Annotated in this window: 44 protein-coding genes and 1 tRNA gene (1 of these 45 cut by a window edge); 24 read left to right on the top strand and 21 right to left on the bottom strand. The window is 65.4% G+C overall.

Going from position 1 to position 48,218, the window contains the following annotated elements; translation table 11 throughout:
• Positions 1-347 (top strand): hypothetical protein (locus QMZ16_RS11465; RefSeq protein ID WP_282603361.1); only part of this gene is annotated, 347 nt, incomplete at its 5' end.
• A gap of 559 nt (positions 348-906) precedes the next feature.
• Here QMZ16_RS11465 and QMZ16_RS11460 read toward each other — a convergent pair.
• From QMZ16_RS11460 to QMZ16_RS11435, 6 genes are all read right to left on the bottom strand, one after another.
• The gene (locus QMZ16_RS11460) at positions 907-3,210 is read right to left on the bottom strand and encodes a hypothetical protein (RefSeq protein WP_282603360.1); all 2,304 of its coding nucleotides are present in this window, start codon (positions 3,208-3,210) and stop codon (positions 907-909) included.
• A 405-nt stretch (positions 3,211-3,615) separates the two neighbouring features.
• On the bottom strand, positions 3,616-5,442 hold the full coding sequence (locus tag QMZ16_RS11455; protein WP_282603359.1) for a TniQ family protein: 1,827 nt from the start codon (positions 5,440-5,442) through the stop codon (positions 3,616-3,618).
• Positions 5,439-6,395, bottom strand: coding sequence for an ATP-binding protein (locus tag QMZ16_RS11450; RefSeq protein WP_282603358.1), 957 nt, complete (start codon positions 6,393-6,395; stop codon positions 5,439-5,441). The genes QMZ16_RS11455 and QMZ16_RS11450 overlap by 4 nt, the downstream gene beginning before the upstream one ends.
• Complete coding sequence (locus QMZ16_RS11445; RefSeq protein ID WP_282603357.1) at positions 6,388-8,544, bottom strand: Mu transposase C-terminal domain-containing protein; 2,157 nt, start codon at positions 8,542-8,544, stop codon at positions 6,388-6,390. The genes QMZ16_RS11450 and QMZ16_RS11445 overlap by 8 nt, the downstream gene beginning before the upstream one ends.
• The gene (locus QMZ16_RS11440; RefSeq protein WP_282603356.1) at positions 8,541-9,233 is read right to left on the bottom strand and encodes a TnsA endonuclease N-terminal domain-containing protein; all 693 of its coding nucleotides are present in this window, start codon (positions 9,231-9,233) and stop codon (positions 8,541-8,543) included. Before QMZ16_RS11440 ends, QMZ16_RS11445 begins: the two co-directional genes overlap by 4 nt.
• 211 nt (positions 9,234-9,444) lie before the next feature.
• On the bottom strand, positions 9,445-9,666 hold the full coding sequence (locus QMZ16_RS11435; RefSeq protein WP_282603355.1) for a helix-turn-helix domain-containing protein: 222 nt from the start codon (positions 9,664-9,666) through the stop codon (positions 9,445-9,447).
• Between the two features lie 77 nt (positions 9,667-9,743).
• Here QMZ16_RS11435 and QMZ16_RS11430 point away from each other — a divergent pair, with 77 nt between their 5' ends.
• Positions 9,744-10,313, top strand: a complete 570-nt coding sequence (locus QMZ16_RS11430; protein ID WP_282603354.1) for a helix-turn-helix transcriptional regulator — start codon at positions 9,744-9,746, stop codon at positions 10,311-10,313.
• Positions 10,314-10,751: 438 nt separating this feature from the next.
• The gene (locus tag QMZ16_RS11425) at positions 10,752-10,946 is read left to right on the top strand and encodes a hypothetical protein (RefSeq protein WP_282603353.1); all 195 of its coding nucleotides are present in this window, start codon (positions 10,752-10,754) and stop codon (positions 10,944-10,946) included.
• A gap of 768 nt (positions 10,947-11,714) precedes the next feature.
• On the opposite strand, the gene QMZ16_RS11420 is transcribed toward QMZ16_RS11425, so the two are convergent.
• From QMZ16_RS11420 to leuB, 5 genes are all read right to left on the bottom strand, one after another.
• A complete protein-coding gene (locus tag QMZ16_RS11420) occupies positions 11,715-15,062 on the bottom strand; it encodes a DEAD/DEAH box helicase (RefSeq protein ID WP_282603352.1) in 3,348 nt (1,115 codons plus the stop codon).
• Positions 15,055-15,843 (bottom strand): hypothetical protein, encoded by a 789-nt coding sequence (locus QMZ16_RS11415; RefSeq protein ID WP_282603351.1) that lies wholly within the window; start codon positions 15,841-15,843, stop codon positions 15,055-15,057. Before QMZ16_RS11415 ends, QMZ16_RS11420 begins: the two co-directional genes overlap by 8 nt.
• Positions 15,844-16,464: 621 nt before the next feature.
• Positions 16,465-16,541 (bottom strand) — tRNA-Pro (locus QMZ16_RS11410).
• 48 nt (positions 16,542-16,589) lie between these two features.
• Positions 16,590-17,543, bottom strand: coding sequence for a DMT family transporter (locus tag QMZ16_RS11405; protein WP_282603350.1), 954 nt, complete (start codon positions 17,541-17,543; stop codon positions 16,590-16,592).
• A gap of 6 nt (positions 17,544-17,549) precedes the next feature.
• Complete coding sequence (leuB, locus tag QMZ16_RS11400) at positions 17,550-18,674, bottom strand: 3-isopropylmalate dehydrogenase (protein WP_282603349.1); 1,125 nt, start codon at positions 18,672-18,674, stop codon at positions 17,550-17,552.
• Positions 18,675-18,814: 140 nt separating this feature from the next.
• Here leuB and QMZ16_RS11395 point away from each other — a divergent pair, with 140 nt between their 5' ends.
• From QMZ16_RS11395 to QMZ16_RS11380, 4 genes are all read left to right on the top strand, one after another.
• Positions 18,815-19,300, top strand: coding sequence for a hypothetical protein (locus QMZ16_RS11395; protein WP_282603348.1), 486 nt, complete (start codon positions 18,815-18,817; stop codon positions 19,298-19,300).
• Between the two features lie 70 nt (positions 19,301-19,370).
• Positions 19,371-20,402, top strand: coding sequence for a glycosyltransferase family 4 protein (locus QMZ16_RS11390; RefSeq protein WP_282603347.1), 1,032 nt, complete (start codon positions 19,371-19,373; stop codon positions 20,400-20,402).
• On the top strand, positions 20,399-21,013 hold the full coding sequence (locus QMZ16_RS11385) for a glycosyltransferase family 29 protein (protein ID WP_282603345.1): 615 nt from the start codon (positions 20,399-20,401) through the stop codon (positions 21,011-21,013). The genes QMZ16_RS11390 and QMZ16_RS11385 overlap by 4 nt, the downstream gene beginning before the upstream one ends.
• A gap of 111 nt (positions 21,014-21,124) precedes the next feature.
• Positions 21,125-22,147, top strand: a complete 1,023-nt coding sequence (locus QMZ16_RS11380; RefSeq protein ID WP_282603344.1) for an aspartate-semialdehyde dehydrogenase — start codon at positions 21,125-21,127, stop codon at positions 22,145-22,147.
• Positions 22,148-22,228: 81 nt separating this feature from the next.
• Here the strand turns inward: QMZ16_RS11380 and QMZ16_RS11375 are convergent, their stop codons facing one another.
• Positions 22,229-22,876: a carbonic anhydrase gene (locus QMZ16_RS11375; protein ID WP_022708116.1), complete on the bottom strand. Its 648-nt coding sequence runs from the start codon at positions 22,874-22,876 to the stop codon at positions 22,229-22,231.
• A gap of 138 nt (positions 22,877-23,014) precedes the next feature.
• Here QMZ16_RS11375 and QMZ16_RS11370 point away from each other — a divergent pair, with 138 nt between their 5' ends.
• The 3 genes from QMZ16_RS11370 to QMZ16_RS11360 are packed head-to-tail and all read left to right on the top strand — an operon-like array spanning position 23,015 to position 25,646.
• A complete protein-coding gene (locus QMZ16_RS11370) occupies positions 23,015-23,392 on the top strand; it encodes a hypothetical protein (protein ID WP_282603343.1) in 378 nt (125 codons plus the stop codon).
• A gap of 57 nt (positions 23,393-23,449) precedes the next feature.
• Positions 23,450-24,817, top strand: a complete 1,368-nt coding sequence (locus QMZ16_RS11365; protein WP_282603342.1) for a leucyl aminopeptidase family protein — start codon at positions 23,450-23,452, stop codon at positions 24,815-24,817.
• Positions 24,818-24,821: 4 nt separating this feature from the next.
• Positions 24,822-25,646, top strand: coding sequence for an NlpC/P60 family protein (locus QMZ16_RS11360; RefSeq protein WP_282603341.1), 825 nt, complete (start codon positions 24,822-24,824; stop codon positions 25,644-25,646).
• Here QMZ16_RS11360 and truB read toward each other — a convergent pair.
• The 3 genes from truB to rbfA all read right to left on the bottom strand — a co-directional run bounded on the left by truB (position 25,636) and on the right by rbfA (position 27,762).
• Positions 25,636-26,529, bottom strand: coding sequence for a tRNA pseudouridine(55) synthase TruB (truB, locus tag QMZ16_RS11355; protein ID WP_282603340.1), 894 nt, complete (start codon positions 26,527-26,529; stop codon positions 25,636-25,638). The two genes, QMZ16_RS11360 and truB, sit on opposite strands and share 11 nt — an antisense overlap.
• 68 nt (positions 26,530-26,597) lie before the next feature.
• Entirely contained in the window at positions 26,598-27,356 is a 759-nt protein-coding gene (locus QMZ16_RS11350; protein WP_282603339.1) for a phosphodiester glycosidase family protein, read from the bottom strand.
• Positions 27,346-27,762 carry a 30S ribosome-binding factor RbfA gene (rbfA, locus tag QMZ16_RS11345; protein WP_022708110.1) on the bottom strand — a complete coding sequence of 139 codons (417 nt, stop codon included), beginning with the start codon at positions 27,760-27,762 and terminating at the stop codon, positions 27,346-27,348. The genes QMZ16_RS11350 and rbfA overlap by 11 nt, the downstream gene beginning before the upstream one ends.
• A gap of 96 nt (positions 27,763-27,858) precedes the next feature.
• Between rbfA and dapB the strand changes: the two genes are divergently transcribed.
• From dapB to trxA, 6 genes are all read left to right on the top strand, one after another.
• Complete coding sequence (dapB, locus tag QMZ16_RS11340) at positions 27,859-28,683, top strand: 4-hydroxy-tetrahydrodipicolinate reductase (RefSeq protein WP_282603362.1); 825 nt, start codon at positions 27,859-27,861, stop codon at positions 28,681-28,683.
• 4 nt (positions 28,684-28,687) lie between these two features.
• Positions 28,688-30,076 carry a tRNA (adenosine(37)-N6)-threonylcarbamoyltransferase complex ATPase subunit type 1 TsaE gene (gene tsaE, locus QMZ16_RS11335; protein ID WP_282603338.1) on the top strand — a complete coding sequence of 463 codons (1,389 nt, stop codon included), beginning with the start codon at positions 28,688-28,690 and terminating at the stop codon, positions 30,074-30,076.
• Positions 30,064-30,735: a nucleotidyltransferase family protein gene (locus QMZ16_RS11330; protein WP_282603337.1), complete on the top strand. Its 672-nt coding sequence runs from the start codon at positions 30,064-30,066 to the stop codon at positions 30,733-30,735. Before tsaE ends, QMZ16_RS11330 begins: the two co-directional genes overlap by 13 nt.
• Entirely contained in the window at positions 30,728-33,676 is a 2,949-nt protein-coding gene (gene addB, locus QMZ16_RS11325) for a double-strand break repair protein AddB (protein ID WP_282603336.1), read from the top strand. Before QMZ16_RS11330 ends, addB begins: the two co-directional genes overlap by 8 nt.
• Positions 33,669-37,028 (top strand): double-strand break repair helicase AddA, encoded by a 3,360-nt coding sequence (gene addA / locus QMZ16_RS11320; RefSeq protein WP_282603335.1) that lies wholly within the window; start codon positions 33,669-33,671, stop codon positions 37,026-37,028. Before addB ends, addA begins: the two co-directional genes overlap by 8 nt.
• Positions 37,029-37,108: 80 nt before the next feature.
• Positions 37,109-37,429: a thioredoxin gene (trxA, locus tag QMZ16_RS11315; RefSeq protein WP_282603334.1), complete on the top strand. Its 321-nt coding sequence runs from the start codon at positions 37,109-37,111 to the stop codon at positions 37,427-37,429.
• A gap of 33 nt (positions 37,430-37,462) precedes the next feature.
• On the opposite strand, the gene QMZ16_RS11310 is transcribed toward trxA, so the two are convergent.
• Positions 37,463-38,365, bottom strand: a complete 903-nt coding sequence (locus tag QMZ16_RS11310) for a hypothetical protein (RefSeq protein ID WP_282603333.1) — start codon at positions 38,363-38,365, stop codon at positions 37,463-37,465.
• A 96-nt stretch (positions 38,366-38,461) separates the two neighbouring features.
• Here QMZ16_RS11310 and hslV point away from each other — a divergent pair, with 96 nt between their 5' ends.
• The 3 genes from hslV to QMZ16_RS11295 all read left to right on the top strand — a co-directional run bounded on the left by hslV (position 38,462) and on the right by QMZ16_RS11295 (position 40,593).
• Positions 38,462-39,016 carry an ATP-dependent protease subunit HslV gene (hslV, locus tag QMZ16_RS11305; protein WP_282603332.1) on the top strand — a complete coding sequence of 185 codons (555 nt, stop codon included), beginning with the start codon at positions 38,462-38,464 and terminating at the stop codon, positions 39,014-39,016.
• A 20-nt stretch (positions 39,017-39,036) separates the two neighbouring features.
• Positions 39,037-40,344, top strand: a complete 1,308-nt coding sequence (gene hslU / locus QMZ16_RS11300; protein ID WP_282603331.1) for an ATP-dependent protease ATPase subunit HslU — start codon at positions 39,037-39,039, stop codon at positions 40,342-40,344.
• A gap of 72 nt (positions 40,345-40,416) precedes the next feature.
• Positions 40,417-40,593, top strand: a complete 177-nt coding sequence (locus QMZ16_RS11295; protein WP_022708100.1) for a PLDc N-terminal domain-containing protein — start codon at positions 40,417-40,419, stop codon at positions 40,591-40,593.
• 11 nt (positions 40,594-40,604) lie between these two features.
• Here QMZ16_RS11295 and QMZ16_RS11290 read toward each other — a convergent pair whose 3' ends face one another.
• On the bottom strand, positions 40,605-41,192 hold the full coding sequence (locus tag QMZ16_RS11290) for a Smr/MutS family protein (protein ID WP_282603330.1): 588 nt from the start codon (positions 41,190-41,192) through the stop codon (positions 40,605-40,607).
• Entirely contained in the window at positions 41,192-41,854 is a 663-nt protein-coding gene (locus tag QMZ16_RS11285; protein WP_282603329.1) for a Tim44/TimA family putative adaptor protein, read from the bottom strand. Before QMZ16_RS11285 ends, QMZ16_RS11290 begins: the two co-directional genes overlap by 1 nt.
• A 105-nt stretch (positions 41,855-41,959) precedes the next feature.
• Here QMZ16_RS11285 and QMZ16_RS11280 point away from each other — a divergent pair, with 105 nt between their 5' ends.
• Genes QMZ16_RS11280 through QMZ16_RS11270 form a run of 3 tightly spaced genes read left to right on the top strand, consistent with a single transcriptional unit; the run spans position 41,960 to position 43,698 of the window.
• The gene (locus QMZ16_RS11280; RefSeq protein ID WP_282603328.1) at positions 41,960-42,505 is read left to right on the top strand and encodes an FxsA family protein; all 546 of its coding nucleotides are present in this window, start codon (positions 41,960-41,962) and stop codon (positions 42,503-42,505) included.
• Between the two features lie 59 nt (positions 42,506-42,564).
• Positions 42,565-43,083 carry a protein-export chaperone SecB gene (secB, locus tag QMZ16_RS11275; RefSeq protein ID WP_282603327.1) on the top strand — a complete coding sequence of 173 codons (519 nt, stop codon included), beginning with the start codon at positions 42,565-42,567 and terminating at the stop codon, positions 43,081-43,083.
• A 3-nt stretch (positions 43,084-43,086) separates the two neighbouring features.
• Positions 43,087-43,698, top strand: coding sequence for an HD family hydrolase (locus QMZ16_RS11270; RefSeq protein WP_282603326.1), 612 nt, complete (start codon positions 43,087-43,089; stop codon positions 43,696-43,698).
• A gap of 30 nt (positions 43,699-43,728) precedes the next feature.
• On the opposite strand, the gene QMZ16_RS11265 is transcribed toward QMZ16_RS11270, so the two are convergent.
• From QMZ16_RS11265 to QMZ16_RS11255, 3 genes are all read right to left on the bottom strand, one after another.
• Complete coding sequence (locus QMZ16_RS11265) at positions 43,729-44,043, bottom strand: H-NS histone family protein (protein ID WP_022708094.1); 315 nt, start codon at positions 44,041-44,043, stop codon at positions 43,729-43,731.
• 95 nt (positions 44,044-44,138) lie between these two features.
• Positions 44,139-44,690: an ActR/PrrA/RegA family redox response regulator transcription factor gene (locus QMZ16_RS11260; protein WP_022708093.1), complete on the bottom strand. Its 552-nt coding sequence runs from the start codon at positions 44,688-44,690 to the stop codon at positions 44,139-44,141.
• 76 nt (positions 44,691-44,766) lie between these two features.
• Positions 44,767-45,393 (bottom strand): SCO family protein, encoded by a 627-nt coding sequence (locus QMZ16_RS11255; protein ID WP_282603325.1) that lies wholly within the window; start codon positions 45,391-45,393, stop codon positions 44,767-44,769.
• Positions 45,394-45,486: 93 nt separating this feature from the next.
• On the opposite strand from QMZ16_RS11255, the gene QMZ16_RS11250 reads away from it, so the two are divergent.
• On the top strand, positions 45,487-46,806 hold the full coding sequence (locus QMZ16_RS11250; RefSeq protein ID WP_282603324.1) for an ActS/PrrB/RegB family redox-sensitive histidine kinase: 1,320 nt from the start codon (positions 45,487-45,489) through the stop codon (positions 46,804-46,806).
• A 65-nt stretch (positions 46,807-46,871) separates the two neighbouring features.
• Positions 46,872-48,218, top strand: partial view of a PAS domain-containing protein gene (locus QMZ16_RS11245; protein WP_282603323.1) — the 5' portion only. 231 nt of this gene lie beyond the right edge of the window; the window shows 1,347 of its 1,578 coding nt (coding positions 1-1,347); the start codon lies at positions 46,872-46,874; the stop codon falls past the right edge of the window.

The raw sequence follows: 48,218 nt of genomic DNA, 5'->3' as shown, positions 1-48,218 counted from the left end.
GAACGGCCGCAACCGCGCCATCTGCTCATCGCTCAGCCAGAAAAGATTGCTCATCATGCCCCCATCAGTTCGGGAGCGTGAATCACGCCGGCAAGGTGGTCGCAACCCGATTAATGGGTCCTGACCCTAGGGACAGACTGCTTCCCGCTCGAGATCTCGTCGCGAATCAAGGCGCCACCGGATTCCGGGCATCTATGAAAGCAGCGAGGATCATGCTCGGTGATGAGGCTGGTCGTGCCTACACCAGCTGCCCACAGCGGCGCGTCATGATCGCGCTTAGGGAGAACGGCGTTCGTTTGCGCGCCAAAGGCAAGCTCTTTGACGAGAAAGGAAAAACTATCTGCTGATAAACAACGTGTGAATTGCCATTGAAAGCTTCCTTTCTACTGACAGTAAAGCAAGTGCTTAGCACTGCCGGAAAGCATCCCATCTTCCATTCTTGCCAATGAAAGCTTCCTTCCTTGACCCTGTACGTGCCAATCACTCAGCGGACAAAAACCTCCGCCAGTAGGCTGGGTGGTGCTCGCTATGAGGCTGTCCCTGAAACCCGGAAATCCCGCTAAGATTGTCGGCAAGAGGAAGAGGAAGAACAGCGCGGCCTGCAGACGAAGGAATTACGGCGCCGAGTTCAAGACCTAAGTGGTGCTCAAGGCCATTCGCAGCGAACTGACCGTCACCGAGTTGGTGGCGGAGCAACGCGCGATGACCGGTGTTCAAAGGTCGTCCTCTCCGCTATCGCCCTCGCCGTGACCGTCATACTACGGCTAGGTGTCCTGACCCAATGTTCGCTTTTCGGACCTTCATCCCCTAGAGATGCCGCGCGATGGACGAACGGTCGGTGTGGTGGAGTTGCGCTGCGCCGATCAAGCAAGGACTGAACGGCGGGCTTAGCCTGTGATGAGGTGTTCAGAGATCGCCGTGAACCAGGTTCTGGCAGACGCTGAGCGGAATTGGTGCAGCTAGTCGCGGCGCTTCGACAGATAACGACACCTCAACAGGTGCTGATGGGCCATCGGAAGCTTGGGTCGATGCGAGATTGTCCGCAGTTTCGTCTCGACGCACCTGCACCGGCACAACCAACTTTCCGAGAAGGCCACCCGTCGCGATCAGATGTGAATCAATGTCCATTCGCCCTGTCCCACCAAAGAAGCGGTCTGAGCGGACCCTGAGATGCTGCTGCAATGCCACGTCGATTTCGGGACTATCGCCAAGGTCGATATCTTGGTTCGGTGCAGTAAAAAGGGTAAAGCCTCGCTCCTTGGTCGCGCGTTGCCGCTCTAGATCAAAGACTTGTCCTCCGATCCTGGCCGAGGCCGAGACGGCGCGATCCGCGCGATCGTCTGCGCGGAAATTTCCTTGCATCATCACGCTAGATAACCTGAACGAATGGGCCTTCGCATCAAGCTCCTTGAGCATTGCATCCGCCATGGGCTTGAGAACCGGATCTTCGGATGCCTTGCCCAGATCACTCCGAAAGGCGGCCAAGGTGGGAGTTGTCCTTGCTTCGATGCGATCCTGTATGATCGCGTAGTTGCCGATCAACTGCCTTGCGGCGTCACATGTCTCGATCTGACGATCCTCGGATAGCGCTGCGAGGGTGACATCTCTTGCTTGTTGTGGAGCAATCCTGTGTAGTTCGGCAGCCCTCTGCCCAAGGTTTTCTCGCAGTATCAGAGCGACGCCAGCCTTCTGTTCGTCAATCGCCTCGTGCAATTGGGCAACGAATTCATCTCGATTCATGGCTTCGTCCAATCGGATCATCACCATGTCAGCGGCAATCCAAGTTGCGGCCGCGCCGATCAGGCTGCAGGCAAGCGCCGCAGGGCCTGCGGGTGCGCAAATTGCCGTGCCAGTGCCCGCCCCCGCTAGCATCGACCCGCTTTTGATTGCCCCTTTTGCTGCTACTTTGGCCGAAATTTTTGCTCCGATATTTTTGGCGAGAGCCTTGCCCAGCAGCTTGGCCCCTGCAAATCCGGCTACTCCAGATCCAATCGCAACAGGCTTCGTAAATGCCGCTCGCTGAATTGCGTCGGTCAACACAACGCCACGTGCATGCCCGAGATCGAGTGAATCCCCCGCCACCTCGACTCGTTCCTGAAGGGAACGCCGATACTCGTCCAAGAATATTTCGTCGACCTTCTTGGCAACATTCTCGATCCGTTCTGACAACCCGGCAGCCAGCCTGGTCTCGACATCAACATCGAATTGGCCGGCCGCCGCGATTGCAAGCTCAGTATATTCGCCCACGAGGCTGTAATGTCGGTCAGTGAAGGCAGGGACAGCTTGATAGACAGGCTCAAACGCCGCATTGATCAACTCGTCGATCGGCGCCTCCGCTGCCCTTGCAGCCTCTCCAGCGGCCGTGCCGAGGATATCCTCCCATATAGCTGTCGCGTTCTGGATCAAGGCGTTTTCATTTGACAGTACGTCATGCGCGCGGCGGGCAGCGACGACCTGCAATGACACCGTAATTGCCATGAGAGTCGCGATTGTTCCCCAGAACACACGCGAATGCAGCCGACCAAAATCGACCTGCACAGCGGCACTGTTCGCCGAGTTCGGCATGGTCCGGTCAGCCAGCAATGCCGCCGAACGTGAAACTACGATCCCGAAAAGTGCCGCGTCCAGACTGACGAAGACCGCGAGCCAGCGTTTCTCTGGATACTGAGTTGCCAGCCACAGCTTCAGAGTATCCAGAAAGTGCAAGGGAAGCAGAAGCATCCGCAGCTGACCGCTGCCATCGGGCATCGTTTCCCATGAGATCCGCGGCAGATCCTTTATAGTCGCGTCCGACAGATTCGAGGGAAGGACGTCGAAATTGTAGATATACCAGGCCTGTACAACGATGACAGGAACTGCTCCTAGACAGGTTGCCAATGCGATGGCCCCACGGCGATCGAAAGGGTCGCGAAGCTCTCTCCCAAGCCGCCTTCTTGTCAGTAAGTAAATTGCCGAGGCCAGGACCGCCCCGGCCGGGAATACCCACAACTCGTCCCTAGTCGCGGTTGCCGCCTCCCGCGCAAGAAGGATGATCGCCGCGACTGTGAATACCGTTGCGCCGAAAATCGCACCAAGCCGACCTGTCAGTATCTTTGGGCCCCATGACCTGTCCTGCCAAATGGCTTGCTGTTCGGCACGATGACTTTGCCGTGCAATCCGCGCATGCCCCGTAAACAGCAACCAAGCCAACGGCAGTAGCAGAATCAGCATCGACGCACCCATCGGAGCTGCGATTCGCCATATCAGCAAAGAGAAGCAGATGATGCAGGTAGGAATGAAAGCGCGGACTGTGGGGCGGAACATCAAATCACCAGTGGTCAATGGTTAACTAGTAGCCGGGGTGATCGAACTTGTCTTGGATAATGAGCTTACTCGGGTCAGGGCCCATCGATTTCAGCGAAAAGGCGTGATTCATCGCGCGAAAACAGAGCAGCGATAAATCTGATCTTTTCTGGATGAGCACTGCGTAGATGGCGTTTCCTGAGCCTACTTCCCGAAGTTAACCGCCCGGATCCTAGGGGGACGCGGAAGCGGAATTCGCTCGGCAGGATGAACGAGGAGTTTCCGATGAAGAAGACCTCCGCACAAGAACGGTTATGCTGATCAAGTCGTCTATCAATTGGCTTCGGCCAGAGGCACCTCCTCGCCGCGCCCATCGATCGTCAATCCGGCCAAGGCCGTCCGTTGATAGACTCGGCTGACATTCGGTACGGAATAGATTGGCCTGATCCCAAGCGCTTCCAACCGCTTCGCCAGAGGTCCGGGCCGTTCGCCCAGCTCTATTGCCAGCACACCGACCGTGACGAACCGTTTCTCGAACTGCTCAAGGCTGCAACGCTCGACATACCACCTGATGCTGCGCGTGACCGGGTGCCGCCGCCGGTTCAGCGATAGCAGACCCTGGCTTGCCAAATAGTGCAGGGTTTGCTGATTGGTTTTCAGCCTTCTGGCGGTGTCCTTGGCGGAAGGATCGTCGGGTGCCTCCATGATGAGATGCCGTCGCACCTCTTCCGGATCCATGAGCACCGCGGACAGGCTCGGAGGTCCCGGCAGCCGACACGCGCTCTTGAGCTGCCCGTCCAGAAGCAGACGGCAGATGTCCGCAATCGAGCACTTCACGTAGTTGTAGGTTTTCCAAGGGGTTCTAAGCGCACCGGCGTTCGCTACTTCTGGAAGATCAGCAATCGGTCGTACGAACGCATCAAGGTCATCGCGATGCAGGCGATGGACGCCTTCTTCCATTTCTCGCGGCACAAGCAGCCCGGCATTCTGAAGCTGTGCAAGCTGACCTGGATGACATCCGATGATGGATGCGGCTGCCGTCGTGGTGACGAACTGCTGGATATAGGCCTCGAGCCGCGAAACCTTTGCCACGCTGATCCCGCGCGACAGATTGCCATCGTGAAGCCCGGCCTGCCGGAGCAACCGCACGACCCGTTCCGGGCGCATTTCGAGCCGCTGCCGAACATGTTCGAGGCTAAGCAGTTGCGGCTCTTGGATTGCCTGTCCCAGTATCACGCGACCGGGATCGAGGGGATAGTTTTCAACGATGAAGCTGCGGACGAGCTGCTGGACCGGTCGCAACTCTCTCGAAGCTCGGCTGGCTGACAGCCAGTGGTAGAGGACGCCCAGGTCGGCTGCATGCTGGAAACCGCCCTTGCGAACCTCCGCGCTTCTCAAACCTTCAAGGCTGCGTCGCAGCGCCTGCGGGCCATCCTTGATCGCTGCGAAGCCAATTCCCCCGGCCCGATGCAGCATGTCCTCGGTCAGACCCAAGGCACGGATCGAAGAGCCATACTCCATGCGAGCGCCCAGCATTTCGCAGAGACGAGAAACGACATGCATTGGCAAGGTGTCCAGCCACGAAGCAGATCTGCCGCCATCAAGTCGCGTCCTCAGATAGGCCTCCAGCGGAGATGGAACGGCATTGGTCGCGGTTTCATCAAGCAGGGTCATGTGCCGCTCGATGCAGCGGGCCACATCATAGTTGTCGATGGTGAATTTCTCGTGTGGCAACGAGGTCAGCCAGATGCCGTGCCGCTCGCAGGTCCTGATCGAAACCAGCTGCCAGTCGGCAGAGCGAAACGCCCCGGAAAGACCATGCCGACCCATGCTTTCCACAACGCACTCGATGCAGATCTTCGTGCGCGACCTGTGAATGGTCGCGATCGTTCCTGTTTCCCGGCCGATCCGAAAGCGCGATGGGCCGACTGTCCGCAGGGCGTAGCGCTGAAGCGCGCTACGATCTGCTCCAGCCAAGGCCGCAAGCCGGTCGATTTCACCAGCGGCACCCTTGATGACGGCCCTCCAATCGAGGCCGACATCGAGGCAGAAGTCACTGGCTGTCGGGCACAGATTGCGCACGGCCAGACGCGACACGAGCGAGGTCGGTGTCTCCCGAGGCATGGGAACATGCCTCAGGGCCAGTTTTCCGACGCTCATGCATCATCCCCGTGATCCAGCAGGCGTCGAACGTCGATCCGTTCGAAATCGTCGGCGACGAAGACGTTCAACCCGTCCACGCAGCCCGCTCGCTTGCGGAACATAGACGTGAAGTGCTGCCGTCGGACCTCCTCGTCGCCCGTTATCATGGCTTCTTCCAGGGATTGGATGATCATCTCGTTCATCAGGCCGAACTCGCGATCGGCCGCATGGGCCATCCGTGCAGCAAGGTCGCGATTCAGGGTATCGGCAGAAACAGCGATCCCGGCGGCCTTGGAATAGTGAGCGATGGCCTTGAGGATGCGGTCGCTGTCTACAAGGATGTTTAGCCGAGCGCACTCGATCGGAAAAACCCGCCGTGCCAGCTGCGGATCGTGGTTGATCAGGGTTTTCAGTTCGGCGGTGCCGGTTAGGATCAGCCCCACCGGCCAGGATTTGTGCTGCAGAAGGGATTTCAGCGTGCTGACGACAGCGTTGAGCTCTCTGGGCGTCTGGTGACGCATGAGGTCCTGCGCCTCATCAATATGCAGGAACAGGGTTCTGCGCGCTTCCAGATGCCCCTTGGCCATGCTCCAGATGATCTGAGCTGATTTGTCCCGTTTAAGGTCGAAGCCAAGCGTTTCCAAGACAGTCTGACCGACGAATTTCAAGGTTGCGGGCGATGGCACCTGGAAACTAGCGACGTCCAGCCTTGGGCCGTGAGGATCATGGAGCACGAGATCCGGTTGTGATGCGAAAAGGTGCTCGGCCGCGGTGGTCTTGCCGCTGCCTGACGCACCGATCAGGGCGATGCATCGGGCTTCGGCGATCACGCCAGCTTCCAGTTCCGTACGGCGTCGGTCCAGAAGGTAACGGAAGCGTTCGTCGAGTTCGCGATGGGTGCGGTTCTTCGAGAACATGCTCCGCAGCGCGAGGACGCGCTGCGGAATGCCATTCTGGGTGCCATCAGCCATGGAAGCTCCAGTCATCATCATCGCTGGACTTAGACGGATCGACTGGACCTGCCTGTTCGCCATCGCTTGGCGGTTTCGGCGCGTTGGGCGGCTCGATGACCTCACTCAGCAGATCATCGGGGTTCGGGCGCTTCCGCCCTGTCGGCTTCTCCAGGTCGCCGGAAGCCGCGGACGCTTTGGGCCCGACACGAAGGCCCAGGAAAAGCCTGCTCTCCAGACGGTTCAGTGCCTCGGCGGTCAGGTGTTGCGGCTGGATGCGCCGCAATTCCCGCGCCCGGGCATCGATAGCCCGAATCTTCCTGCGCGCTTCACGGATGATGTCCTCGGACAAGGACGCCTGCTCTTTGAAGCGCGTGCGAAGATCGCGCACGATGGTCTGCCATTCATCAAGCGAAAGCCCGTGAACAGCCTCAGAGACTGCCAGAGCAGAATGCCATTCGTGGCCCAGGCAGACCGATATATGGGTCAGATCCTCCGGATCGACCCGGACCGGGATTTCGGTGTCTGCACCGCGCATCAGTGCTTCCTGAAGCATCGGGCAGGTGTAGTTGACGCCGAACACCCTTACACCATGCCGATCCAGCTTCCGGCTGAGCGGGATGCCGAAGACCGCGCGGCGCTGATTGGCATCGGGTGGCGGCGTGACGCCTTGCTCGGTGGACAGGCGCTTCCAGGCATTGGCCGGGGTCTCTCCCTTCAGGCCGGAATGCGGCGTATTATGGTAGATGTCGACGACGAACAGCGTGAAAACTTCTGCGAGCTCGTCATCGGTCAACGCGGCCCATTGCTCGGATGGGTAATCGCCGCGCTCGGTCGGGTTGGAAAAGGTCCGCCCGATCAGCATCGGTGCAAGCTGCTGACCGAAGGTTCGGAAGATGCGCTCGATCCGGGCTCGCAGCTTCGGCACGCCTGCCGGTGGCGCCTCATAGGTGGCGCCCAGGTCGGCCACAGCCATGCGGAAGTTCTCGGCGGCAAAAGCGGAACCCTGATCGGTCACCAGGACGCCGATGCCGCCTGAGTGATCCCATCGGCTGACGCAGCCAGCAGCCAGTGCGATCGATGTCTTGTCCTGTATGATCAGGTTAAGCGTGCGGATCGCATCCTGGGCATTCGGCGTTGCAACGATCCGGAAACCCAGGACGCAACGGGTGGCACAGTCGATGGCGACATAGATCCATCGTCGTCCAACCGCGAACTTCGCTCGATCCCCTGCCGCCAGCCCATCCAGGGCGCCGCTGTCGCCGAGTAACGTGGCAAGATCGATCTGCCATTCATCCATTTCAACGCGCTGCAACGGATAATCCGCCATGAGACCCTCCTCGTAAAATCCGAACCTCCTGCGGGCCGCCTCGATGCCTTTGCGTTGGGCGACGACCTCGAATGGATCCAGCGCCTTGATCCGGCGCCGGACGGTGCGAGCGGAAGGAACTGGGAGACACGGCCTTCCGGCTTCGGCACGCCCGTTGTTCTCGATTTTGAACCGTTCCAGGACCTTATTCACGATGTCCTGCTGGGAGGGCTCGTTTCGGTCGAGGTAGCCGAAAACGCATTCTGCCAGCAGAGTTTCGGCTTCGGCCACCAGCTTGCGTGACGCTGGCCCAAGGCGACGCTTGCGCAAGAAGACGAGAGGGCTTCGCCCAGCCCTTTCATAAAGGCGCGCCCATTCCAGCAGCGTACGTGCACAAGGGAACTTGCGCGTGATGTAACCCTGACCGGCCCGAGGCGTACGCCCCACATCCTGTCCACTATGCTCCACAGCGTTCACACACTGTTCGAGCTCTGCCAGGATCTCTTCGACGCTGGCTTCCGAGCGCGTGGTGTCGCCCCTCGCCTCCGCCTCCAGGAAGAACTTGGCGCATGTCATCTGCCAGAGAATGCGGCTCCGTTCTTCCGCGGGCAGAGTCGCTATGTACCTGAAGTCGCAACGCAGCCTTAGAAACGCGGATTGATCAGAGAATTGACCGCGTTTCAGGCGTGTGTCGGGCGCCGCGAGCAGTCTGAGCAACTCCTCACCCGAAAACGACAGACGGACATTATCGTCATCAAGTCTCGCCCAGATCGTTCCGGTCTTGTCTGATCGGATGAGCCGATGCGCAGTGCCAGCGATTTCAAGGCAGTCCGCCTCAGAGACACGGAAATGACGGGTCATTGCGGGGCCTCCGGAATGATGCGGGTTGTGGGAAGAATGTCGCCGGGCTCCAGGGCGCGCAGGATACCGGCATAGATGGCCCTGAAGGCTGCGCGGAACGCCCGACCGCCGAGTCCCGATGCTTCCACCAACTCGGCAATAGTCGTCGGCCCGCCGAGGCCCCGCACCAGGGTTCCGATAGAGCCGTCAGCCTCGGGGTCCGGAGTTCGCCGAAAATCGTGCAGCTTCTGCGCATTTCGGGCAGCCGATGGGCAGTAGGACCTCTCAGTGATCAGTACGATCTCATCGGCGAAACTGAGCGGAGTTGCCGCTCGGATGCGCTGCAGGGTTTCGCGGAAACCTTGGCGCTCGGCGATCGCATCGGGCTTCACCGCGATGGCAATGCGCTTTCCACCGGTCAGGGTGATCAGGAAGTCGAAGGTGTGGCTGCGCTTTCGGCCGTTGGCATCGTGATAGAACACGGGTGGCGGCTGGTCCCAGAGATCAACAACATCCGGGCGCGCTAGAAGCAGGTAGAGTACATCCTGTTCTCGCTTGCTTTCGTAATACCGCAGGCGCGGTGGAGCTCCGGACGGTGATCCACCACCAGTAACATGTCCGCGGCTGCTGGACTTGGATCGGGCGGGTGGTTTGCGTGTCGCCTTGCTTGGTAAGGGGCGTGTGAACGACGGCTCAAGCGGATAGCTCATGGCTAGTTGGCCCGGCGAATGGTCAGGCGTGACCATTCGCCCAAGGGCGCTCCTCCTGTATCAGGGCAAAAAGGGTTGCGGCGCTGCCGGTGGCAGCGCTCGTGCTTGACTTTTCGAAGCTGGCGCGGGAGGATTACCTATCGAGGACCAATCGATCGGCGATCTCGGAAGCGACAGCTTTCGAGGTCGCTTTTTCTATCCAGTGTTCACGTCAGCGCTCCTTTCCTGTATTGTACCGGTCAGGCCAGAGCGTCTCCGGTGTCTTGCCAAGCTTCTCGGCGATCAGACCTTCGACGACCTTGCTGGATCTGTATCCCTGCGACACCATCGAGGCCATGCTGAGGCTACAGCCCGCTTCTTCGGCAATGCTGCGCAGCGTGACCTTCTGTGCCCTGAGCGCACGCTTGATTTCGTCGTGCAGTTCTAGGTTCACCTCTGGCGTCAATCGCAACATGTTGGCACGAGCCCGACGAGTTGAGTGGATAGTTCACAAGAAAGCTAGCACTAGGATTGCGTCTTTATCAACGCAATTATCTTGTATGCGGTCTTGATACGTCCGAAAGTGCGTCTGAGCCGAGGTTTTTCATTCTTGCCTCGTGGCAGCGGTTGCTCGTCGTTTTGTATGCCTTGGAGACAGTTGTGCCCGAACAGCCCTCTTCTGTATTGCCTGACTCCGATAGCGATGCGGCTATCGGCAGACGTCTGGCCCTGATCCGTGTGGGCCTTGGGATGACACAGACAGGCTTCGCCGCCAGCCTCAACGTGTCGCCGCGCTCGTACCAGCATTATGAAAAAGGAACGCGGAGCATCTCTGCGGAGCTCTTGCGCCAGCTCCGCGCATGCCATGGACTTGCTCCGAACTGGGTCCTGCTGGGCCAAGGCCTGCCCCGCGAAGGTGAAGATGCTGAAGCCTTGGCCGCCTTTGTCGAGGAGCTTGGCGCCCATCTCGTCGCGACACAGGTGTCACTGCCGCCGAAGAACCAGGGCAAGATTATATCCGGGTGGTGGAAGGCCCTGCGGGATGGAACCCGTGTAGGGATGCCGGATGTCAGGCATTGGGTCGATCTGCTGAAAGAGTGAGGTGATGCATGCCGCCATATTCGGTTGACCGGGGACTGGCGCAGATTGACCTTGAGCGGGCTTGGGCGCGGGCCATGGCGCACAGCAGGCGTGCGGGATCCGTCTATACGACCAGCGCTATCGTGTTCGTTCTTGGCCAGATCAAGTTTTCCACACTGGTCCCTGTCGCGGAGGCTTCCCTTTGGGAAGTAGTCCTATGGCTGTTATCCGCTGCGCTTCTTGTGCCGGCGTTCCTTTGGCTTGGACATGCCGTTTGGAGGGAGTGGCAGGCCTACAGGCGATTGGCGGCGCTGATCGGCCATCCAGGGGCAGCTGTCAGCGGCACAACCCAAGCGCGCCTGAATCTATTCAAGGAATTCTGTCGGGCGGGGCGCGGCTGACGCCGGATGAGCACAGGCTCCCTAGATAGGATGACATCACGGAGCAAAGAGGGACACGATGACACCTCGCCACCATCCCGACCGTCACGACCTGGATGACTGGGCCCTGTATGGACCCAAGAATCCCGAGATCAGCCAGCTTGTAGATCGATTAGCCTTCGATCATGGACTGCGGGTGAAGGAGATTGAGGATTTCATTCTGCAGGCACTGAAGAACCGCGTTGCTGAAGAGGAGGCGCGCCAGAGGCCATGATACTCACTCTTTACAGAATACGCTTTTCGTAAAGAGTTGGCGCAGACGGAGTGTACCAGAACGCATGCTTTCTTGACCTAAGCGGATCCGCCAAACCTATGTCCACACGGCGAAATGTCAAAAGTGATGCAGATGTGGCCGCCGATGCCCATGAGCGCGGTCGGGACTATCTAGGCCTTGCTCAGATCGATAAGCACCTCGCGTGCGCGAAGGCTGGCCGGCACGGTGCCCGGGATCACCTGCTAGTCCTGATGATGTTCCGGCATGGGCTGCGGGTTTCCGAAGCAATTGCCCTACGCCGGGATCATGTCGATTTGGAGCAGTCCCGCCCGTGGGTGCCGCGGCTAAAACGCGGGCTGAGCGTCGAGCACCCCGTCGAGGGAGACGAACTACGGGCGATCCGACGCTGCCTCGGCCAACGTGACGACTTTCTGCCTTGGCTGTTCGTCTCGGAACGGCAACAGCCGCTTACCCGGCAGGCCGTCAACTATGTTCTCGCGGCGGCTGGAGAACGGGCCGGTCTCGGTCATATCCATCCCCACATGTTGCGCCATTCCTGCGGTTTCGCGCTCGCCAATCGCGGATACGACCTACGACTGATCCAAGACTATCTTGGCCACCGTGATCCAAGGCACACAGCGCGGTATACGCGAACAGCTGCCAGCCGATTCGAGGGACTATGGTGGGGACCGAGCGACAGGGCCAAAGGGAGAATGGGCCAAGAACCGACCTTCGCTGTACCTTCTCGCCGCTCTCTTAGCACCGTTATCACAAATGAGGATTGTCGAATGGACCCAAGTCAATATTTGAGAACGCCTCGACAGCTTCTTTGAGGTTCTTACCCGCGCGAACCCTTTCCTTGAGACTTTCGAGTGTCTCGCCGCTTGTTGATGCAGCCACATGCGGGCGCACCTCCTCGAACGCGCGATGGGTCGCTCTTCGAGGTAAACCGCCAGCCAACATAGAAAATGCTGCCATCTCTGCATCTCGAAGCCCTCTTCGAACGCAGACATGAGCGAGGAGGAGGGGGCCAGCACCTTCCACAGTATTCGGCTCAGATCCTCCTAACGTGAATATTTGCATCATACGAGAAGGCAAACCCATCACGTGCGCCAGGTCGGGGATTATGCGAATGACAAACTTGCGTGCGTCAGGCGAGAACTGCGCCGAAGCCTCATTCGTCGATATCGTCTGCTGGATTTCTTTCAGGGGCGCGCCGTCCATCCATTGTCGCAGAGCCGCCTCAAGCTTGGGGACCGCATACCTCGCTTTCTCTTCATCCGATGCCAGGTCTCTATAGGTTTTTCCAAAGAGATCTTCGAAGGTCGAGGGCTTAATCATTCGGAAGAGGTGACCCGGATTGGCCTCCATCCATGAGAACATCCACTCGCAGATCCCGGCAACCGTGCTTGCCATGTCATCTTGGGCGTCGGCTAGCGCGTCAGACAAAGCTTTGAGCACGTCCTCTGGGAGGCCGACCATGGAGGCGAGGTCTCGGTATCTCTGATCCAGCACAACAGCATCTTTATCGGTGCCGGACATGACAGACAGGGCGGCCTCCGTGCGACTCGCGACCCACTGTTCGTCACCCGCCTTGCGCTTTAGGAACGCCGTGAGGCTCCGGGACAGATCGACCCGAGGCGAGCCTCCGTCTTCGCCTCCTGAGGGCGTTTCCATTAGACGGCTGACGACATACCGTTCCAGATCTCCGGCGTCCTCCGCCTTTTGATGGACACGGTCCATGACGGCTTCGAATGGGTCTTCGAGCACCAAGCACTGATCGGACTGGCTGAAAACCTCCCGGAGCTGCGTCCATTGCTCACCAATCGTTCCGTCTTCATCTGATAGGGGAACAACCTTTCCAGGAACAATCAGCACGATACCTGACGCGCTTTGACCCGCGCGTCCTGCCCGTCCGGCAGCATTCAGCAACGCAGCAGCATCGAGAAGATCTCGACGGTTCGTTTCACGATCGAAGCGGCTGTCTTCAGCGATGATCACCAAATCGGCAGGAAGATTCATCCCCTGCGCCAAAGTCGGGGTCGCCGCGAGTACCCGCAGGCCGTCATTCCTACCGTAAAGCCTCTCCGCCAAATCTCTTTCGTAGGGAAGCAAAAGGCCGTGATGCGCCGTGGCGGCGCTTTGCAGAAGACCGTTCTCGACGGCGAGATATACATCTCCCGCGTCGCCCATTTCATCGACTGCCGTCTCGTATAGGTCCTTTTCGCCTGTAGTGAGTTCGGTCGGTGTAGCGTCGATGAGCGTCGATGCCTTTTTGGCTATCGACCATGCGTTCGGGATTGACTGGGAGAAGACGAGGGTCCGAAGTCCAGCCCTTGATGCCGATGCCGCGATGTGCGACGCAAGCTCGCCCGAGTTTGGGGTAAGGCTCCAGTAGTTGTTCGCCGTCAGCAGAACCTGATGATCCAAGAGCGAGAGCAGGGCGTAATCGTCGCGTTTCATCGAGGCCCATGTTTGTTTCAGACTGAACAGTCCCAAAGGAGACGCATGGAGATCCCTCTTGAGCCCTACAGGCGGTAATTTTGTCGTCTTATTCCTCCACGCCTCCCCAATTTTCTGGTTCAGATGTTTGATTTCGCTTGCCTGATAGACGACGCAGCCCCGCAACTGCCGGGTTGGTTTCCAAACGTCGTCAAGGGGGATTGATCGACGCCCTTTCAGTTCTCCCCCAGTCAGCTCCCCAAGCCATTCAGCGATTTCTGCCGTGTTTTTCATCATCGCCGATAGAAGGACGAGGTCAGCCTCCGGGGCGACTCGCGTGAAGCGAATTAAGCAGAGCATCGCGTCGATGGCTCGCCGATCCCCGTCAGTCTTCGGGTGAATCAAATGGCATTCGTCGAAGATCAGCAATCCGACATCCGCGAAGCTATCAGGCTCAATGTGACTCGCGTAAAGGCATGCCTCTGGGGTCATGACGAGTATGTCAGGCAGCTCTTCGAGCAGCGTGCCTTCTTCAAACTCCTCTGCTCGCTGTCCCTTAACGTCGGTATTCGGGAAGGCAGCCCGCAGATCCCGGGCCGTCTGATCGACCAGCGCATGGGTCGGCGCGAGGAAAACCACCTTCAGGTTTCGCAGAAGAGCTGCGTGGATCTTCAGTTGAGCGGTAGTCGATTTCCCTGCGCCTGTCGGAAAGCCAACAGCGCAGGATGTACCCGGTTCGAGATAACCTGCACTGATCGCGGCAAGGTGGTTAGTCCAAAGATATGGCCTCTTCTTCGCGATTCTTGCCATCGAATTATGCCAACGATCCGCAGGTACACCGTCCGGCGGGTTGATATTGATGACTGCCGCCTCGAGAAGTGACGAAGTCGCCGTTTCGAGAAGCCGCGCCAAGTGGAACGGGCCTGGAAACGAAGCGATCGGTATCGGCGGAAAGCCTTCGATTGAGATGGCATCGTCTGGTTTCGCTGCTCTTGCGACGGCACGAAAGATCGCGGTAGGTCGGTCCCGATCCGCTTCCGGGATGCCTCCCAAAACAGCCGCGAGGGCACGGACGCCGTCGAGAATTCGGTGGTACAAAGCGTTCGCGGCTCGCGTGCCATCAACACCTTCGCCTGCGACCAGCTCGGTGACCGGACGTCGCTCCTGATTGAGGATTGTCCCAATCATTCCACGCGCTAACCAGCCGAGGTTCAGTACGAGTTCGTGTTGAAGCCGATCTTCTTCTGGTGACCGAAGCGCCCGCGCGGCCTCGGTGGCGTCAGCAGACGAGCCTGCGATCAAAAAAAGCAGCATTGCTGAGACGTCGGAACTGATCGCGTCCTCTGTGAATGAGGTAGTCCTTGAAGCCAAGCCGAGAAGAGCTTCGGCCTGATGGACAAGTTGATGCGCGGACGCTGCTACGAAGCTTGCAGCGCGACGGTTCTCGCGCTCAGGACTTGTCGTAACCAATACCTCATTGGTCGCGGCAAGCTTACGCGCGAACGCGATGGTCTCGCTGATGTCGCCCGCAGGAGTCTCCGTATCGCGCAATGCGATGCGGGCCGACACGATCTCAGAAAACGCTTGCGACAGTTGTTCCGGCAACCGATCTCGATCGAGGCCGGGAAGGTCTGGGGCGGATCGGATTAGATCGGCCGTCCTCTCGTCATACATTTATGGCGACCTCCTCGGCATTGATGATTGCGGTTGCCATGACGGCGATATTTTCGAACCAGGGCCGGAGATTCTGAACTTGGAAGGCCTCCGCCCGGCGACGGTCGATCGCGCCGGAGACGGCCGCCTCGTAGCCCTTGTAGAGAGCCTTAAGGCCTTTCGCCGAAGCGTGCGTGTCGTCGATCGTTACCGCAACCCGGTAGGCCCGCCTCTCCGTCCACAAGATGGCGGCCACCACGGCGTCGGGATTAGGATGCCCAGCACCCGCAAGCAATGTTGAGACACCATCGACGAGTTCAGCATCCCGTCTTCCCGTCTCAAAGTCCCGAAACTCGGGCCAAACCCGATCCCGGACCATAGATCGAGCATTTCCTGTCGCCTTCTCCTCAGAGATCACTACGCGCGCGATTTCCGCGTCGTCAAACTCAATCAAGAGCCCATCGAGACCCTTGTCCGCATGTCGCATATGTGGCAACCGGATCATGCCAGGCCTGCCTGCGCGGTGCGCGGCAATCCACGAGATCACTTGGAAAATCCATCCATCACGATGGGCCGGATCACCACTAGGGCCAAGTTTGAGTAGGTTCCGCGCACTCTCATAGCCGCCCATTGGGTAGTTGATGTCGACTAAACCGTCCTCGCGCAGAATGCGCTCAGCAACTCGGGCTTGCCCAATAGCCACGCGAGCAAGCAGCACTGCCAACTCATTTTCGTCCTCGATCCTCCAAGTAGCACCAGACCATATCTCACGCTCTAAGATAGGTGTCAGCGCAATTACCATGGTAGTCGGTCATCCTGTTTGGAGGCGAGTATTGCCCAAGGAGTATTGGTCCGGCAAAAGCTACGGAGTGCTCCCAGCCCATTGTGATGCTGCGGAGAGTAGTCCTCACCCAATCAATGTGTAACAATCGGAGCGTGTCTCAACACGTCCCTAATTAGAAGGCGAAAAGCAGGTAATCAATGTTGATGCGTCGCGGCATCTACTCCTCGCTGAATGACAGCTTTGGACTGAAATTATAAGCGGGTCACCTGATAGGCGATCTGGCTTAGCGATCCGCGTCCTTACCTTCGCCCCATTGATCATCCATGAATGCCTTCAGCTCGGCCGATGTGAGCGTTTGCTCGCTGCTTCGCGGCCTGGCCCTTTCCTGTAAGGAAGCGATGCGCTTTGCCAGCCGCTGCTCGTGCTCTGCCTTCGTGTTCTCGGGCTTCTGATCGTTTCTTCCCATGCTATTAGCCCCATCATTGGTGCGGCGACATTAGCAGACGGCTGTCCCAGATAAAAACTTAGGTTGGAGGCGCGAGAGAAAACTCTTCGCGTCTTACGTCAGTCTTGCTGCCGCAAAGGAAGAATTGTGGCCACTTGAGGAAGACTTCAGTGGCAATCAACACAACGGGAAAATGGTCGGAGCGAGAGGATTCGAACCTCCGACCCCCTGCTCCCGAAGCAGGTGCGCTACCAGGCTGCGCTACGCTCCGACCGTGAGGGGGTCGGTAACCCCATGCGCGGGCGAATGCAAGCCCTTCTTAGCGGCGCGGCGACAACAATCTTTGCAGGATCGCGGATTTCGGGGCGGTCACCGTTTCGTGGCGCAGGCGGGCGACGGTGGCGGGGCGGTTGGCCGATACCCCGCTGCCCTCACGGATGACGATGTAGATGCCCGACGCGATGATGACGCCCGCGCCCAACAGCGTCGGCATGTCCAGGGCCTCGTCGAACAGGAACCAGCCATAGGCGGTGGCCCACAGGATCTGCGAATACTGCATCGGCGCGACGATGGCGGCCTCTCCGGCGCGATAGGCCTGAATCACCAGGAACCCGCCCGCAAGGCCAAAACAGGCGATGACGCCCGCCAGGCCAAGATGCGCCAGCTGCATCGGCTGATATGCGAACCCGAGCGAGGCCCCCGTCGCGATGAAGTTACCCAGCATCGGCCACATCATCAGGACCAGGGGACGCTCGGACTTGCCCAGCCGGCGGATCGTGACCGCGCCGACCGATGCCGCCAGGGCGCTGACAAGCGCCGCGGCGTGGCCCATGCCCAGCTCTTGCCCCGCGCCCGGGCGCAGCACGATCAGCACGCCCGACAGGCCGACGACGACGGCGGCCCAACGGTGGATGCCCACCCGCTCTCCCAGCATGGGGATCGACAGGATGGTGATCAGCAAGGGGGTCGTGAACAGGATCGCATAGACCTGCGCCAGGGGCAGGGTCGAGAACGCGAAGAACCCGCCCATGCCCGCGATCACCGCGCAGCCCGTCCGAAGCAGGACCCAGAACAGGCTGTTGGGCCGCAGCGTGCCCGAATTCGGGTCCCGCATCAGGATCATCGAGATCAGCGGGAAGGACAGCAGCGACGAGAAGAACAGGATCTGAAGCGGCGGGTATGTCTGGCCAAGCGTCTTGATGACGACGTCATGCGTCGCGAAGATCCCCATCGCAGTCAGCTGCAACAGGGCCCCCTTGACGTTGGCCGACATGACCAATCAGACGCCCTCGGACAGGGCCGCGACGATCAGGTCGCCCATCTGCGAGGTGCTGACGGGGGTGCCGCCCTCGGCGCCCATCAGGTCCGCGGTGCGCGCGCCGTCGGCCAGCACCTTCTCGACCGCGCGCTCCAGGGCGGCCGCGGCCTCGACCTCGGCGAAGCTGTAGCGCAGCGCCATCGCGAAGCTGAGGATGCAGGCGATGGGGTTGGCCTTGCCCTGCCCCGCGATGTCGGGCGCGCTGCCGTGCACGGGCTCGTACATCGCCTTGGGACGTCCGTTCGCCATCGGCGCGCCCAGGCTGGCCGAGGGAAGCATCCCCAGGCTGCCCGTCAGCATCGCGGCCGCATCCGACAGGATGTCGCCGAACAGGTTGTCGGTGACGATCACGTCGAACTGCTTGGGATTGCGCACCAGCTGCATCGCGCCGTTGTCGGCATACATGTGCGACAGCTCGACATCGGGATATTCGTTGTCATGGACCCACTGGACCTCTTCGCGCCACAGGATCCCGGCCTCCATCACGTTGGCCTTCTCCATCGAGCAGACGCGGTTGCCGCGCTTGCGGGCCAGCTCGAACGCCGAACGCGCCACGCGGCGGATCTCGCCGCTGGTATAGCGTTGGGTGTTGATGCCGACGCGACCGCCCTCGTTGTCGGAATTGTCGTCGGCATGGATGCCGCGCGGCTCGCCGAAATAGACGCCCGAGGTCAGCTCTCGCACGATCAGGATGTCGAGGCCCGCGACCACGTCGCGCTTGAGGCTGCTGAAATCGGCCAGCGCGTCGAAGCACTGGGCCGGACGCAGGTTGGCGAACAGGTCCATCTCCTTGCGCAGGCGCAAGAGGCCGCGCTCGGGCTTCACGCTGAAATCCAGCACGTCGTATTTCGGACCGCCCACGGCGCCCAGCAGGACCGCATCGACCGATTGGGCCAGGTCCATCGTCGCATCCGACAGCGGCACGCCATGCACGTCATAGGCGGAACCGCCCACCAGGTCGTGCTGCACCTCAAGCGGAAGGCCGCGATTCGCCTTGAACCAGTCGACGACCTTGACCACCTCGGCCATGACCTCGGGACCGATCCCGTCGCCGGGCAGGATGAGAAGCGAATAGCTGTCGGACATTTGGGCCTCCTTCTGACGACTGAAACGGTTAAGGGCCGCATGGGCGGGGGTCAAGATCACGCGCCCCCTCACGCAAGCTTGCCTTGCGCGCGCGCACCCGGTGGCGGAAGGTGCGGTCGTCTTTGCCTAAGGGGACCGCGATGAAAAGCTGGGACATCTTCATGGCCGCCGCGCTGGTGGCGGGAATATCGCTCTGGGCGCATGACGTGACCGCCCAACCCGCACCCGACGGGGTGCCGGGCGACCGCCTTGTCGTGCCGCTGCCGGACGTGTCGTCGCTGACCGACGATCAGGCGCGCAGCCTGACGCGCGACCTGGCCGAGCTGAACGTGCTGACCGAGAACTGCACCGGCCACGACATCAGCGACCCCGAATGGCAGCTGATGAACGGCACCACCGACAAGCTGATCGAGCGGCTGGGCATCGACGCGCTGGATTACGACCGCGAATATTTCCGCCCGGCCTTCAGCGTGCTGGAGGACCAGGCCAATTGCGACCGCGTCGACACCGAGGCCCCCGAGATGATCGCCTATCTGACCGGGCTGGGCGGCGGCACGACCCCCGTCACCCCCGGCCTGCCCCAGCCCGAAGCCGAAGCGGCGAAGCCCGACACCGACCAGCCCTGAGCGCCCCTGTTCGCGGCGGTCGGGCTGGTCTAGGATCGGCCCGACCCATGCGAATACTGGACGAGGCCCGATGCCCGAAGCGCCGCTTATCGTTGCACCCAACCTCAAGCGCCGCCTGTCGGGCGTGACGGCGACCGTGGTTCGCCTGATCCCGGTGCAGGCGCGGATGATCGCCATCGCGGCCACGGGGCCGGGCCTGCCCGAGGGCATTCCCCACATCCCCCTGTCGCGCGCGGCCACCCTGCCCCGCGACCGCTGGCGCGTCTGGCATGCACGGCGCAACACGGAAATGGCCCTGGGGCTGTTTTTGCGCCACATCCTGCGGCGGCGGTACCGGCTGCTCTTCACCTCGGCCTCGCAGCGGAAGCACAGCGGATATACGCGCTGGCTGATCGGACGGATGGACCGGATCGTCGCGACATCGGCCAAGGGGGCCGGATACCTGGAACGCCCCGCCGACGTGATCCATCACGGCATCGACACCGCGGGCTTCGCCCCGCCCGAGGACCGCGCGGCCCTGCGCGCAAGGCTGAGCCTGCCCGAAGGCCAGGTGCTTGTCGGCTGCTATGGCCGCATCCGCGAGCAGAAGGGCACCGGCGATTTCGTCCGCGCGATGATCCGCCTGCTGCCCGACCGCCCCGGCGTCACCGCGCTGGTGATGGGCCGCGCCACCGAGAAGCACCGCGCCTTCCTGTCGGACCTGCAGGCGCAGGTCGCCGGGGCCGGGCTGTCCGACCGCATCCGCTTCCTGCCCGAGGTAAGCGTCGACCGCATGGCCGACTGGTACGGCGCGCTGGACCTCTATGTGGCGCCGCAGCGGTGGGAGGGGTTCGGCCTGACCGTCCTCGAGGCGCTGTCCTGCGGCGTCCCGGTCGTGGCCACCCGCGTCGGCGCGTTCGAGGAACTGCTGACCCCCGCCACGGGCACGCTGATCGCCCCCGAGGATGCGCCCGCGCTGGACGCGGCCGTCGCGCATTGGCTGGACGACGACGCGGCGCGCGACGCAGCGGCGCTTGCGGCGCGCGACCACGCGGTGACGAACCACGACATCGCGGTCGAGGCCGCGGCCCTTGTCGAGATCTATCGCGAGATGCTGGCATGACGCGGGCGGGCTTCCTGATCGCGCGGACCCTGCGGCACGAGGATGCGCTGATGCGCCTGTCGGTCCCGCAGGGCGACCTGCTGGGCGATCTTGCGGGGCGCGACGTGGCGCTGGTCGGCAATGCACGCGCGCTGGCCGACAAGGATCAGGGCGCAGGGATCGACGCCGCCGACACCGTGATCCGCATCAATCGCGCGCCCATGCCCGCAGCCTTCAGCCACGGCACGCGGACCGACTGGCTGGCGCTGGCCACGCGGCTGGGCGATGCCGACCGTTCCCGCATCGCGCCGGGCCGCATCCTGTGGATGTCGCCCAAACGCAAGCGGCTGGACTGGGCAAGCGCATCCTCGGACGGGTTCTACCTGCATCCGCTGGCAGCGCATCGCGCATTGCGGGACCGCTTCGGCGCGCCGCCCACCACGGGCGCCATGATGATCGACCTGCTGATGCGGTCGCGCCTGCGGTCGCTGACGCTGCACGGCTTCGACTTCTTCGCCAGCCTCAGCCTGTCGGGACGCCGGACCGCGGACCAGGTGCCCCACGACTTCGCCGCCGAACGCGCGATGGTCGAGACGCTGCGGGACCGCGACGGGCGACTGCGCATCGCCTGATCGCGGCTGCGCAAGTAATGGGCATTCCGGCACCCGTTTCGGGCAAGACCCTTTCAAACGCGCCATGATTGCGTTAAACGCCACCGACCGCAGGAGAAGGAGTCCCCGCGAATGGGCTATAGAGTCGTCGTCGCCGGTGCCACGGGTAATGTGGGCCGCGAAATGCTGAACATCCTGGACGAGCGCCAGTTCCCCGTCGATGAGATCGCCGTCCTGGCCTCGCGTCGCTCGCAGGGCACCGAGGTCAGCTTTGGCGACAAGACCCTGAAGATTCAGGATATCGACCAGTTCGACTTCACCGGATGGGACATGGCGCTGTTCGCCATCGGCTCGGACGCGACCAAGAAATACGCGCCCGTCGCCGCCAAGGCAGGCTGCGTGGTCATCGATAACAGCTCGCTCTATCGCTATGACCCCGATATCCCGCTGATCGTGCCGGAAGTGAACCCGGACGCCATCGCCGGCTATTCCAAGAAGAACATCATCGCGAACCCCAACTGCTCGACCGCGCAGATGGTCGTCGCGCTGAAGCCGCTGCACGACCGCGCCCGCATCAAGCGTGTCGTCGTCTCGACCTACCAGTCGGTGTCGGGTTCGGGCAAGGAAGGCATGGACGAGCTGTGGAACCAGACCAAGGGCATGTACGTGCCGGGTCAGGAGGTCGAGCCGTCGAAATTCCAGAAGCAGATCGCCTTCAACGTGATTCCGCAGATCGACGTCTTCATGGACGACGGATCGACCAAGGAAGAATGGAAGATGGTCGCGGAAACGAAGAAAATCGTCGATGCCTCGATCAAGGTCACGGCGACCTGCGTGCGCGTTCCGGTCTTCGTCGGCCATTCCGAAGCCATCAACATCGAGTTCGAGGACTTCCTGGACGAGGACGAGGCCCGCGACATCCTGCGCGAGGCACCCGGCATCATGGTCGTCGACAAGCGCGAGCCCGGCGGCTACACGACCCCGGTCGAATGCGTGGGCGATTTCGCGACCTTCATCAGCCGCATCCGCCAGGATTCGACCATCGAGAACGGCCTGAACCTGTGGTGCGTCAGCGACAACCTGCGCAAGGGCGCGGCGCTGAACGCGGTGCAGATCGCGGAACTGCTGGGCAACCGCATCCTGAAGAAGGGCTGATCCCGAAGGGACATCCCCGACAGAAGAAAGGGCGGCGAGTTTCCTCGCCGCCCTTTTCGCATTCGATGCGCGTGCCCTGGATCAGACCGCCGACCAGCGCGTGCCGTCGCCCTCGGCCTGGACCAGCGTGCCGTCGGCGATGTCGTGGATCAGCCCGTGCAGCGACAGGGTGCCCTTCTCGACGGCCTCCTTGACGAAGGGGAAGGTCAGCAGGTTCTGGATCGAGGTCAGCACGGCCTCGCGCTCCAGCGCGGGCACCTGCTCGGCCTCGGGCAGGTCCTTCACGCGGTCGTAACCGGGGCGCAGAATGTCCATCCAGCGACCGACGAAGCTGGTCGTCTCCTCCATCTCGGGGGCGTGGCCGGAACACATCGCATGGCAGCCCGCGACGCCGCCGCAGCGGGTATGGCCCATCACGATCAGATGCGTGACCTTCAGCGCCGTCACCGCGTATTCCACCGCCGCCGAGGTGCCGTGCTGCAGCCCGTCGGGCGCGTGCGGCGGCACGAGGTTCGCGATGTTGCGATGGATGAAGAACTCGCCGGAATCCGCGCCGAAGATGCTGGTGACGTGGACGCGGCTGTCGCAGCAGGAAATCACCATGGCGCGGGGGCGCTGCCCCTCTTCGGCAAGGCGGCGATACCATGCGTGGTTTTCGGAATGGGTGGTCGCCTTCCACCCCTCGTAGCGCTTGACCAGGTATTGCGGCAGCGGAGACAGGCTGTTCATCGTGAGACCTCGCTTTCTGGGCCGCGTGATACGCCGCCGATCCGGAAAATTCGAGTGTTTTTCCTCAGCGCGGTCAAGCCTTTCTTCACCCCGAACGGGCAAGCCTGCCCCCTGACGTGAAGGCCGCCGGAGGTAGGAATGGCACAGATTTCGGCGCTTGCGCTGTCCGAACCCGTCCGCGTGGACGGGCGCAGGGTCGCGGATATCGTGGCCCAGCTGGGCGAGGGGGCGGCGCACCGCGTGATCGGGCTGGCGCTGGAACAGCTGGCCGCCACGCTGACCGATGCGGATGCCGCGCTGCGGGCGGGGCGGATCGCCGATGTCGTCGCGCTGTCCGAGACGATCTCGCGGCTGGCATGGCAGATCGGGCTGCTGTCCTTTGCGGGCGTGGCGATGGATCTGGGCGCCGCGGCCGAACGCGGCGACGCCCCGGCGCTGGCCGCGATCCATGCGCGGCTGATGCGGGTGGGCAACCGGTCGCTGACGGCCATCTGGGACCGCAGCGCGATGGCGTGACGGGTTGCGGGCGCCTTCGCAGGCTGTAGGCTGCGGGCGAACTGCAAGGATACCGCCATGACGCCCGAATTCGCCCCGTCCGATGCACCGACCCTTCCCCTGTGGCTGATCTGGTCCGGCGACGACCTGCCCCCCGAGGCCGGCGACTGGCCCGCAGCCACCGGCTTTGCCGCGCGGGCGGGCCAGATCTGCCTGCTGCCCGATGCGGACGGGGGGCTGCGCGGCGCGCTGATGGGCCTGGGCGATCCGGCCCGCGCGGACCGCGAGCGTTTCCAGATCGCGCGCGCGCATGCGCTGCCCAAGGGCGACTGGCACCTGGCGAGTGCGCCCGCCGGCCTGGATGCCGATGCGCTGGCCCTTGGCTGGCTGCTGGGGCAATACGGCTTCACCCGCTATGCCGGGACGCCCAAGGACGGCCCCCGCCTGCGCTGCCCCGAAGGTGCGGATGCGGAACGCGCCATCGCGATCGCCACGGGCGAGTTCCTGACCCGCGACCTGATCAACACCCCCGCCTGCGACATGGGCCCCGCGCAGCTGGAACAGGCCGCCCGCGACCTTGCGACCCGCATCGGCGCGCGGATCGAGGTGACGACCGGGCAGGCGCTTCTGGACGGCAACCTGCCCCTGATCCATGCCGTGGGCCGCGCGGCCGAGGCTGCGCCCCGCCTGATCGACATCCGCATCGGCGATGACGGCCCGATGCTGACCGTGGTCGGCAAGGGCGTCTGCTTCGACACGGGCGGCCTGAACCTCAAGCCCGGGGCCTCGATGGGGCTGATGAAGAAGGACATGGGCGGGGCCGCGACCGCATTGGGGCTGCTGTCGATGCTGGCCGATACGGGCGCGCTGCGCGGCATCCGCCTGCGCGTGCTGATCCCGGCGGTGGAAAACAACGTCGCGGGCAATTCCTTCCGTCCCGGCGACATCCTGACCAGCCGCAAGGGCCTGACGGTCGAGGTGAACAACACCGATGCCGAAGGCCGGCTGGTGCTGGCCGACGCGATGGCGCTTGCCGCCGAGGAAGGCCCGGACCTGATGATCTCGCTTGCGACGCTGACGGGGGCGGCGCGGGTCGCGCTCGGGCCGGATGTGCCGCCCTTCTACTGCGACGACGACGCGACCGCGCAGGCGATCCAGTCCGCGGGCATCAAGGCGGGCGATCCGGTCTGGCGGATGCCGTTCTGGGCCCCCTACGATTCGATGATCGAGCCGGGCATCGCGGATCTGGACAACGCGCCCTCGGGCGGCATGGCGGGGTCGATCACCGCCGCGCTGTTCCTGCGCCGCTTCGCGCAAGGGGCCACGCGATACGCGCATTTCGACATCTATGGCTGGCAGCCCTCGGCCATGCCGGGGCGGCCCAAGGGCGGCGTCGGGCAGGCATCGCGCGCCATTCTTGCGGCCCTGCCGCGGATCGTGGGTTGACCCGATGGATCGCCGCCTGACGCCCGCGACCGACCGCATCGCCCTGAACAGCCTGCGCGGCACGCTGGATGCGCCCGTCTGGACCGACGGGCGCGCGGCCCGTGTGGCTGCCCCCGTGGCCGACCTGCTGGCCCGCCCGGACGGCCCGCGAGACCGGCAGCTGATCTTCGGCACCGACGTCACCGTGATCGAGGATCGCGACGGTGCCAGCTTCGTGCAATCGGCGGACGGCTATTGCGGCTGGGTCGCAACCGAGGCGCTGCAGCCCGATCTGCCGCAGATCACCCATCGGGTGACGGCACTGGCGACGCATGTCTATCCCGTCCCCGACATGAAGCAGCGCGAGCTGATGGCCCTGCCCCACGGGGCGCGGCTGTCGGTCACGGCCACGCAGGGGCGCTTTGCCGAACTGGCGGGCGGCGGCTTCGTCCCCCTTCAGCATGTGGATGCGATGCTGGACCACGACCCGGTTCAGGTCGCGCTGAAATACCTGGGCGTGCCTTATCTGTGGGGTGGCAACAGCGCCTGGGGGATCGACTGCTCGGGGCTTGCGCAGGCGGGGCTGACGGCCTGCGGCATTCCCTGCCCCGGCGACAGCGATCTTCAGCGGCAGGCATTCCCGGAAACCGACCGGATCCGGCGCGGCGACCTGCTGTTCTGGCCCGGCCACGTGGCCATCGCCATGTCCGAGGAGATGATGATCCACGCGACCGCCTGGCAGATGTCCGTCATCACGGAAAACATCGCCGATGCCATCGCGCGGATCGACGCGGCGGGCGAAGGCCCCTTCCTGGGGGCCCGCCGCCCGGGCAAGGGCGTCAGAGGTTGAAGACCCGCTCGGGCTGGACCATGCCGCCCTGGTAACGTCCGATGCAGACAGGGCCGGTCGCGTCCGACACCCAGACAAGGTCGCCCCAATCTGCGCCGCCCGTCACCTCGCCGGGATTGCCGTTGCGGATGCGGATCGCGCCCTCGGTGGTGGCGCGCAGCATCGGCAGGTCGGCAAGGCCGGTCTCCAGCGGCAGCAGCTGCGCCTCCAGCCAGTCCTGCGCCTCGCGGTCGACCTTCGCGAACTCGACGCCGTTCTCGGCCTCGAAGGGGCCGGACCAGGTGCGGCGCAGATGCGCGACATGACCGAGGCAACCCAGCTCTCGGCCCAGGTCGCGGGCGATGGACCGGACATAGCCGCCCTTGCCGCAGACCATTTCCAGCCGCGCGGTATCGGGACCGGCCTCCTTCAGGAACAGGCTCTCGACCCAGAGAGGGCGGGCGGCGAGTTCCATCTCGACCCCCTCGCGGGCCAGGTCGTAGGCGCGCTCGCCCTCGACCTTGACCGCGGAATAGGCGGGCGGAACCTGCATGATGTCGCCGGTGAACTTCGACAGCGCGGCGCGGACACGGTCCTCGGTCGGGCGGGCATCGGACTGGCGCAACACCTCGCCCGAGGCATCGTCGGTCGTGGTCTCGGACCCCCAGTTCACGAGGAAGTCGTAGCATTTCAGCGCGTCGGTCACGATGGGGACGGTCTTCGTCGCCTCGCCCAGGGCCACGGCCAGCACGCCCGTCGCATCGGGGTCCAGCGTGCCCGCATGGCCCGCCTTCTTCGCATCCAGCGCCCAACGCACCTTGGCCACGACCGAGGTCGAGGTCACGCCCGCCGGCTTGTCCACGATCAGCCAGCCATTGATGTCGCGGCCCTTCTTGCGTGCCATGCCCGTTCTCCTGCAATGGGGAAGGCCGGGCAATTATCCGCCCCCGGCCACGCGGTCAACAGTGACGATCAGCCGGGCGCGCCGACAAGGCCGATGATCGGCCCCATGCTGCGCCCGAAATCGGCGCGGTTCACGTCCGGCGCGAACAGTCGCGATATCGACCCGTCGAAATACAGCGCGTCGCGCACGCCCAGCCCGTCGCGGAACAGCCGTCCGAATTCGTGGAAGGTCACCGGCCTGCTGGAAATCGCGAAGAAGGCCGTCTGCCCGTCCGGCGACACCCCCACCCCGTTGCGGATATAGCGGCTGTCGCTGTCCACGAGAAAGCGCGGATGCAGTTCGCCGTCGATGACCAGCATCGGCCCCGACTGGGTCGCAAGGCGGCATCCGGGCCGGTCCGCGGCAAAGCTGCGCGATTCGATCACGCGGAACGGCCTGTCGCCGCCCGTGCAGAAGACCCCGTTCGGCAGCATGCCGAAATTGCCGCCGCCCCCGCCGGTGACGATGCCCGATTCCTCGTGGCCGTCGATGACCAGCAGCCCCACGGGGCGGTAATCGGGGTGGAACATCCCGGCATTCATCGCGAAGGCCAGAGCTTCGCCGTCATCAAGCGTCGCGCGGACATTGGCGAAGTTGCGCAGCGGGCGGCCGTCGGGGCCGTCCTGCCACAGCCGCAACGCGGGTTCCTGCGCGGCCTCGACCCGGCACAGGACATAGCCCTGGCCGTCATGTTCCATCCGTTCGCAGGTCTGGGCCGCGGCGGGGATAGCCAGCGCCATCATCATGCCCACCGCCACGCCCAGGCGGCGCGACAGCTCAGTCCACATCGTCTTCGTCGCCGGTCTCGACATCGCGGCGGACCCGCTCGTCGTTGAACAGGCGGCGCGTCTCGTCCATGCGGTCGAAGGTCTCGTCCAGCTGGAAGCGCAGCTGGGGGGCGTATTTCAGCGACATCTCCTTGGCCACGAGGTGACGCAGCTCGGCCGAATTGCGGCGCAGCGCCTTCAGCGCGTCCTCGGCGTCGTAGCCGCCCAGGGGCAGCACGAAGGCCGTCGCGACCTTGAGGTCGGGCGAGGTCCGCACCTCGCCCACGGTGATGGAATGCCGGTTCAGGTCCGGGTCGTGCACATCCGCGCGCAGAAGCACGTCGGACAGGGTGCGGCGGATCAGTTCGCCCACCCGCAGCTGGCGCTGCGACGGGCCTTGACCATGTGAAAAGCGGTTCTGTGCCATGGCATCCGATGTAGGGGGTCGCGGGGCGGGCCGCAACGGGCTATCACACGGGCAAAGGCGCGAAATCCGCATGAAAGGACCCCCCAGATGAGCGACATGCAGAAGACCGACCAGGCGAACCGTCCGGGGATCGTCGTCACGGGGGCCTCGGGGCGGATGGGGCAGATGCTGATCCGGCTGATCCTGGACCATCCCGACGTGCGGCTGGCGGGCGCGCTGGAACGTCCCGGCCACGACTGGGTCGGGCGCGACATCGGCACCTGCATGGGCGGGGCCGAGGCAGGCGTCGCGGTCACCGACGACGCGGTCGCGGCCATCGCGCAGGCACAGGCGGTCATCGACTTCACCGCGCCCGACGCGACCGTGGCCTTCGCGGAACTGACGGCGCAGGCGCGCGCGGTGCACGTGATCGGCACCACCGGCTTCGAGGACCGCCACCTGGACGCGCTGAAGGCCGCCGCCCGCCATGCGCCCATCGTGCGGGCCGGGAACATGTCCCTCGGGGTGAACCTGCTGGTCGGGCTGACCCGCAAGGTCGCGGCCGCGTTGGGCACGGACTGGGACATCGAGGTGGTCGAGGCCCATCACCGCCACAAGGTCGACGCGCCCTCGGGCACCGCGCTGATGCTGGGCGAGGCCGCGGCCGAGGGGCGCGGCGCGGCCCTTGCCGATCTGCGCACCCCCGCACGCGAAGGGATCACCGGCGCGCGGGAAACGGGCAGCATCGGGTTCTCGGCCATCCGCGGCGGCGACGTGGTGGGCGAACACGACGTGATCTTCGCGACCGAGGGCGAGCGCATCGTCCTGCGCCATCTTGCGACCGACCGCGCGATCTTTGCCCGCGGCGCGATCCGTGCCGCCATCTGGGGGCAGGACAAGGGGCCGGGCGAATACGACATGAACGACGTTCTGGGGCTGTGATCCCATGTCGGTTCGGCTGATCGCGGACGAGGGTCTGACCGCGGGGCTGGCCCGCATGATGGCCGCGGGGCTGGCCCCGGGCGATACCGTGCTGCTGGACGGACCGGTCGGCGCGGGCAAGACGCATTTCGCCCGCGCCCTCATCCGCGCGCGTCAGGGCGACCTGGCCGAGGACGTGCCCAGCCCCACCTTCACGCTGGTCCAGACCTATGACGACCCGATGGGAACCGAGATCTGGCACGCCGATCTCTATCGGCTGACCGACCCGTCCGAGCTGGACGAGCTGGGGTTGGACGAGGCCATGTCGGACGCGATCTGCCTGATCGAATGGCCCGACCGGCTGGAGGCGCTGCCCGATGGCGCGATGACCATCGCCATCGGCCCCGCCCCCGATCCCGACCTGCGCGTGATCGACCTCGCCTTCGCGGGCGCGGACCGCATCGCGCAGCGCGCGGCCTTCGTGGCGCAGGCGGGCTGGTCGGATGCGCGGGTCGCGGTCCTTGCGGGCGATGCGTCCGCGCGCAGCTTCTTCCGGCTGCGGCGGGGCGACGAAAGCGCGGTCCTGATGGACGACGCGGCGGGCGACATCGCGCCCTTCCTTCGCATGACGGAATGGCTGCGCGAGCGCGGCCTTGGGGCCCCCGCCATCATCGCGCATGATCCCGACCTGCGCCTGATGCTGGTCGAGGATCTGGGCGACGATCTGGTGGCCCGCGTCCTTGCGGATCAACCGGACCTGGACGAAGTGATCCACGACCGCATCACCGACCTGCTGGTACAGATCCAGTCGCATGTGCCCCCGCCGTTCGTCGACCCGCTGGACGGCGCCGCCATGGCCGAACTGACGGCGCTGTTCGTCGAATGGTATCCCGGCGCGGATGCCGCGCCCGACCTGCCCGCGATCGTGGCGCGGCTGCATGACGACCTGGCCGGTGGCCCGCCCGTCCTGTCCCTGCGCGATTTCCACGCCGAGAACCTGATCTGGCGCGGTCCGGCGCCCCTCGGGCTGATCGACTACCAGGACGCGGTGGCCGCGCATCCGGCCTATGACCTCGTCTCCGCGCTGCAGGATGCACGTCGCGACGTGGCCCCGGACACCGAGGCCCGCCAGATCGACCGCTTCCTTGCCGCCACGGGGCATGATCCCGATGCCTTCCGCGCGGCCTATGCGCTGATCGGCGCCCAGCGCGCGCTGCGCATCCTGGGCGTCTTCTGCCGCCTTGCGCTGCGCGACGGCAAGACGCGGTACCTGGACTTCATGCCCCGCGTCTGGGCGAACCTGCAGCGCGACTTGGACCACCCCGCGCTGGCAGAGCTTACCCGCGCCCTGCAGCCCATCGCCGCCCCCACCCCCGAATTTGTCGAAAGGATCCGCGCCCGATGCCAGCCCTGATGATCTTCGCCGCGGGCTTCGGCACGCGGATGCGGCCCCTGACCGACGACCGTCCCAAGCCCCTGGTCCAGGTCGGCGGGCGCACCCTGCTGGACCGCGCTCTGGACATCGGCATCCAGGCGGGCGCCGCCCCGGTGGTCGTGAACACGCATTACCTGGGGGCGCAGGTCGCCGATCACCTGGCGGGCCGCGACGTGGCCATCAGCCCCGAGCCCGACCTGATCCTCGATACCGGGGGCGGGCTGCGCCGCGCGCTGCCGATGCTGGGCGCGGGGCCGGTGATGACGCTGAACCCCGACGTCGTCTGGTCGGGGCCGAACGTGCTGTCGGCCCTGCAGGCGGCATGGGACGGCGACCGCATGGACGCGCTGCTGGCGCTGGTGCCCGTCGCGCGGGCCACGGCGCGCAAGGGGGCGGGCGATTTCGCCATGGATCAGGCCGGGCGCATCTCGCGGCAGGGCGATCACGTCTATGCCGGGGCGCAGATCATCCGCACCGATGCGCTGCACGACATCCCCGACCCGGTCTTCTCGTTGAACCTGCTGTGGGACCGCATGATCGCGGATGGCCGCGCCTTCGGGATGGTCCATCCCGGCGGCTGGTGCGACGTGGGCTATCCCGAAGCCATCCCCATGGCCGAGGCGCTGCTGGATGCGTGAACCGTTCCGCGGGCTCTATTCCCTGCCACCGGGCGTCGATTTCGCGACCGAGTTCGTGCGCGGCCTGCGCGACCGCATGGCCGGTTTCCCATCCGAGGAGATGGCCCGCGTCACCGTCTATGCCAACGCGTCGTCCACCCTCGGGGCGCTGCGCCGGGCCTTCGACGCGACAGGCCCCGCGATCCTGCCGCGCCTGCGCTCGGTGACATCGCTGGAACCGGGCCCCGCGCTGATGCCCGATCCGCCGCAGGCCCCGCTGGCACGCAAGCTGCAGCTGGCACGGCTGATCTCTCAGCTGCTGAAGCTGCAGCCGGACCTGGGGGCCGCGCATTCGATCCCGGTCCTTGCGCAATCGCTGGCCGACCTGATGACGGAAATGCAGACTGAGGGGCTGGACCTTCAGGCCCTGCTGGACATCGACACCGGCGATCACGCCCGCCATTGGCAGAACGCGCTGCAATTCATCCGCATCGCCGCCGATTTCCACCTTGCGACCCCATGGGCCGACGCCGCGGGGCGACAGCGTGCCGCCGCCATCGCCGCCTGCGAGGATTGGGCCGAGGGTCGCAACCTGCCCGACGGGCCGGTGATCGTCGCGGGCTCGACCGGGTCGCATGGCGCGACGCGGATGTTCATGGAGGCCGTGGCCCGCCTGCCGGGCGGCGCGGTCGTCTTGCCGGGCTTCGACGACCACCAGCCCGATCAGGTCTGGGACGGCCTGGGCGATGCCTCCGACGATCACCCGCAATCGCGCTTTGCCCCCCTCATGCGCCGGGTGGGGCGTCCGCGTCCCTGGACCGACACGCCCCCGCCATCGGCGGACCGCAACCGCCTCGTCTCGCTTGCGCTGCGCCCCGCGCCCGTGACGGATCAGTGGATCGCCGAGGGTCCGTCCCTGCCCGACCTGATCGCCCCCACCGAGGCCCTGACTCTGATCGAGGCCGACCAGCCCGGCCAGGAGGCCGAGGCCGTAGCCCTGGTCATGCGCGACGCCGCCGAACACGGGCGCGACATCACGCTGATCTCGGCGGATTCGGGGCTGATCCGGCGTGTCTCGGCGGCGCTGGACCGCTGGCACATCCGGCCCGACGACAGTTCGGGCCAGCCGCTGTCGCTGACCCCGCCGGGCCTGTTCCTGCGCCAGATCGCCCAGCTCTCGGGCGAGGCGCTGACCATCGACCGCCTGCTGATCCTGCTGAAGCACCCCCTGACCGCGACCGGATCGACGACGATCGGGCGCAACGACATGCTGCGCCTGACCCGCGATCTGGAACTGCACCTGCGCCGGAACGGCCCCGCATTCCCCGACGCCGCCACCCTGCAGGACTGGGGCGACCGGGGCGATGCGCTGCGCAAGACCTGGGCCGGATGGCTGGCCGCCATGCTGGACCGCATGGCTCCCCTTGCCCGCGACCGCGCGCCCCGCCCCCTGCCCGATCGGCTGGCCGATCTGGTGGACCTGGCCGAGGCGCTGGCCGCCGGCCCCTCGGGCGATCCGGCAGCCTCGCGCCTGTGGCAGGACAAGGCCGGGCGCTGCACGCTGGACGTGATGCGCCACCTGCGCGAACACGCCCCCCACGGCCCCGATTTCGGCCCCGCCGACCTGTCGGCGCTGCTGGCCACCGAATTGCAGCGCAGCGCGGTCCGGGAAGACGTCGCAAGCTTCCACCTGCTGCGCATCCGCGGCACCCGCGAGGCACGGCTCTATGGTCACGGCACGGTCATCCTGTCGGGCCTGAACGAGGGCGGCTGGCCGCAATCGCTGTCGCCCGACCCGTGGCTGTCGCGGCAGATGCGCATGGCCGCGGGCCTGCCCGTCCCCGAACGCCAGATCGGCCTTGCGGCGCACGACTTCCAGCAGGCCATCGGCGCGGATCGCGTGTTCCTGACCCGCGCCCGCCGCGATGCCGAGGCCGAGACCATCCCCAGCCGCTGGCTGAACCGTCTCGTGAACCTGATGGGCGGCCTGCCCGACCGCAACGGCCCGCAGGCGCTGGAGGCGATGCGGGTGCGGGGCGCGGAATGGCTGGCCATGGCGCAGGCGATCCAGCGGCCCGTGGCGCAGGTACCGGGGGCACTGCGCCCCTCGCCCGTCCCGCCCGCGCCGGCATTCGCGGAACTGCCGGTCACCGACATCTCTCATTTGATCCGCGACCCTTACGCGGTCTATGCCAAGCGCGTGCTGGGCCTGCGCCCGCTGCCGCCGCTGCGGCCCGAACCCGATGCCGCCCTGCGCGGACAGGCGCTGCATTCCATCGTCGAACATCTGCTGAAGACGAAGCCCCGGCCCGACACCCCGCCCGAGGTGCTGAAGGCGACCTTCCTGCGCGTCGCGGACGAGGTGCTGGAACAGGAGGTCCCCTGGCCCGTGGCCCGCGCCTTCTGGAAGGCCCGCATCCACGGCATCGCGGACCGGATCGTCGCGGACGAACTGGACCGCCTGTCGCAGGGCGAACCCGTCGTGATCGAGAAGCACGGCCGCGTGGACGTGGCAGGACTGGGCATGGTGCTGACGGCCAAGCCCGACCGGATCGACCTGCTGCAGGACGGGCGGGCGATGATCTACGACTACAAGTCCGGATCGCCGCCGACCGACAAGCAGATCGAACATTTCGACAAGCAGCTGATGCTCGAGGCCGCGATGGCGCGGCGCGGTGGCTTCGACGCCCTGGGACCGGTGGACGTGGCGGGCATCGCCTATATCCAGCTGGGCGGCGAAGGGGCGACCGCCGCCCGCACCCACGATGCGGAAATCGAGGGCCGGAACTGGGACGGCTTCGTGGACCTGGTCACGACCTATCTGACGGGGAATGCGGGCTTTACCGCGATGCGCGCGCCGCAATCGGTCAGCTATGCGGGCGATTACGATCACCTGGCGCGGTATGGCGAATGGTCGCTGACCGATGCCGCGACCCCGCGAAAGGTGGGCGATCATGGATGAGGCCACCCGCAACCAGATCGGCGCGGCCGATCCCCTGCGCACCACCTGGCTGACGGCCAATGCGGGATCGGGCAAGACCCGCGTGCTGACCGACCGCGTGGCGCGGCTGCTGCTGGGCGGCACCGCGCCGGAACGCATCCTGTGCCTGACCTATACCAAGGCCGCCGCGACCGAGATGCAGAACCGCCTGCTGGCCCGCCTTGGCCGTTGGGCCATGCTGCCCGAGGACGAGCTGCGCGACGAACTGGCATCCCTGGGCGAGGATCGCGCCCCCGACCTGCCCGAGGCGCGGCGCCTGTTCGCCCGCGCGATCGAGGCACCGGGCGGGCTGAAGGTGCAGACGATCCACAGCTTCTGCGCGGCGCTGCTGCGACGCTTCCCGCTGGAGGCCGGCGTGCCGATGGGCTTTGCCGAACTGGACGACCGCAGCGCCCGCGCCATGCGCGCCGAGATCCTCGAGGACATGGCCGAGACCGGCCACCCCGCCATCGACGACCTGACCGCGCTGGTGGGCGGCGACGGGCTGGACGGGTTCCTCGGTTCGTTCTCCGAGGCCGATTTCGCCGCGCCCCCCGATGCGGACGCGATCCGCGCCGCGATGGGCGTGCCGCCGGGCATGACGCAGGACGCGCTGCTGGCGCAGGTCTTCGACGGCAACCAGGGCGATCTGTTCGACGCGATCCTGCCGGTCATGGCCAAGGGCGGCGCGACCGATGCGAAGATCGCGCAGAAGCTGGGCACCGGCAACTGGCGCGATCCGGGCCAGCCGGAACTCGCCCTGCTGGTCGATCAGTTCCTGACCGGCGCCAAGACCAAGGAGCCCTTCGCCGCCAAGATCGGCAAGCTGCCGACCAAGGGCCTGCGCGAAGGCCCCTGCGCGCCCTTCATGGGCGATCTGGACGACCTGATGCTGCGGGTGCAGGAGGCCCGGCTGCCCGCGCTTGGCCTTGCGCAGGCGGAACGCACGCTGCGCCTGCACCGCTTCGGCCATGAGTTCACGCAGCGCATGGCGCAGGCCAAGGCCGCGAATGGCTGGCTGGATTTCGACGACCTGATCCGCCGCACGGCGCAACTGCTGGGCGAATCCAGCATGGCGCAATGGGTGCTGTGGCGCCTGGACGGCGGCATCGACCACATCCTGGTCGACGAGGCGCAGGACACCAGCCCCGAGCAGTGGCGCGTGATCCGCCGCCTGACCGACGAATTCACCAGCGGCGACGGCGCGCATGACCGGCCCCGCACGCTGTTCGTGGTGGGCGATCCCAAGCAGTCGATCTATTCCTTCCAGGGCGCCGACATCGCCGTCTTCGAGGACATGCGCGACCGCTTCGGCCAGGATTTCGCCGCCGTCCAGCAGCCCATGCAGACGCGCGGGCTGGCGCACAGCTTCCGATCCTCGCCCGCGATCCTGACGCTGGTCGATGCGGTCTTCCAGGGCGAGGCCGCGCAGGGCCTTGGCGATCCGCCGCGCCACGTGGCCTTCCGCAGCACCATGCCGGGGCGCGTGGACATCTGGCCCGCCCTGCCCAAGCCCGACAAGCCCGAGCCCGCCGACTGGACCAGCCCCGTCGATGCCCCCGCCGAAAACGACGCGGATGTCGAACTGGGCCGCCTGATCGCCGGACAGATCGCGGAAATGCTGGGCCAGCCCATCCTGGACGGCAAGACGGGCCGCCCCCGCGCCATCCATGCGGGCGACATCCAGATCCTGGTGCAGCGCCGCGGATCGCTGTTCGAGGCGCTGATCGGCGCGCTGAAATCGGCGGGCCTGCCCGTCGCGGGCGCGGACCGCCTGCGCCTTGCGGCCGAACTGGCCGTGCGCGACATCACCGCCACCCTGTCGGTCCTTGCCACCCCCGAGGACGACCTCAGCCTTGCCGCCGCCCTCAGATCGCCGCTGTTCGGCCTGTCCGAGGATGATCTCTATCGCCTGTCGTCGGGCCGCAAGCGGGGCGAGTTCCTGTGGGCGCGGCTGCGCAATTCGGATCACCGCGCGGTCTGGGACATCTTCGCGGACATGGCCGATCACGCCGACTATCTTCGTCCGCACGACCTGATCTCGCGGCTGCTGACGCGGCATGGCGGGCGGCAGGCGCTGCTGGCCAGGCTGGGCGCCGAGGCCGAGGACGGCATCGACGAGCTGATGTCCCAGGCGCTGGCCTACGAACAGGTCGAGACGCCGTCGCTGACGGGCTTCCTCGTGTGGTTGCAGGGCGACGATGTCGAGGTGAAGCGCCAGCTGCCCGGCGGGTCGGGCGGGCTGATCCGGGTGATGACGGTGCACGGGTCCAAGGGCCTCGAAAGCCCCATCGTGATCCTGCCCGAAACGCAGAAGCGCCGCCCCTCGAACATGCAGAAGACGGTGCGAATGGGCGACATGCCCGCATGGCGCGGGGCCGCCGCCGATCGCTGCGATGCCGTGGCCGATGCCGTGGCCGAATGGGAACGCCGCCAGGAGGAGGAACGCCGCCGCCTGCTGTACGTGGCGATCACCCGCGCCGAAAGCTGGCTGATCGTGGCCGCCGCGGGCGATACGGGCGAGGGACTGGAAAGCTGGCACTCGATGATCGCCGAAGGCGCGGGCGCCGCCGACCTGCCCCGCGCACCCATCCAGATCGAGGGGCTGGGCACGGGTCTGCGCCTGTCCTTCGGCGACTGGCCGGACGGCACGGTCGATCCGCCCGCGCCACCCCTGCCCCCGCGCGCGGCGCCCGACTGGGCCATGCGCCTGCCGCCCCAGCCGCCCGAATACCGCGCCCCCGTCGCGGCGACGGCCTTGGGCGGCGCCAAGGCCTTGGCCGCGCCAAGCGATGGCGACCGCGACGCCGCGATGCTGCGCGGCACGCGCCTGCATCTGCTGCTGGAACACCTGCCGCACCATCCCGCGCCCGGCTGGCCCGACATCGCCCGCGCCATCCTGTCCGGGGCCGAGGGCGGCCTGCCCGACCCCGAGGATCTGGACGAACTGCTGAACGAGGCGCAGATCCTGATCACCGCGCCCGATCTGGCGCAGGTCATGGATCCCGGCCAGGAAGCGAATGTCCTGTCCGAGGTGGCCCTGACCGCCCCCCTGCCCGGCATCGGCACGCTGAACGGCGTGATCGACCGGCTGATCGTCACCGCAGACCGCGTCCTGGCCGTCGACTACAAGACCAACTCAGAGGTTCCTGCCACCCCCGAGGCCGTCCCCCTGGGCATCCTGCGGCAGATGGCGGCCTATCGCGCGGCGCTGTGCGGGATCTGGACCGACAGGCCGGTCGAGGTCGCGGTCCTGTGGACCACGTCGCGCAGCGTGATGACCCTGCCGGATGCGCTTCTGGACGGCGTCATGCGCGAGTTGTCCGGGTCTTGACCCATGCGGGTGCGGCACATAGCTCTTGTGCGACAAGACCGCCGGTACCCGCCGGTCATTTCCGAGAAAAGGAGCTGAGCATGGCTACCGTGCATGTGAACGATGCCGAATTCGACGCCGAAGTGCGCCAGTCCGCGACCCCCGTCGTGGTCGATTTCTGGGCCGAATGGTGCGGCCCCTGCAAGCAGATCGGCCCCGCCCTGGAAGAGCTGTCGGACGAATATGCCGGCAAGATCAAGGTCGTGAAGGTCAATGTCGACGAGAACCCCGAACAGGCGGCCCAGCTGGGCGTGCGCGGCATTCCCGCCCTGTTCATGTTCAAGGACGGCGAGGTCGTGTCGAACCGCATGGGCGCGGCGCCCAAGGCCGCGCTGAAGGGCTGGATCGACGAGTCGATCTGATCTCCGCGCCTGTCGCGTCGAAGGGCGGCGGTCCTATAAGGGCCAGCCGCCCTTTTTCATGGCCTGTATCAGCCGCTCGTCTGCATCGGGGGCCATCATGTCCAGGCTGTTGCGGCGCAGGAACCAGTCGAGGAACTTCTGCACGGGCGCCTGGTGGTCCGGGGCCATCGCGATGGCCCGATCCGCCCCCAGATGCGCCGCGTTCAGCGTGACGTGGTGGAAATCCGACTGCGCGAACAGCACCACCGGCTTGCCCAGGATCAGCCCGTCGAACCCGACCGAGCTGTTCTGCGTCACCACGAAGGCGCAGTCGCGCAGCAGTGCCGCCGTGTCGCCGCCGACGGTCAGGTTCGGAAACTCGTCCTGCAGCAGCTCCAGCGCCCGGTGGTCGCGGTCGTCGTAGATTTCCTTGGGGTGCAGCGTCGCGATGCAGGGGCGGCCCGTCATGGCGGCATGTCGGATCATGCCGACCGGGCTGGCCGACTGGAAGCTGCGCCGCTTGCGCAGGTGCCCCTGCAGCGGGATCAGGATGTGATCGCCGCGCTGCGGTTCGGGCCCCGGCAGCACGCGTTCGCGCAGCCTTGCGGCGAAATTCGCGGCGGGACCGTCGCCGATGCGGTCGGGATCGAACTCTGCCCGCGCGATGGGCCAGCGCCAGCGTTCGGCCTGCCTCTCCAGCCGCCAATAGGGATAGTGATAGGCCAGCCGGAAGGTCAGCGCGCGGTCATGGGTCGGGCGCTCCATGTTGAACAGCGCAAAGCCCGGACGGGCAGGGGCAAGGGCCCGCGGACCGTCGCCGGAATGGCCGATCCGCACGGTCCAGCCGCGTTCCTGCAGCAGGCCCGTCATCCGGTTCAGGAATCCCAGCCGACCCGCCTTCGCCATCTGCAGAACCGGGGGATGAAGGTAGACGTTCAGCAGCAGATCTTCGCCCATGGCGGCAGGCTAGGGTGCCCGCCCCCTGTTTTCAACGGGTTGCAGAAGGGGCAGGGCGCCCATATCTGCTTGGCCGACTGAAGGAAGGAGCGTCCCATGGCAGAGGACAAGTTTCCCGGCTGGCACGGCACCACGATTCTGGCGGTGCGCCGGAACGGCAAGGTGGTCGTCGCAGGCGACGGGCAGGTCAGCGTCGGACCGACGGTGATGAAGGGCAGCGCCCGCAAGGTGCGGCGCCTGTCGCCGGGCGGCCGCGACGTGGTCGTGGGCTTCGCGGGATCGACCGCCGACGCCTTCACCCTGCTGGAGCGGCTGGAGAAGAAGCTGGAGGCCGCGCCCGGCCAGCTGCAGCGCGCCTGCGTGGAACTGGCCAAGGACTGGCGCACGGACAAGTACCTGCGCAATCTCGAGGCCATGCTGATCGTCACCGACGGCACCGACCTGCTGGTCGTGACCGGCGCGGGTGACGTGCTGGAACCGGAATTCGACGTCGCGGCCATCGGCTCGGGCGGGAATTTCGCGCTGGCCGCCGCGCGCGGGCTGCTGGAAAGCGACCTGGATGCCGAAGAGGTGGCCCGCAGGGCCATGCAGATCGCGGCAGATATCTGCGTCTATACCAACGGTCGCCTGACCGTCGAGGTTCTGGGCTGAGACCCGAGGAGACAAGCGAAATGACCGACCTGACCCCAAGCCAGATCGTGTCCGAACTGGACCGCTTCATCATCGGCCAGAAGGACGCGAAGCGCGCCGTCGCCGTCGCCCTGCGCAACCGCTGGCGCCGCAAGCGCCTTGGCGACGACCTGCGCGACGAGGTGTATCCCAAGAACATCCTGATGATCGGCCCGACCGGCGTCGGCAAGACCGAGATCAGCCGCCGCCTGGCGAAACTGGCCAACGCGCCCTTCGTCAAGGTCGAGGCCACGAAGTTCACCGAGGTCGGCTATGTCGGGCGCGATGTCGAACAGATCATCCGCGACCTGATGGACGCCGCGATGAACGACACCCGCGAACGCATGCGCGAAGAGGTGAAGGCCCGCGCGCATGGCGCCGCCGAGGATCGCGTGATCGAGGCCCTGGCCGGCACCGACGCGCGCGAGGGCACGCGCCAGATGTTCCGCGACAAGCTGAAGCGCGGCGAACTGGACGACACCGTGATCGAGCTGGAGGTGGCCGACAACTCGAACCCGCTTGGCGGGATGGAGATGCCGGGCCAGCCGGGGCAGCCCATGGGCGGCATGATGGACCTGTCGGGCCTGATGAAGGCCTTCGGCGGTCGCCGCGTGCGCCGCAAGGTCACCGTCGCCGAAAGCTACGAGCTGCTGATCGCCGAAGAGGCCGACAAGCTGCTGGACGACGAGACGATCAAGGCCGCAGCGCTGGATGCGGTGCAGGAGAACGGCATCGTCTTCATCGACGAGATCGACAAGGTCTGTGCGCGCAGCGATGCCCGCGGCGGCGATGTCAGCCGCGAGGGCGTGCAGCGCGACCTGCTGCCGCTGATCGAGGGCACGACCGTCAGCACGAAATACGGCGCGGTGCGCACGGATCACATCCTGTTCATCGCCTCGGGGGCGTTCCACGTCGCCAAGCCGTCGGACCTGCTGCCCGAACTGCAGGGCCGCCTGCCGATCCGCGTCGAACTGCGCGCCCTGTCCGAGGACGATTTCGTCCGCATCCTGACCGAGACCGACAACGCCCTGACGCGCCAGTATACCGCGCTGATGCAGACCGAGGGCGTGACGGTGTCCTTCGCCCCCGACGGCATCGCGGCGCTGGCCCGCATCGCCGCCGAGGTGAACGCCTCGGTCGAGAATATCGGCGCGCGCAGGCTCTATACCGTGATCGAGCGCGTCTTCGAGGAGCTGTCCTTCAACGCGCCCGAGCGCCAGGGCGAGACGATCGAGGTGGATGCCGCCTTCGTCGAGACCCATATCGGCGACCTGTCGCGCTCGACCGACCTGTCGCGCTACGTGCTGTAAGGCGCAAGGGAACCCCGGCCGCCCAGCCGGGGTTCGCCCCTTGTCGAAACGCTTCGAACAAGGGGACAGGACATGGGTTGGCTTTTCAGCATCGTCATCTTCGCGCTGGACGTCTGGGCGATCGCCTCGGTGATCAACACCAACGAATCCAACAAGACCAAGATCATCTGGATCCTGCTGATCGCGATCCTGCCGGTCATCGGCCTGATCATCTGGTATTTCGCCGGGCCCAAGGCGAAATATTCCTGATCGGCTTCGGATCAGCGTCTCAGATAGACGTAATACGCGCCTTCGCCGCCATGCCTGAAATGCGCGGCGCTGACCTGCTGCACCACCAGCCCCAGGGGCGCGGTGTGCAGCCAGTGCGGCACCTGGTGGCGCAGCGCGCCGGGGCGCGTGGGCAGGGGGCCGTGATCGCCACGGCCCTTGCCCGTGATCACCAGGACCAGCCGCAGCCCCCCCGCATGACATGACAGGATGAACTGGATCAGCTCGGGATGCGCGGCGGCCAGCGTCATGCCGTGCAGGTCCAGCCGGGCCTCGGGCTTCAGCTTGCCCTGCGTCATCTTGCGATGCGTCTTGGCATCCATGCGCAGGCCCGATTGCGCCAGCCGTTCGGCCGGCGAGGGGCTGCGCTGAACGACCGGCTTGGCGGGCAGCGCGGATTGTCCGACGCGAAAGGCGGGCAGGGGCTTCGGGGGAACGGGACGCGACGATGCCGCCTCGACCGGATCGGGGTCGGGCGGCAGAGGGGTGTTCCGGCGCGGATGCATGGGCTGCGCGCTTTCGGCCACGCGCGACCACAGCTCGCGATCCTCGTCGGACAGAAGCTTGCGGCGACGGCGCATCAGCCCGTCGCGACAAGCTGCCAGTTCGGATCGTCGCTGCCCATGGCCCGCGCGAAGGTCCAGGTGTCCTTCTGCTTGCGCGACGCCTTGGGATCGCCCTCGACCACGTTGCCGTCGGCGTCGCGGGTGGCGACGATCAGTTCCGCCAGGAAGCGGACCGAGACCTCGGCCTCGCCGGTGGTGCGGTCGAACTCGGCCCCGGCAAGCGTGGTCTCGCGCGTGCCCAGGTACTGCGCCTCGACGGTCTGGCCCGCAGCCTCGCGCTGGTCGATGACGGATTGGAAGGCCTCGGCCACGGGGGGCGCCAGGAAGGGGCGCACCTCGGAGATGTCGCCGCGTTCGAAGGCCATCAGGATCATCTCGTAGGCCTGGCGCGCGCCGCCCAGGAACTCGCCCACGGCGAAATCGGGCTCGGCCTGCTTCATCTGCGCCAGCGCGGTGGCGGCGGGGCTGCCGGCATCGACATGGTCCAGGATGTCGTGATCCTGTTCCTGGGCGCTGCCCTCGATCACCTCGAAGCGGGCGGGCCCGCTGTCGGGGGCAGGGTTCTCGACCTTGGGGGGTTCGAACCCGTCGCGCGTTCCCAGCACGTTTTTCAGGCGAAGCATCACGAAGATCGCGATCCCTGCAAGGACAAGCAGCTGGAGAATCGGGTTGGACATCGTGCACCCTCTGGTCGGTGTCATTGGTCTTTGGACGTTCAGCCATTATGTAAGCATGGCCCCGGTGCAAGTCCAGTTGCCGCGCCGGATCAAGAAGGAGTGCACATGAAGCTGTTCTGGCTTTTCCTGCTGGTCCCGATCATCGAGATCGGTCTTTTCATCCAGGTCGGCGGCCTGATCGAGCTGTGGCCCACGCTTGCCATCGTGGTCCTGACCGCCATCGTCGGCACCGCGCTGATGCGCAGCCAGGGCGCGCAGGCATGGCTGGAAATCCAGCGCAGTTTCGGGGAAATGCGCGATCCGACGCGCCCCCTGGCGCATGGCGTGATGATCCTGGTCGCGGGCATGCTGCTGCTGACGCCGGGTTTCTTCACCGACACAATCGGCATGCTGCTGCTGGTCCCGGGCATCCGCGAGGGGCTGATGCGCCAGCTTGCGTCCCGCGTGAAGGTCAGCAGCTTCCAGATGCATTCCGCGACGATGGGCCGCAACCCGAACGCCCCCTATCGCGCGGGCGATGACGAAGGCGTGATCGACGGCGACTATACCGTCGCGCCCGACGACCCGCGCGCACCGGTGGACCTGCCGCCGGAACTGGACGACGACAGCGGCGGGCGCGGTCCGGGACGGTCCGGCTGGACGCGGCATTGAGGCAGGGCGGGGCTGCTGCTACTAATCACCGCGAAACAAGGAAAACCCGAGGGACGAGAATGGCCGAAGAAGACACCCAAGCGAACGGCGCAGCCGCTCAGCCGCAGATGCGCATGAACATCCTGGCGCAGTATATCCGCGACCTGTCCTTCGAGAACGGCGTCGCGCAGAAGGGCGCGCCGCAGGGCGAGCTGGCCCCCGAGGTCTCGGTCCAGGTCAGCATGGACGCCCGCAAGCGCGGGTCCGAGAACCAGTACGAGGTCATCACCAAGTTCCGCGTGACCTCGAAGAACAAGGGTGACGGCACGACGCTGTTCATCGCCGAGCTGGACTATGCCGGCGTCTTCAACATCGAGGGCGTGCCGCAGGAACAGCTGCATCCATTCCTGATGATCGAATGCCCGCGCCTGCTGTTCCCCTATGTGCGCCGCATCATCTCGGACCTGGTGCGCGACGGCGGCTTCCCGCCCTTCAACATGGACCCGGTCGATTTCGTGGCGCTTTACCGCCAGGAACTGGCCCGTCGCGCCCAGCAGGGCCAGGCGGAACAGGCGCCCGCGGACCAGAAGCTGTCCTGATCCATGGCGGCACGCCCCGCCCGCGCCTGGCAGCGGATGCTGTCCGGGCGCAGGCTCGACCTGCTGGATCCCACCCCCGTCGATATCGAGATCGGGGACATCGCCCACGGGCTTGCCTTCGTCGCGCGGTGGAACGGGCAGACGCAGGGCGACTGGCCCTATTCCGTGGCCGAGCATTCGCTGCTGGTCGAGGAGATATTCGCGCGGATGCATCCCGAATGCGATCCGCGCTGGCGGCTGGGGGCGCTGCTGCATGATGCGCCGGAATATGTCATCGGCGACATGATCTCGCCGGTGAAGGCCGCGTTGGGGCCGGATTACCGGCTGATGGACCAACGCCTGACGGCGGTGATCCACCAGCGCTTCGGCCTGCCCGCGCAATTGCCCGCCACGATCAAGAAGCGCATCAAGGATGCCGATCGCGTCTCGGCCCGGCTGGAGGCCGTTTCGATCGCGGGCTTTTCGGAAACCGAGGCGCGGCGCCTGTTCCCCATCCCCGAGGCGCATCGCCTGCCGGGGCTGGAGATCGCGCTGCGACCGCCCGCCCAGACGCGGCAGGCCTATCTTGCGCGTTTCGCGCAGCTGATCGACCTGATCGACGCCGCGCGCAAATGAGAAGGGGCCGCATCGCGCGGCCCCCTTTTCTTATCCGATCAGCAGGTCTTCCAGCTGCTTCCCGTTGTCGAGGTTCTCGACCACCCAACGGGGTTTGCGGCCACGGCCCGTCCAGGTCATGGTCGGATCCTGCGGATTTGCGTATTTCGGCGGCACGGTGCCCGCGCGCTTGGGCTTGCCCGTGGTCAGGTCCGACAGGTTGAAGCCGTATTCGCGGGCCGCTTCCTCGACCGCCACCAGCGCCTCGCGGCGGCGGCGTTCCTCGTAGGAATTGATCGCCCGGTCCAGCTTCGAACGCAGATCACGCATGTCCTTCAGCGACATTTTTTCCAGATCGATGGTCATTTCATCTGCTTTTATTACTTGGATTGATAACCCGAATATAAACAAATTTATTATGCCATCAAGCGATCAATTGTATCCCCTTGGTAACCAAAAGGTTATCTTGGCCCCCTCTTGGCAAGAATACGCTGAAGCGTGCGGCGATGCATGTGAAGACGGCGCGCCGTTTCGGAAACGTTTCGGTCGCATTGTTCATATACGCGCTGAATATGTTCCCATTTGACGCGATCGGCGGACATGGGGTTCTCGGGCGGGGGCGGCAGCAATTCACCGCTGGACAAAAGCGCGGCCGTCACGTCATTCGCATCCGCCGGTTTGGCCAGGTAATCCGTCGCGCCCATTTTCACGGCAGCGACGGCAGTGGCGATGGCCCCGTATCCGGTCAAGACGATGATCCGCGCGTCCTGACGGCGCTCGCGCAGCGCCTCGACCACGTCCAGGCCGTTGCCGTCCTCCAGCCGCAGGTCGATGACGGCATAGGCGGGCGCGCGCGTCTCGATGCCCTTCAGCGCGCCCGCAACCGTGGGCGAGGTTTCCACCTGGAAACCCCGTTTCTCCATCGCGCGGGCCAACCGGTTCAGGAATATCTCGTCGTCATCGACAAGCAGCAATGACGGGTCCGCGCCTATTTGAATATTCATATCGGTCATCGGATATTCTCTCCCGGTTGTTTTTCTTGATCTGGCGATTGCACGTTTCGGATGCAAACCGCTGCGACGAAATGCCTTATCCGGCGTTCAGGAAACACCCGACGGTCTCGACCAGTTTCTCGGGCGAGGCGTCGCGCGGGAAATAATCCACCGTGCCCGCTTCGGGCAGCACCAGGTAGGTGTTGGTCATGTGATCGACCAGGTAATACTGGTCGTCCTCTTCGTCATGCGCCTTGTAATAGTTGCGCCAGCCCTTGTTCACGGCCGCGATCTCGTCGTCGCTTCCGGTCAGGCCGACCATCTGCCCGGGGAACAGGCTGGTGAAATCGGCCAGCACCTCGGGGGTGTCGCGCCGGGGATCGACGGTGACGAAGACGTTCTGCACATCGACGCCGGCCTCGTTCAGCTGGGCCACGGCCTCGGCGTTACGGGCGGTATCCAGCGGGCAGACATCCGGGCAGAAGGTATACCCGAAGTAAAGCAGGCTGGGCTTGTCGAACACCTGGTCCTGCGTGACGCGCTGCCCTTCGGTATCGGTCAGCGTGAATTCGGTGCCGAAGCTTTCCATCCCGCCCGCGACATTGCTGCTGCGGCATTGCGCGTAATCGACCCCGTCATCGCGGGCCGCAAGATAGGCGCCCCCCGCAACCAGCAGCAGCCCCGAGGCCACTGCGGCCGCCAGCATAATCCTGCGATCGGCCATCGTGGCCCCCTTTTGTCGCGTGTCATTCGGGCGCATTGATCGCAAAGGGGGGCTTGGGTATCAAGGCGCCCTATGTCGCAGCCGGGGATGGCGATGGAATTCCAAGACCAGTCTGGCCTTCCGGTCGATCCGACCGAGACCCACAAGGCCGAGCCCATCCGCATCCGCACGCTGGTCCTGCTGCGCTGGTTCGCCATCGGCGGCCAGATGGCGGCGGTCGTCGTGGCATGGATCATGGGCATCGGCTTCGTCAAGGCACCGGTGCTGTTCCTCGTGGCCTGTTCGGTGACGATGAACGTCTGGCTGTTCCTGCACCCGCCCAAGCGCACCTCGCCGGGGCGGGCGGTCAGCCAGCTCAGCTTCGACCTGGTGCAGATCTCGACGCTGATGGCGCTGACGGGCGGCATGGCCAACCCCTTCGCGCTGCTGGTGCTGGCGCCCGTGACCATCGCCGCGGCCTCGCTCAGCGCGCGGCAGGTGATCGCCCTTGGCCTTGCGACGGTGGCGCTGATCTCGGTCGCGGCGATCTTCGCGCATCCGCTGACCGCGCCCGACGGGCAGATCCTGCGGATGGAGCCGATCCTGGCGCTTGGCCACTGGGTCGCGCTGGTGATCGGGGTGGTCTTCTTCGCGGGCTATGCCCACCGCGTCACCGGAGAGCTGTCGGACACGTCGAACGCGCTGTTCGCCACGCAGATGGCCCTGTCGCGCGAACAGCGGCTGCAGCACCTGGGCGGCGTCGTGGCCGCGGCCGCCCACGAGATGGGCACCCCCCTTGCGACCATCAAGCTGATCGCGGGCGAGCTGGCCGACGAGCTGGCCGACCGCCCCGAGCTGAAGGCTGACGCCATCGCGCTTCGCGACAGCGCCGACCGCTGCGCCGCGATCCTGCGCAGCATGGGCCGCGCGGGCAAGGACGACCTGCACATGCGCGCAGCCCCGCTTGGCGCCGTCCTCGAGGATGCCGCAGGCCCCCATGCCGATCGCGGCCCCGTGGTCGAGATCAACGCGACCGGCCCCGTCATCCACCGCGATCCCGCCATCATCCACGCCCTGCGCAACCTGATCCAGAACGCGGTCGATTTCGCGGAAACCCGCGTCGTCATCGACGGCTATGCCACGGGCAGCACGCTCGGGGTGACGATCCGCGATGACGGGCCGGGCTTTCCGCCGCAGCTTCTGTCGCGGATCGGCGACCCCTATCTCAGCCGCCGCTCCGAGGCGCAGCGCGGCAATTACGAGGGGATGGGCCTGGGGCTGTTCATCGCCAAGACGCTGCTGGAACGCAGCGGCGCGCGGCTCAGCTTCGCGAATGGCGGGCCGGGGGCGATCGTCACCGTGCGCTGGCCCCTGGACCGCATCCGCAGCGAGGATCGTGCCGCCCTGGCCCATAATCCGCAGATCGAGACATAGCGCCTTAACCAGTTGTTAAGCTAAACCCGTCTAAGCCTGTCGGGGCGGTCAATGGGGATGTCGACATGTTTGCGGACGGCGCGATGGTCTTGGGTGCTGCGGTGCTCTGCGGTTCTGCCTCGGTGGTGCTGGGGGTGCTTGGCGTCCGGCTGATCGACCGCCGCATCTCGGGCGGGGGCAGGTCGGGCATGTCGGCCAGCCTCGATGCGCCGATCCAGCCGATGGTCTTCCTGTTCCGCGACGGCACGCTGGTCGATGCGACCGCACCCGCGCGCGCGCTTCTGGACCGGATCGGGCCGCCCGACGACGACTGGGGCCGCCTGATGCGCTGGATCGGCCCGCGCATCCCCGAGGCCGGCGAACAGATGCAGCAGCTTGCGCGGCTGGGCCGGTTGGACCTGCGCGGCGGCGAGGGGCAGGGCGCCGCGACCCTTCGGCTTCTGGCCGAGGATATGGGCGAGGGCGTCGCCCGCATCACCCTGTGCGATCCGCAGGCCGAACATGCGGGCATCGTCGTGGACAGCATGTCGTTGCAGGCGATGGAGGAGGAGCTGGGCCTGCTGCGCACCGCGCTGGACCAGACCCCCATGCTGATCTGGCGCCAGGATGCGCAGGACAGGATCACCTGGGCCAATGCCGCCTATCTGCGCCGCGCCGAGAACCGCCATCACGGCGCGCTTGGCTGGACGCTGCCGCGCCTGCTGGAATCGCCGCGCCCGGTGCCGGGGGCGGGCACCGCCACGCGCCGCGCCGCGCTCGAGGAACACGGGCAGGTGTCCTGGTACGATGTCCACAGCCACCGCACCGGCGATCAGACCATGATGTTCGCACTGCCCGCCGATGCCGCGGTGCGCGCCGAACGCAGCATGCGCGACTTCCTGCAGACGCTGACCAAGACCTTCGCCGACCTTCCCATCGGCCTTGCGATCTTCGACCAGCGCCGGAACCTGCAGCTGTTCAACCCCGCGCTGATCGACCTGACGCGCCTGCCCGCGGGCTTCCTGACCGCGCGCCCGACGCTGTTCGATTTCCTCGACCAGCTGCGCGAATTGCGGATGGTGCCCGAGCCCAAGGATTATCGCAGCTGGCGTCAGCACATGGCCAACCTGGAAAGCGCCGCGGCCACCGGCCACCATGTCGAGACATGGTCCCTGCCAAGCGGCCAGACCTATCGCGTGACGGGCAGGCCCCATCCCGACGGCGCCGTCGCCTTCCTGTTCGAGAACATCACCAAGGAGATGACGCTGACCCGCAAGTTCCGCGCCGATCTTCTTCTGGGCACCACCGTTCTGGACGGGCTCGAGGATGCGCTGCTGGTCTTTGACAGCCACGGCCAGATCATCCTGCACAACGAGGCCTACCGCGCGATCTGGGGCGAGGGTGAGGAGACGCTGTGCGCGACCATATCGGCG

The sequence above is a fragment of the Paracoccus sp. PARArs4 genome, from assembly GCF_947311865.1.
GTDB lineage: Bacteria > Pseudomonadota > Alphaproteobacteria > Rhodobacterales > Rhodobacteraceae > Paracoccus > Paracoccus zeaxanthinifaciens.
Note: the sequence above shows the minus strand (reverse complement) of the source record. Positions and strands in the feature narration are given on the sequence as shown.

Excerpts from the sequence above, each read along its gene's own strand:
- QMZ16_RS11280 (WP_282603328.1), top strand. The coding sequence starts at position 41,960 with ATGAAGCTGTTCTGGCTTTTCCTGCTGGTCCCGATCATCGAGATCGGT.
- QMZ16_RS11255 (WP_282603325.1), bottom strand. The coding sequence starts at position 45,393 with ATGGCCGATCGCAGGATTATGCTGGCGGCCGCAGTGGCCTCGGGGCTG.
- QMZ16_RS11420 (WP_282603352.1), bottom strand. The coding sequence starts at position 15,062 with ATGTATGACGAGAGGACGGCCGATCTAATCCGATCCGCCCCAGACCTT.
- QMZ16_RS11360 (WP_282603341.1), top strand. The coding sequence starts at position 24,822 with ATGGATCGCCGCCTGACGCCCGCGACCGACCGCATCGCCCTGAACAGC.
- QMZ16_RS11365 (WP_282603342.1), top strand. The coding sequence starts at position 23,450 with ATGACGCCCGAATTCGCCCCGTCCGATGCACCGACCCTTCCCCTGTGG.
- tsaE (WP_282603338.1), top strand. The coding sequence starts at position 28,688 with ATGTCGGTTCGGCTGATCGCGGACGAGGGTCTGACCGCGGGGCTGGCC.
- QMZ16_RS11290 (WP_282603330.1), bottom strand. The coding sequence starts at position 41,192 with ATGCGCCGTCGCCGCAAGCTTCTGTCCGACGAGGATCGCGAGCTGTGG.
- hslV (WP_282603332.1), top strand. The coding sequence starts at position 38,462 with ATGGCAGAGGACAAGTTTCCCGGCTGGCACGGCACCACGATTCTGGCG.
- secB (WP_282603327.1), top strand. The coding sequence starts at position 42,565 with ATGGCCGAAGAAGACACCCAAGCGAACGGCGCAGCCGCTCAGCCGCAG.
- QMZ16_RS11380 (WP_282603344.1), top strand. The coding sequence starts at position 21,125 with ATGGGCTATAGAGTCGTCGTCGCCGGTGCCACGGGTAATGTGGGCCGC.
- QMZ16_RS11265 (WP_022708094.1), bottom strand. The coding sequence starts at position 44,043 with ATGACCATCGATCTGGAAAAAATGTCGCTGAAGGACATGCGTGATCTG.
- QMZ16_RS11455 (WP_282603359.1), bottom strand. The coding sequence starts at position 5,442 with ATGAGCGTCGGAAAACTGGCCCTGAGGCATGTTCCCATGCCTCGGGAG.
- dapB (WP_282603362.1), top strand. The coding sequence starts at position 27,859 with ATGCAGAAGACCGACCAGGCGAACCGTCCGGGGATCGTCGTCACGGGG.
- QMZ16_RS11425 (WP_282603353.1), top strand. The coding sequence starts at position 10,752 with ATGACACCTCGCCACCATCCCGACCGTCACGACCTGGATGACTGGGCC.
- QMZ16_RS11295 (WP_022708100.1), top strand. The coding sequence starts at position 40,417 with ATGGGTTGGCTTTTCAGCATCGTCATCTTCGCGCTGGACGTCTGGGCG.
- QMZ16_RS11370 (WP_282603343.1), top strand. The coding sequence starts at position 23,015 with ATGGCACAGATTTCGGCGCTTGCGCTGTCCGAACCCGTCCGCGTGGAC.
- rbfA (WP_022708110.1), bottom strand. The coding sequence starts at position 27,762 with ATGGCACAGAACCGCTTTTCACATGGTCAAGGCCCGTCGCAGCGCCAG.
- QMZ16_RS11415 (WP_282603351.1), bottom strand. The coding sequence starts at position 15,843 with ATGGTAATTGCGCTGACACCTATCTTAGAGCGTGAGATATGGTCTGGT.
- QMZ16_RS11440 (WP_282603356.1), bottom strand. The coding sequence starts at position 9,233 with ATGAGCTATCCGCTTGAGCCGTCGTTCACACGCCCCTTACCAAGCAAG.
- leuB (WP_282603349.1), bottom strand. The coding sequence starts at position 18,674 with ATGTCCGACAGCTATTCGCTTCTCATCCTGCCCGGCGACGGGATCGGT.
- addB (WP_282603336.1), top strand. The coding sequence starts at position 30,728 with ATGCGTGAACCGTTCCGCGGGCTCTATTCCCTGCCACCGGGCGTCGAT.
- hslU (WP_282603331.1), top strand. The coding sequence starts at position 39,037 with ATGACCGACCTGACCCCAAGCCAGATCGTGTCCGAACTGGACCGCTTC.
- QMZ16_RS11270 (WP_282603326.1), top strand. The coding sequence starts at position 43,087 with ATGGCGGCACGCCCCGCCCGCGCCTGGCAGCGGATGCTGTCCGGGCGC.
- QMZ16_RS11250 (WP_282603324.1), top strand. The coding sequence starts at position 45,487 with ATGGAATTCCAAGACCAGTCTGGCCTTCCGGTCGATCCGACCGAGACC.
- truB (WP_282603340.1), bottom strand. The coding sequence starts at position 26,529 with ATGGCACGCAAGAAGGGCCGCGACATCAATGGCTGGCTGATCGTGGAC.
- QMZ16_RS11450 (WP_282603358.1), bottom strand. The coding sequence starts at position 6,395 with ATGGCTGATGGCACCCAGAATGGCATTCCGCAGCGCGTCCTCGCGCTG.
- QMZ16_RS11330 (WP_282603337.1), top strand. The coding sequence starts at position 30,064 with ATGCCAGCCCTGATGATCTTCGCCGCGGGCTTCGGCACGCGGATGCGG.
- QMZ16_RS11285 (WP_282603329.1), bottom strand. The coding sequence starts at position 41,854 with ATGTCCAACCCGATTCTCCAGCTGCTTGTCCTTGCAGGGATCGCGATC.
- QMZ16_RS11460 (WP_282603360.1), bottom strand. The coding sequence starts at position 3,210 with ATGCTGATTCTGCTACTGCCGTTGGCTTGGTTGCTGTTTACGGGGCAT.
- QMZ16_RS11395 (WP_282603348.1), top strand. The coding sequence starts at position 18,815 with ATGAAAAGCTGGGACATCTTCATGGCCGCCGCGCTGGTGGCGGGAATA.
- trxA (WP_282603334.1), top strand. The coding sequence starts at position 37,109 with ATGGCTACCGTGCATGTGAACGATGCCGAATTCGACGCCGAAGTGCGC.
- QMZ16_RS11375 (WP_022708116.1), bottom strand. The coding sequence starts at position 22,876 with ATGAACAGCCTGTCTCCGCTGCCGCAATACCTGGTCAAGCGCTACGAG.
- QMZ16_RS11390 (WP_282603347.1), top strand. The coding sequence starts at position 19,371 with ATGCCCGAAGCGCCGCTTATCGTTGCACCCAACCTCAAGCGCCGCCTG.
- QMZ16_RS11260 (WP_022708093.1), bottom strand. The coding sequence starts at position 44,690 with ATGACCGATATGAATATTCAAATAGGCGCGGACCCGTCATTGCTGCTT.
- addA (WP_282603335.1), top strand. The coding sequence starts at position 33,669 with ATGGATGAGGCCACCCGCAACCAGATCGGCGCGGCCGATCCCCTGCGC.
- QMZ16_RS11385 (WP_282603345.1), top strand. The coding sequence starts at position 20,399 with ATGACGCGGGCGGGCTTCCTGATCGCGCGGACCCTGCGGCACGAGGAT.
- QMZ16_RS11310 (WP_282603333.1), bottom strand. The coding sequence starts at position 38,365 with ATGGGCGAAGATCTGCTGCTGAACGTCTACCTTCATCCCCCGGTTCTG.
- QMZ16_RS11445 (WP_282603357.1), bottom strand. The coding sequence starts at position 8,544 with ATGACCCGTCATTTCCGTGTCTCTGAGGCGGACTGCCTTGAAATCGCT.
- QMZ16_RS11350 (WP_282603339.1), bottom strand. The coding sequence starts at position 27,356 with ATGTGGACTGAGCTGTCGCGCCGCCTGGGCGTGGCGGTGGGCATGATG.
- QMZ16_RS11405 (WP_282603350.1), bottom strand. The coding sequence starts at position 17,543 with ATGTCGGCCAACGTCAAGGGGGCCCTGTTGCAGCTGACTGCGATGGGG.